Origin of the sequence: Micromonospora sp. AP08 (assembly GCF_008085935.1) — a bacterium.
In the GTDB taxonomy this organism is placed as follows: domain Bacteria; phylum Actinomycetota; class Actinomycetes; order Mycobacteriales; family Micromonosporaceae; genus Micromonospora; species Micromonospora chersina.
The window spans coordinates 1-55536 of record NZ_VSEZ01000018.1 but is presented as its reverse complement, the minus strand read 5'-3'; the positions used below and the strand labels follow the sequence as shown (position 1 = coordinate 55536).

The following is a 55536-nucleotide window of genomic DNA, read 5'->3' as shown; positions in this document are numbered from 1 at the left end:
CTTGGTGTCGTGGGTGGAGAGGGTGGTCATGCTGGCCGGCCAGCGCACCTGCCGGGCGGCGGCGAAGCGGTGGAACTCGGCCGGTGGCACCCCGAAGTGGGCCGGGCTGCCGCCCACCTCGTTGAGCGCCACGAACCGGCTCCACCGGTAGTAGGCGGTGTCCTCCACGCCCTTGGCCATGACCGCGCCGGACAGCTGCGGGAAGCGGGCGGCCAGCTCGTGGTCGGGGTCGCGGAGCCGGGCGGTGACCGCGTCCAGCACTGCGGTCAGGTCGGGACGGCGGCGGCCGGCCTCGGCGCGGGCGGCCGCCAGATGTCGGACGCCCTCCGGCGGGTAGCCGCGGTAGACCGGGAAGCAGGCCGCCAGCTCGGCGAGGGCGGGCCGCACCTGCTCGGCGGGCAGTTCGGGGACGAGCGCGGCGAGCCGGCTCAGCTCGGCGGCGAGCAGCCGGGTGGCCGCCGCCAGCTTGGTGTCGTGGGTGAGGTCCTGCCACGAGGTGTGCCGACCGGTGAGCCGGCCGTCCAGCGCCGTGAAGTCCGCCTCGGCGTCCGGGTCGACGAAGAGCCCGCCGGCCGCCGCCAGGGCGTCGTAGCCGGTGGTGCCGTCGACCGGCCAGTCCGGCAGCTCCTCCCCGTACTCCAGGATCTTCTCCACCACCAGCCACGCGCCGGGCGCGGCGGCGCGCAGCCGGGCCAGGTAGCCGGCGGGGTCGCGCAGCCCGTCCGGGTGGTCGACCCGGATGCCGTCGAGGTCGCCGGCGGCGGCCCAGCGCAGGATCTCGGCGTGGGTGGCGCGGAAGACCTCCGGGTCCTCCACCCGGAGGCCGGCCAGGTCGGAGACGGCGAAGAACCGGCGGTACGTCAGCTCGGTGTCGCCGCGCCGCCAGTTGACCAGCTCGTAGTGCTGCCGGTCGTGCACCTCGCGCGGGGTGCCGTCCCCGGTGCCGTCGGCGATCGGGAAGCGGTGCTCGTGGTAGCGCAGCTCGCCGTCGACCACCTTGAGGTCGTCGAGGGCGTCGGGGGTGTCGGCGAGGACGGGCAGCAGCAGCCGGCCCCGGTCCCAGTCGATGTCGAACCAGTCCGCGTACGCCGAGGCCCGGCCCCGGCGCAGCACGTCCCACCAGGCTGGGTTGGCGGCCGGCCGGGCCACCCCGGCGTGGTTGGGCACGATGTCCACCACCAGGCCGAGCCCGGCCGCGCGCAACGCCCGGACGAGGCGCTGCCGGCCGCCCTCGCCCCCGAGCTCCGGGTTGACCGCGCGGTGGTCGACCACGTCGTAGCCGTGCTGGGAGCCGGGGGTGGCGGAGAGCAGGGGCGCGCTGTAGAGGTGCGTGACGCCCAGGTCGGCCAGGTAGCCGGCGAGGACGGCGGTGGCGTCGAGGTCGAAGCCGGGGCGGACCTGGACACGGTAGGTCGACCCCACCCGCGTCGTCGCCGCCGTCGTGTCGTGGGGGTGGGGGGTGTCGGGCATGGGTCAGGCCGTCCTCTCCAGGACCAGCAGCGAGCGGTCGGGGACGCACACGCTCCCGCCCGCCTCGACCGCCAGGGTCTTCTCCGGATCCGGGTCCGCGGTGCTGATGACCTGCTCCCACCGCTGCCCGAACTCGGCCGGCGGCAGGGTGAAGTCCAGCGGGGCGTCGTGCGCGTTGAACAGCAGCAGGAAGGAGTCGTCCCGGTGGCGCTGGCCGTACTGGCCGCGTTCCGGGATGCCGTCGCCGTTGACGAACAGGGCCACCGAGCGGCCGAAGTCGTTGCCCCAGTCCTCCCCGGTCATCTCCCGGCCGTCGGGCGTGTACCAGGCCAGGTCGGGCAGGGCGGTGCCGGCGGCCCGGCCGCCGACCGGCAGCCCGGTGAAGAAGCGGCGCCGCTGGAACACCCGGTGCCGCTTGCGGAAGTGCGTGAGCCGCTGGACGAAGGCGACCAGGTCCTCGTCGGCCCGTTCCCAGTCGACCCAGGCCAGCTCGCTGTCCTGGCAGTAGGCGTTGTTGTTGCCGCGCTGGGTGCGGCCCAGCTCGTCGCCGTGGCCGAGCATCGGCACGCCCTGGGAGAGGATCAGGGTGGCCAGGAAGTTGCGCCGCTGCCGGGCGCGCAGGGCCAGCACGCGCGGGTCGTCGGTCTCCCCCTCGACGCCGCAGTTCCAGGAGCGGTTGTGGCTCTCCCCGTCCCGGTTCTCCTCGCCGTTGGCCTCGTTGTGCTTGTCGTTGTACGACACCAGGTCGTTGAGGGTGAACCCGTCGTGGCAGGTGACGAAGTTGATGCTGTGGAAGGGGCGGCGCCCGTCGTCCTGGTAGAGGTCGGCGGAGCCGGAGATCCGGGAGGCGAACTCGGCCAGGGTGGCCGGCTCGCCGCGCCAGAAGTCCCGCACGGTGTCCCGGTACTTGCCGTTCCACTCGGTCCACTGCGGCGGGAAGTTGCCGACCTGGTAGCCGCCGGGGCCGACGTCCCACGGCTCGGCGATCAGCTTGACCCGGCCGACCACCGGGTCCTGCTGCACCACCTCGAAGAAGGTGGACAGGCGGTCCACCTCGTAGAACTCCCGGGCCAGGGTGGCCGCGAGGTCGAAGCGGAAGCCGTCGACGTGCATCTCGGTGACCCAGTAGCGCAGCGAATCCATGATCAGCTGGAGCGAGTGCGGGCTGCGCACGTTGAGGCTGTTGCCGGTGCCGGTGTAGTCGACGAAGTAGCGCCGGTCCTCCTCCGACAGCCGGTAGTAGCTCGGCGTGTCGATGCCCTTGAAGCTCAGCGACGGCCCGAGGTGGTTGCCCTCGGCGGTGTGGTTGTAGACCACGTCGAGGATGACCTCGATGCCGGCCGCGTGCAGCGCCTTGACCATGCCGCGGAACTCCTGCACCTGCTGGCCGAGCCGGCCCAGCGCCGAGTAGCCGTGGTGCGGGGCGAAGAACCCGATGGTGTTGTAGCCCCAGTAGTTGCGCAGCCCCAGGTCGACCAGGCGGTGGTCGTGGACGAACTCGTGCACGGGCATCAGCTCGACGGCGGTCACCCCGAGCCGCCGGAAGTACTCGATCATCACGGGTGAGGCGATCGCCGCGTACGTGCCGCGCAGCTCCTCCGGGATGTCCGGGTGGCGCATGGTCAGCCCGCGCACGTGCGCCTCGTAGATCACCGAGTGGTGGTAGGGCGTGCGGGGCGGCCGGTCGTTGCCCCAGTCGAAGTACGGGTTCACCACGACCGACTTCGGCATGAACGGCGCCGAGTCGGTGTCGTTGCGCCGGTCCGGGTCGCCGCCCACCTCGTAGTCGTAGACGGCCGGGTCCCAGGTGACCTCTCCGTCGACGGCCTTCGCGTACGGGTCCAGGAGCAGCTTGTGCGGGTTGCACCGGAGCCCGTTGGCCGGGTCCCACGGCCCGTGCACGCGGTAGCCGTAGCGCTGGCCGGGCTCGACGCCCGGCAGGTAGGCGTGCCAGACGTACGCGTCGACCTCGCGCAGCTCGACCCGCCGCTCGACGCCGGTGTCCCACTCGTCGAACAGGCAGAGCTCGACCTTCTCCGCCACCTCGGAGAAGATCGCGAAGTTGGTGCCCATCCCGTCGTAGGTGGCGCCGAGGGGGTAGCTCTCGCCCGGCCAGACCTGCATGTCGCTCCTTCGGCCATGATCATGAGCGCACCGGACGGGCGGGCCGCCGGTGCGCACGCCGCTAATGCCCCGCCGCACGCTCCGCCAATCCACCCGTTCGGACGGTAACCGAAATCCGCCCACCTGAACCCGGCTGGACCCTCAGGTGTTGTCCGTCACGATCGCCCTTTTCGAGATGCGGGTCCGCGCGGAATGGCTTTTCCTGGATAACGGACGCGCGTGCCCGCGCGGGTCCGCCCCGGCCGTTCGGCCGACCCACCACGCTCCCCACGCCGCCACTGACGCCGGCGCGCACCAGCATGCATGGACGGAGATCGATGTGACCACCCTGCGGGTCGGCGCGCAGCCCGCCACCGCGACGGACCGGACCCACCGGCCCACCCTCACCTCCCGCCCCACCATCCCGCCGCAGCCCGGCGTGCCGCCCCGGACCCGGCGCATCCTCATGCTGTCGTGGGAGTACCCGCCGGTGCTCGTCGGTGGCCTCGGCCGCCACGTGCACGCGCTCTCCGTCGCCCTGGCCGCCGCCGGCCACGAGGTCACCGTCGTCACCCGCCACGCCGAGGACGCTCCCCTGGAGGAGTACGCCGACGGCGTGCGGATCGTCCGCGCCGCCGAGGACCCGGTCACCTTCCCCCTCGCGACCGGCTCCCTGCTGGCCTGGACCATGGCGTTCAACCACACCCTCACCCGGGCCGCCCTGCGCGCCGCCGAGTCCGGCGCGTACGACGTCATCCACGCCCACGACTGGCTGGTCGCGCACACCGCCATGACCCTGCGCGAGCACCTGGACGTGCCGCTGGTCAGCACCATCCACGCCACCGAGGCCGGCCGGCACCAGGGCTGGCTGCCCGAGGAGATGAACCGCACCATCCACGGCGTCGAGCACTGGCTCGCCACCGAGTCCGGCCGGGTCATCGTCTGCTCCGGCTACATGCGCGACGAGGTGGGCGCGCTGTTCGGGGTGGACCCGACCCGGGTCGACGTGGTCCCCAACGGGGTGGAGCCGCACCGCTGGCGGGTGCCCCGCTCGGCGGTCGCCGCCGCCCGGGCCCGGTTCGCCGGGGACGGCCCGCTGGTGACGTTCGCGGGCCGGCTCGTCTACGAGAAGGGCGTCCAGCACCTGCTGGCCGGGCTGCCCCGGCTGCGCGACCGGCACCCCGGGCTGCGCGCGGTGATCGTCGGCGACGGGCCCTACCGGGCGACCCTGGAGGCCGAGGTGCACCGGCTCGGGCTCGGCGCCACCGTGAGCATGCCGGGCTTCCTGGGCGGCACCGACCTGCCCGCCGTGATGGCCGCCTCGGACTGCTTCGCCGTGCCGAGCATCTACGAGCCGTTCGGGATGGTGGCCCTGGAGGGGGCCGCCGCCGGAGCGCCGCTCGCGGTGTCCCGCACCGGCGGGCTGGCCGAGATCGTCGAGCCGGGCGTCACCGGGCTGACCTTCGCCCCCCAGGACCCGCACGGGCTCTCCGAGGCGGTGCACGCGCTGCTCTCCGATCGGGACCGGGCACGGCTGCTCGCCCGGCGCGCCCGCACCATGGTCCACGAGCAGTACGGCTGGTCCGCCATCGCGTCCCGCACCGCCGCCGCGTACGCGTCCGCCATCGCCGGCGATCCCGCGTTCACGGCCGCCCGGGCCGAGCAGCGGATGGCCGCCGGCCGGACCCTGCCCGCCCTGCCCGAGGGCAACCTGCTCGCGGCGGCCGGCCTGCGCTGACCCCGACCACGACGGCCGCCGATCCCACAGCGGGCGGCGGCCGTCGCCGTGGTCAGGGACAGCGGAAGTAGCGGTGCCTCCGTCGCGCCTCGACCGACAAGCGCCAGGCCCGGAGCAGCCTCCTGGCATGCTTCACCGGAACACCTAGTACGACAGCCGCCGTTTGGGATCATGGCTGAAGTTCGAGGTTGAGCCGGGGGTTGTAGTGGGCTCGTCGGGCTCGGGCTTGATGCTGGCGTCGCCAGCCTGACCAGTGCAAACGGAGGGCGAGGTCGCTGATCGGGCGGATGAGGCAGGCGTTGATCAGGCGGCGGACCTCGTTGATCGTGAGCTTGATCAGTCCGGTGTCGGCCGGGTCCTCGTCGGCGGCGTCGCGGTATTCACCGGGAACCGCGGTGCAGATCGGCCACCTCGTCTGACGGCGTGAAGCCGGCCGAGGCGTAGGTAGCTACGGCGCCGACGTTGGAACTCTCCACGCACACACTCGCGCTGGACGAACCCATGTCGCGAAGGGCCGCAGCGGCGGCAAGCGTGATCGCCGTGCCGTAACCATGGCCTCGGTGACTGCGGTGGACGCCCATCGGTTCCAGCAGTCCTGGCCGCCCCGGGCCGGCTGACCACACAGCCGCGACTGCCACGGCGGCGTCGTTCTGATCGAATGCGGCTAGGCAGCGTGCGTCAGCGTAGAACGGGCCACCGGCCATGGTGAGCCAACGCCCGACCGTCCGGCGCCGGTCGGCATCGGTGAAGGGCGCGCCGCGGAACGCGGACCAGTGGACGGCGAACCATACCTCGGCGCGATCGGGCTCGATCGTCTCGATGCGCAGACCGCAGTCCTTCACCGGGTCCGAGAGACCGCGGTGAAACGTTGTCCACGGCTCATCCCGCTCCCAGCCCCGCTTCAGCAGCATCTGGGTGAGAAGCTCCGCACCTCGGGCTTCGACGGTGGCACCGTCGGGAGCCAGGACACGCCCTGGGGCGTCCAGATCAGCGGCGATCTGGTGGGCCAGTGCCTCGTCATCACGCCAGTCGGGAGCGACGGCCATGCGCACCAGTTCGGGGCCGTCCAGCAGCCCGATCGCGAGAACCTCCCCGTCGCGCAACCACATCCGGATGGCAGCCGCCGTAGCCTCGGCACCACGTAACGAGTGCCAGCCGAGATCGCCGGAATGCAGATGCAGCGGTCCCCCGTCGTACTGCCACCGCTTGAGCGCGTCCACCGCTGGTGACAGCTCATCAACGCTCGGGGTGCTCAGAATGATGCTCATGGCGCACCCAAACCCAAAGAGCGGCCCGGCACCATCGATTTTCGAAGCCACCGAGTCGGCCTAGGATCGGGATGATGCAGAAGGCGGGGTTGACGGTTCGGCCGGCGAGCGTGGCGGATGTTCCGTCGTTGGTGGAGTTGCGCCTCGCCAACGCCGAGGCACATGTCGCTCTCGACCCGGAGACCTACCGCGTGCCGCAGCGTGAGGCGGTGGCGCGCCACTTCGCGGCCATGCTGGCCGGCGAGGCGAGGCGGGACGGCGTTCTCGTCGCTGACGCTCATGACGGCCGGGTGGTCGGGATGATCGAGGTGTTGCGGCAGTCCGATCCGCCGGAGCACCAGATCCTGCGTCCGGAGCCTTCGGCGCAGGTGCACACGGTGGTGCTGCCCGATGCCAGGGGACGCGGGGTGGGATCGGCGCTGCTGGCGGCGGCCCAGCGGTGGGCGAACGATCGAGGGATCGCGTACCTGTCGGCCGGTATCCACCACCGCAACATCGACGCGGTGCGCTTCTACCGCCGGCACGGCTACACCGACGCGGGTGTCTCCCTCGGCAGGCGTGTGGATCAGGTCGGCGGAGCCGACTGACGGTCCACCGGTCGACCAGGCAGCGGCCCTCCCCGAGAGGCACCGCGTGGCATGATCGCGCGATGGCCAGTTACGAAGTGGCGCTCGTCCTGCTCGTCGACGCCTCCGGCGCGGTCCTCCTGCAGCACCGCGACGAGCACGCGCCCGTCTCGCCGAACCAGTGGAGCCTGCCCGGCGGGGGAATCGAGCCCGGGGAGACGCCGGAGGAGGCCGCCCGCCGGGAACTGCTGGAGGAGACCGGCCTGACCGCGGGCGAGCTGCGTCCCCTCTGGACCGGCCCGCGCCCCTATGAGGAGGGCTTCCCGCACACGGTGACGGTCCACGTCTTCCACGGCACCACCGAAGCACGCCAGGAGGACGTGGTGTGCGGCGAGGGCCGGGCGATGGTCTTCGTTCCCCGCGACGAGGTGCTCGACCGCGAGCTGGCGGTCTCCGCCGCGTTCGTCCTGCCCCACTATCTCAGGGCACCGAGCAACTCCTGAGGCGAATCGACGGCTCATTACCAGGTCGCCGGCGCGCGGATCCACATCATCAACCAGGTGCTCGGCGACCTGCCCACCACGGGCGGGCCGGGCGGGCACCGCGCCCACTGACTCTTGCTCAGCGAAACCGCAGCTCATACGTTCGATCCAGCTCGCTCGATCTGCCCCCGAGTGAAACGAGGCATCCCGATGCGCCTGTCGAAGCGTCCACGCAGGGCGGTCCCCACGAGAAGAACGGCCGGCGTCGCCGCGCTGCTCCTGCTGGCCGGCCTGACGCCGTTGGTCGGAGGCGCGCCGGCCGGCGCCGCCCCCACGCCCCCCGGCTGCAGCGACGACCCGACCGCCCGGCTGTCCACCGTGCCCAGCCCCGAATCCGCGCTGGGCTTCCCGCTCGGCACCGGCCAGGAGCGGGTCGTCACCAACGACGAGGTCCGCGGCTACCTGAAGGCCGTCGACGCCGCCTCCGACCGCGTCGTCACCGGCGTCATGGCGACGAGCGTGCTCGGCCAGCCGCTGCCGTACGCCGTCGTCTCGAACGAGCGGCACGTCCGGCCGGGCGCGCTGCGGCAGATCGCCGACGACATCCGCGACCTGCGTGACCCGCGGCGGACGAAGCCGAAGAAGGCCGCCGAGACCGCGACCGACCGACCGGCCATCGTCTGGGTGGCCGGGAACGTGCACGGCGGAGAGAAGAGCGGCACGGACGCCGCGCTCAAGACCCTGTACGAGCTGGCGTCCGGGCTGTCCTGCGCCGTCGCCGAGCGCAACGACAACCTGGTCACCGTCATCGTGCCGACCCAGAACCCGGACGGCCGCGACGCCAGCCGCCGGCAGAACGAGTACGGCTTCGACATGAACCGGGACTGGTTCGCCCGCACCCAGCAGGAGACCGACGGCAAGATCGAACTCCTGCGGCAGTACCCGCCGCAGGTGTTCGTCGACGCGCACGAGATGGGCGGCCGGCAGTACTTCTTCCCGCCCAACGCCGACCCGATCCACCACGAGATCGCCGGCGAGAACGTCGACTGGATCAACCGGATCGGCGAGGCCAACAAGGCCGGTTTCGGCTTCAACGGCGCCTGCGGCGGCGCCGTCACCACCGAGTGCTACTTCAACTACGCCACCTACGACCTGTTCTTCATGGGCTACGGCGACACCGTCCCGGCCGCCGGCTTCGGCGCCGCCGGCATGACGTTCGAGAAGGGCAGCGCGTCGGCGGTGGCCGACCGGGTCCAGCAGCAGTTCCACACCCAGTGGTCCACCCTCGGGTGGGCCGCCGCGAACAAGCACGAGGTGCTGACCGGCTACTACAAGATCTGGACGGACGCGCTCGCCGAGGGCCGGGCCGGGACGCTGGAGCCGAACGAGGTGGTCCAGCCGACCAACACCGTCCAGTTCCCGGTGCCGGACATCAGCATCCGCTCGTACTTTCTGCTCCCCGACCGGCAGCTCGGCGACGTGCGCCGGCTGGTCGAGCGGCTGCGCGGGATGGACGTCGAGGTCTACGAGGTGACCAGGCCGACGACGGTGCCCACCGCCCGGGTCTTCGGCGGGCGCACCGCGACCGACGTCACGGTGCCCGTGGGCGCGTACTGGATCCCGATGGACCAGCCGCAGAAGCACTGGATCCAGGCGATCATGGGCGAGGACCCGTACGTCCCGTTCCCCTACTTCTACGACGTGTCGTCCTGGAGCAATCCGCTGCTCATGGGCGTGGACACCATCTACACCGGCGACGACGTCCGGCCGCACGCCAAGCTGGTCCGGCAGATCACCGGCGGCACGACCGCGGCGGCCGGGGCGAAGGGGTCGTACGCGTACCCGCTGGACTCGGCGGCGGCGGCCGAACTCACCTTCCGGCTGCTCGGCCGGGGCGTGCCGCTCGTCCGTGACCTCGCCACCGGCGTGGTCGGCTTCCCCGCGAAGAGCCTGACCCCGGAGCTCGACCGCCTGGCCCGGTCGCTCGGGGTGACCCTGAGCCCGAGCGGCGCGGCGGCCACCGGCAGTGCGGTGGACCTGCCGGACGTCGGGCTGTTCCAGGGCACCGGCATCTCCACCACCTCCGGCTCGCACGGCGAGGCCCGGTACGTGCTCGGCAAGCGGTGGGGGCTCGACCTCACGCCGGTGACCACCACCGACATCAACGACAACACCCCGGCGTTCACCGGGCGCACCGTGCTGCTCGTGCCGGACGGCAGCAGCGCGACCGGCGGGCTCACCGCCGCCGGGCAGGCCAACCTGCGGAACTGGATCGCCCAGGGGCACACCTACGTGGGCCTGCGCAACGAGGGCACCCGGATGGCCCGGGCCGCCGGCCTCACCTCCACCACCGAGAAGGCGAAGCCGGCGGACTACCGGATGATCGGGTCGCACCTGCGGGTCGACGTCGACGGCAGCAGCCCGGTCGCGCTGGGCCGCCCGGCCGAGGACTTCGAGTTCAACAACAGCGACTCGATCCTGAATCCGAGCAGCACCGGCACCAACGTCCTCACCTACCCGTCCGGCGACACCTTCTGGGCCAACGGCTACACCACGCGCAGCGAGGTGCTGAAGGGCACGGTCGCGCTGGTGGACGAGCCCACCGGCGCCGGCCGGGCCGTGCTGTTCGCGTTCAACCCGCTGTTCCGGGCGTACAACGAGAACGGGCTGCACCTGGTGGCCAACGCGCTGCTCTACCCGTCGGGCGCGGCGGCGGACCGCGGCGCCGCGCGGCGGACGACCGGTGTCGACCCCGCCCGGGCGGCCGCGGCGGCCCAGCCGGTGGCGGACGACCTGGGCGGCGAGTGGCGCCCGATCACCGTCGAGGTGTCGGCGGGTGACCGCGGTCGCGCCGAGGCGGTCGTGGCCCGGTACACCGACACCGCCCGGGTCTCCGAGGTGGACGGGTCGGCCTACCTGGTGATCCCGAACCCGGCCGGCCTCCAGGCCGACGAGCACCCGTTCCTGCGTGACGTGGTGGGCGCCCTCCGGGACGCGCGGATCCCGCTGCGTTCCCTGGTGGGCTGAGGCACCGGCCCGCATACACGAAGGCCGCCGACCCGCACGGGGTCGGCGGCCTTCGCCGTCGGGACCGGGCTCAGCGCTCCGTGGCGGGGACGTAGTCCCGCTCGGTGTAGCCGGTGTAGATCTGCCGCGGGCGGCCGATCTTGGTCTCCGGGTCGTTGATCATCTCGCGCCACTGGGCGATCCAGCCGGGGAGCCGGCCCAGCGCGAAGAGCACCGTGAACATCTTGGTCGGGAAGCCCATGGCCTTGTAGATGAGGCCGGTGTAGAAGTCCACGTTCGGGTAGAGCCGGCGGGAGACGAAGAAGTCGTCGGCGAGGGCGATCTCCTCCAGCTGCACCGCGAGGTCGAGCAGCGGGTCCGGCTTGGCCATCCGGCCGAGCACGTCCTGGGCGGCCTTCTTCACGATGGCGGCGCGCGGGTCGTAGTTCTTGTAGACCCGGTGGCCGAAGCCCATCAGCTTCACGCCGTCCTGCTTGTCCTTGACCTTCTGCACGAAGGACCGGACGTCGCCGCCGTCGGCCTGGATCTTCTGGAGCATCTCCAGCACGGCCTGGTTGGCGCCGCCGTGCAGCGGGCCGAACAGCGCGTTCACGCCCGCCGAGACCGAGGCGAACAGGTTGGCGTTGCTGGAGCCGACCAGCCGGACGGTCGAGGTGGAGCAGTTCTGCTCGTGGTCGGCGTGCAGGATGAAGAGCATGTCCAGCACGCGGGCCATCACCGGGTCGACCTCGTACGGCTCGGCCGGCACGCCGAAGGTCATCCGCAGGAAGTTCTCGACGTAGCCCAGCGAGTTGTCCGGGTAGAGCAGCGGCTGGCCGATCGACTTCTTGTACGCGTACGAGGCGATGGTGGGGACCTTCGCCATCAGCCGCACCGTGGACATCTCCACGTGGTCGGAGTCGAACGGGTCCAGGCTGTCCTGGTAGAAGGTCGAGATGGCGCTGACGGCCGAGGAGAGCACGGCCATCGGGTGCGCGTCGCGCGGGAAGCCGTCGAAGAAGCGGCGCATCTCCTCGTGCAGCAGCGAGTGCCGCCGGATCCGCTCGCTGAACTCGGTCAGCTGCGTCTGGGTCGGCAGCTCACCGTAGATCAACAGGTACGAGACCTCCAGGAAGGAGGACTTCTCGGCCAGCTGCTCGATCGGGTAGCCGCGGTACCGCAGGATGCCCGCGTCACCGTCGATGTAGGTGATCGCGGACGAGCAGGACGCGGTGTTCACGAAACCGGGGTCGTACGTCGTCATCCCGGTTTCCTTCAGCAGCTTGCCCACCCCGATCCCGGCGGGCCCCTCGACCGCGGGCTGTACCGGCATCGACAGCTGCCCACCGGGGTGGTCGAGCTTGACTTCCGTCATCTGTTCCTCGCTTCGCCGGCAAGATCTTCGTTGAGTTGCCTTCGCTTTTACCGTAATCACGGTGGGGAGGACACCGCTCGTCATGGTTGCGCGGTGAGGTATGCGTCACCCGATTCCCGACTTGCCGGCTCGGAAACCCCGTGGAAGCGCGACCACCCCGAGCTGGGAAGGCTACCCGCCGTCCCTGTGGATGATCACGAGAGGGTGAGCCGGCGCAGCGTCCCGTCGGCCTCGACACGGTAGAGGTCGAGCTGGTTGGCGCCGGCGCCGAAGAGCCGGTCGTCGGGCAGGAGCGCGGCGAAGCGCCGGCCGCCGGGGTCGGCCCGGACCACCGGCACGACCGCGCCGACCGTGCCGTTGACCGCCACCGCGAGCCGGGTGCCGTCCGGGACCGAGGCGGGCACCGTCCCCCAGACCAGCGCGGGCAGTTCGCCGTGCGCGGGGTCGACGTCGCGGAACGCGGCGAGGTCGGCCACCGTGGCCGTACCCCCGGAAGGCTTGTCTCCCACGCGGGTGCCGAGCAGCGGGTCGGGCGGCGGCGGAGCGGGCGGGGTCGGGACCCCGCCGGTGATCGTCAGCGGCTGGCCGGGCCGGTCGTAGAAGCGCTTGTCGGCGCGCTCGCGCGGGGCCTGCCTCGCCGAGCGGCCGTCCATCCGCCAGGGGATCCGCACGTGCGTCTCGTCGGCGATGGTCGGCAGCAGGTCCACGTGCTCCCAGTTCCGGTCGTCGACCCGGCCGAGCCGCTGGCCGGGTTCCTTCACGAACATCGGCACCCAGGCCACCTGGCCGGCCGCATGGTTGATGGCGTCCAGCCCCCGGCCCTGCCAGTCCTGGCGGAAACTCACCCCGTGGTCGGCGGTGACCAGCACGAGCGCCTTGTCGTAGAGGCCGGTGGCGCGCAGGGTGCGCAGCGTCTCGCCGATCAGCCGGTCGGTGTAGCCGAGCTGGGCGAGGTGCCGGGCGCGGGCCAGGTCCACCCAGCCGGCCCCGTCGTTGGGCAGGTCCTCGGGGGCGGCGTAGTGCGCCCCGGACGGCAGGTACGCCCACGGCGAGTGCGGCATGAGCAGGTGCAGGAAGTGCAGGGTGGGGCGGGCGGCGGGGCGCAGCCCGGCGAGGAAGGCGGTGAACCGGGCCGGCTGGTTGTCGTCGAGGGTGTCCCAGCGGAACTTCGGGTCGGCCGGCACCGGCTCGGCCGCGTCCAGCCCCGCCTCGGCCCGGGTCTGCTCCCGGTAGGAGTCCTCCGGGTCGATCCGGCTGTCCACCGGGGCGGTGACCTGCCGCAGCAGCTTCCCGCTCTCCCGGACCAGCACGCCGAGCCCCTGCTCGGGGCTGACCGGCTGCTCGCAGCGGCTGGGCGGGCAGAGCCGGGTGATGCTCTCCTCGGCCTTGATGTCGTACAGGCCGCCGAGCGCGGTGAACAGGTTGTCCGGGTACTGCGAGTAGTGCGGCGCGAACGGCTCGGCCGGGTAGCGCCCGGTGAGCATGGCCGGCAGCGCGTAGGGCGTCCAGCCGCTGACGCCGGTGGCGTTGCGGTACCAGGTCGAGCCGCCGGCCAGCTCGGCGAAGTGCGGATACCGCGCGGCGTCGATCTTGCCGTCCGGGCCGAGCAGGGAGACCAGCGGCAGCTCGTCCAGGACGATCATGACGACCGGCGGGTGGGCGCCCGCGCCGGCCACCCCGGCGGCGCCGCCGTGCCCCTTGGGCAGCACCACGGCCGAGGCCGGCGACGCGAACAGGAACAGGCCGACGAAGACCAGCGGCCCGACCGCGGCCACCCGCAGCACCCGGCCCGGGGCCCGCCACCGCCGGTGGGCAGCCGCCGCGGCGGCCCCGGCCACACCCGCCACGAGCAGCAGGGGTACGCCCCGAAGCGGCGTCACGTGCCGGCCCACCTGGACCGCGAGCGCGGCCAGCAGCAGCCCCACGACCAGCGTGTGCACGGCCGCCCGGGCGAGCCGACCGGCCACCAGGCCGACCGCGCCGAGCAGGGCGAACGGCACGGTCGGCGCGATCGCGATCAACGCCACCAGGAGCAGCACGTCGGCCCGGGAGGCGCGGTGGAACAGGAAGAAGTCGGGGCTGCGGCCGAGCACGTCCAGCAGCGGCTGGGTCACCACCAGCCCGACCAGCGCCACCACCTCCAGCAGCCGGCCCGCCTCGCCGCGCCAGCGGCCCCGGCGCCGGGGCGGCTCGGGGGGCGCCGGCGGCGCCTGCGGGGGCGCGAGCGTGCCCTCAGCCACCCACCACCACCTGGTAGAGCGTGCGGGTGCCCGACGGCAGGTCGGTGCGCGCCACGACCCGCCCGCGCGCCGCGAGCAGCGACTCGAACGCCTCCCGGCGGTAGTCCGGGAAGAGCCCGTCCGGCTTGTTGGCCAGCAGCCGGCGGGCCATCGGGTCCTCCGGGTGGACGAACTCGACCACCAGGCTGCCGCCCGTCACGGTCAACGCGGCCAACTGGTCCAGCACCTCGGGCAGCGGCACGTTCCGGCCGATCGCCAGGTGGTGCACCACGGCCAGGGCGAGCACCACGTCGGCCCGGGCCCGGTCGGCGAAGGAGGCCCGTTCGACGCCCCGCCAGCCGCCGCCCGGGGACGGGTCGGCCAGGTCCATCACCAGCGGCAGGATCCGCCGCTCCCCCTCGTCGCGCAGCGTCCGGTAGAGGGCGTCCACCACGGCCGGGTCCTGCTCGACGGCGACCACGTGGTCGGCGTGCCGGGCGGCGATCCGGGCGTACCGGCCGTCGTTGGCGCCCAGGTCGAGCACCCGGCCCGGCCCGGTCGCGGCCACCGCCCGGTCGACGAAGTGCTCCTTGGCCTGCCGGTCCGGCACCGAGTACGCGCAGGTGCGCTGGTAGTCCGACCAGTGGCTCTCCCCCGGCCGGTGGTCCAGCCGGCGGACCAGCTTCGCCAGGCCGCGCACGGTGGCCAGGGCCAGCTCGCGCGAGTAGCCGGCGGCCCGGAGCTGGGCACGCACCGCGCTCGTGCTGGCCTCGGCGTTGCGGTCCTGCATGGCGCCGTGCAGGTGCACATGGGTGAGCACCCCGGCCCGCCAGCGCCGGGCCCCGCCGAAGAGCCGGCGCATCTGGTCCGGCTCGATGCCGTCGATCCGCGCCCGCAGGAAGGGCTGGAAGTCCAGCCCGAGGTGGGCCTGGACCAGCAACGGGTAGAGCAGGGTCTGGCAGAACTGGCGGTAGCCGGCCCAGGGCTCGCCGTCGCGGGCCGCCTCGAACGAGCCGACGTCGATGAAGACCGGCGCGGCGCCCCGCCACTGCACGTTGTAGGCGGAGCCGTCCTTCGTGGTGAAGCCGGCGGCCAGTGCCGCGCGCAGCACCTCCAGGTGCAGCAGGGCGGCGTCCCGGAGCATCCCGTACGACCATTCGTAGGGATGCGACACGAACGGGATCCGCTCGTGGCGCAGCACCGCGGCCCAGGGCACGTCGACCGGGGTGGGGAACACCTCCTGGGTGCCGCAGACCTGACCGGTGGCGAGCAGGTCGCGGAAGAAGTCGCTGGCCGCCAGGGCGCGCCAGTCGCGCGCGGACCGCTCGTCGAGCCCGCGCAGCACCTCGCCGGCGCGGTGGAAGACCCGGTTGCCGGGGTCGCGGAAGGAGCCTGGCTCGGCGCTCAGGCCGGTGTCGGGAAGCGCCACGCCGGTCAGCCCTGGTCGGTGGGCTGCCGGCGGAACCGGGCCACCAGCCGTCGCCAGTAGAGCTTGGCGGCCACCGCCACGCCGGCCACCCCGCCGACCACCGCCTGCACGATCAGGCTGCCGGATCCCGCGTCCAGGTAGGCCAGGTGCGTCACGGCCAGCTCCCTTCCTTCGCCAGTCATCGGAGTCCGGCCCGATATGAGAGCTTTATCGCTCTAAGCCGGACTTGTCCCACACCGTACGCTCCCGCTCCCGGCCGTGCGGGCCACACCGGTCACTCGTCCCCCGTCCGATCCGTTCAAGACGGGCCCGCTGGCCGGCTCCTACCGTGGCGGCATGACACCGCAGTTCGATCTCATCGGTCTGGTCGTCACCGACATGGGGCGCACCCTGGACTTCTACCGCCGGCTCGGGCTGCCGGTCCCGCCCGGCGCGGAACGCGAGCCGCACGTGGAGATCACCCTCGACAACGGCGTCCGGCTCGCCTGGGACACGGTCGAGACCATCCGCGGCTTCGACCCCGGCTACGCCCCGGCGACCGGCGGCCCGCGCGCCGCCCTGGCCTTCCGCTGCGCCGACCCGGCCGAGGTGGACCGCTGGTACGCCGACCTGACCGCCGCCGGCCACCACGGTCACCTGGCGCCGTGGGACGCCTTCTGGGGACAGCGCTACGCCGTCCTGCACGACCCCGACGGCAACGGCGTCGACCTGTTCGCCCCACTCAAGACCGAGTGAACGACGGCCGCCGCGGTCAGGCCGGCCGGGACGGGTCAGGCGCCGGCCGGCAGCAGGCGGGTCGGGGGGACGCCGGCCAGTTCCTTCACCTCGCGGGTGAGGTGGGCCTGGTCGGCGTACCCGGCCAGGACGGCGACCTCGGCCAGCGGAGTGCCGGCGCCGGCCAGGTCGAGGGCGCGGCGCATCCGGAGGATGCGGGCGAGGGTCTTCGGGCCGTACCCGAAGAGGAGCTGGCTGCGCCGGTGCAGGGCCCGCACGCCGAGGCCGACCTCGGCGGCGGTCGCGGCGATCGTGGCGCCGGCCGCCAGCCGCGCGGCGACCCGGGCGGCGAGCGGGTCGGGCCCGCCCGCGGCCCGCAGCCGGCGCAGCGCCACCTCCTCCAGCACGCCGGCGACCGGCCAGCCGCGCGCCTCGGCCGCCGCGACCCGGTCGGCCAGTTCGGTGGCGGCCGGTCCCCACAGGTCGTCGAGGGGCACGCGCAGGTCGCGCAGCTCGTCGGCGGGAACCCCGAACACGGCGGGTCCGGTCCCCGGCGGGAGCCGCAGCCCGACCCACCGCTCCCCCGGCACGCTCACCGACAGGTGCGCGTGCCGGTCCGGTCCGGCGACCAGGAGCCCCGCCCGGCTGGACCAGAGCAGGTCCAGGCACCCGTCCGGCAGCACCCGCACCGGCCCGTCGCCGCGCGAGACGCTCGCCCACCGCACGGCCCCGGGGAATCCCGGTGCCGCTCCCTCCCGGTACATGCCCCCACCCTGCCACGTCGGTGCGCGGTCGCCGCTCCGGATCTTGGCGAGTTGTCAGGCGCGGTGGTGCATGGCGAGGCGCAGCAGGGTGAAGCGGAGGGCCGTCGCCGCGAGGTTGGCGGCGATCAGCACGGTCAGCTCCAGGGCGCGGGGCGGGGTGCCGGCGGCGGCGTGCAGCACCGCCAGGGAGCCGCTGGTCAGGGCCAGGCCGAGGGCGAAGGCGAGCAGGCCCTGGAGGTGGTGCCGGCCGGCGTGCCGGCGACCGGTGACGCCGAAGGTGAGCCGCCGGTTGGCCGCCGTGTTGGCCACCGCCGTCACCAGCAGGGCCAGCAGGTTCGCCGGTTGCGCCCCGAGCGGGCCGCGGGCCAGCAGGAACAGCACCAGGTACGCGAGCGTGCTGCCCACCCCGACCACCGCGAACCGGGCGAGCTGCCGGGGCAGCCCGGCCGGCACCTGGGCCGGCGGCGCCTGCAGCGGCGCGCGGCCGAGCTGGGCGCGCAGGTCGGCCAGGGGCAGCGCCCCGGTGACCAGGGCGCGACCCAGCCGCCCGATGCCGCGCAGGTCGGCCATCGCGGTGGCCACGATGTCCACCCGGCTGTCCGGGTCGTCGACCCAGTCGACCGGCACCTCGTGGATCCGCAGCCCGGACCGCTGGGCCAGGACCAGCAACTCGGTGTCGAAGAACCAGCCGGTGTCCTGCACGAGCGGCAGCAGCCCGGCCGCCACGTCGGCGCGGATCGCCTTGAACCCGCACTGCGCGTCGGAGAAGCGCACCGCGAGGGTGCCGCGCAGCAGCAGGTTGTAGCCGCGTGAGATCACCTCCCGCTTGGCGCCCCGGACCACCCGGCTGGTCCGCGCCAGCCGGGTGCCGATGGCCAGGTCCGAGTGGCCGGAGATGAGCGGGGCGACCAGCGGCAGCAGCGCCGCCAGGTCGGTGGAGAGGTCCACGTCCATGTACGCCAGCACCGGCGCCGGCGAGGCCGACCAGGCGGCCCGCAGCGCCCGGCCCCGCCCCTTGGCGTCCAGGTGCAGCACCCCCACCTCGGGCAGTTCGGCGGCGAGCGCCTCGGCCACCGCGAGGGTGCCGTCCACGCTGGCGTTGTCCGCCACGGTGATCCGGAAGGGGTACGGGAAGTGGGCGGTGAGGTGCGCGTGCAGCCGCCGGACACAGGGGGCGAGATCGGCCTCCTCGTTGTAGACGGGCACCACCACGTCGAGCACCGCCGTGGGCGCCGTGGGCCGGGCCTGCACCGCGGCCCGGGGTTCGCGCGTGTCGGCCATCGCTCAGCCCTGCTTTCCGCTGCTCAGGTCGTACACGGTCACGCCGTCGACGGTCTGCGCCGTGAAGTTCTCGGCGACCCAGCCGGCGATCTCGGCGGAGGCGTTGCTGCCGCCGTTGGCCCGGAACCCGCCGCCGCCGATGAAGTAGTGGATCCTGCCCTCGGCGACGTACCGCTGGAAGTGGGTGAGGGTCGGCGACGGGTCGCTGCCGTTGAAGCCGCCGATCGGCATCACCGGCTCGCGGGTGGCGAGCTGGTAGCCGGAGGCGTTGTTCGAGCCGACCGTCGCGGCGACCCAGGTGTAGTCGTCCGCGTCGGCCTCCAGCAGCGCCTTCAGCTCGGCGCTCGGCTCGCGGGCGTCGAGCAGCCCGCCCATGCCGCCGCCCTGCGACCGGCCGCCGCCGGGGAACTGGGGGCTGCCGCCGCCCGGGGCGGTGGCGCCGCCGGGGAAGCCGGTGCCGTTCTGGCTGCCCGGGAAGCCGGTGCCGCCGCCGGGGAACGCCGGGAACTGGCCGCCGGGGAACTCCATGCCGCCCGGCAGCCGACCGCCGCCCGGGAACCCGCCGCGGCCGCCGGGGCCGAAGCCGCCCTGCACGAACGGACCGGCACTGGGGATCGAGCCGGTGTGCGCGGTCGCCGCCGTCTGGAGCGAGTAGGCCACCGGGCCGGCGAGCGCGGCCGCCGCACCGAGCGCGAGCAGCACCGGGGCCACCCGCCGGGGCAGCCGGTCGGCGAGGACCAGCAGCGCGGCGGCGGCCAGGCCGACCACGAGCAGGGCGGTGCGCAGCCACGGGTGCCAGTCGGCGCTGCGGCCGAGCAGGTGCCAGGACCACCAGGCGGTGACGGCGAGGGCGCCGGCCAGGATCACGGTGGCGGCGAACCCACGCCTCCGGGCGCGCCAGAGCAGGGTCGTTCCGATGCCGACCAGGGCGCCGACCGCCGGGGCCAGCGCCACCGTGTAGTACGCGTGGAAGATCCCGGACATGAAGCTGAAGATCAGCCCGGTGACCAGCAGCCAGCCGCCCCAGAGCAGCAGCCCGGCCCGGGCCCGGTCGGTACGCGCCCCCCGCCCGGCCAGCCACAGCCCGGCGACCAGCAGGATCAGCGCGGCCGGCAGCAGCCAGGAGATCTGGCCGCCGACCTCGGTGTCGAACATCCGCAGCAGGCCGGTCTGTCCGGAGAACGGGCCCCCGCCCCCGCCGCCCATCCGGCCGGCGCCGCCGACGCTGCCCTCCTCGTCACCGGTGATCCGGCCGAGGCCGTTGTAGCCGAGGGTCAGCTCCAGGATGCTGTTGTGCTGCGAGCCGCCGACGTAGGGGCGGGCGCTCGCCGGCACGAGCTCGACGATCGCCACCCACCAGCCGGCGGCGACCACCACGGCCAGCCCGGACAGCAGCAGCTGGCGGATCCGCCGCCAGAAGCCGGTGGGCGCGGCCAGCAGGTAGACCCCGGCGAAGACCGGGATCACCAGGAACGCCTGGAGCATCTTGGTGAGGAAGCCGAGGCCGACCAGCGCGCCGGTCAGCGTGATCCACCGGGTGCTGGCCGTCTCGACCGCGCGCACCGTCGCGTACGCGGCGGCGACCAGCAGGAACACCAGCAGGGCGTCCGGGTTGTTGAACCGGAACATCAGCGTGGCCACCGGGGTGACCGCCAGCACGGCGCCGGCGAGCAGGCCGGCGATCGGCCCGTACCAGCGGCGGACGGCGGCGTACAGGACGCCGACCGAGGCGACGCCGAGCAGCGCCTGCGGCACGAGGATGGACCAGCTGCTCAGCCCGAAGACGCGGACCGAGAGGGCCATCAGCCAGAGCGAGGCGGGGGTCTTGTCGATGGTGATCGAGTTGGCCGCGTCCGAGGAGCCGTAGAAGAACGCCTTCCAGCTCTCCGAGCCGGCCTGCACGGCCGCCGAGTAGAACGCGTTGCCCCAGCCCGAGGCGCCCAGCCCCCACAGGTAGAGCAGGGCGGTGGCCAGCAGCAGGCCGAGCAGCGCCGGTCGCGTCCAGCGCGGGTCGCGGCGGGGCGGCTCGGCCGGCGGCGGCGCCGCGATCGCGACCGGTTCCGGGGCGGGCGCGGGGGCCGGGTCGGTCGCGGGCGACCCGGTCGTGGGCGCGGTCAGCAGACTCTCTGTTCTGTCCATGCCGGCAAGCCTCGGCCGGCCCGCTGACCCGGCCCCGTGGGTGGCCTATGCGTCCGCTGTGCGTTCGGGCAGCCGCACCGTGAAGACGGTCCGGCCGGGGCGGCTCGCCACCTCGACCTGGCCGTGGTGGGCCTCCACCACGGCGGCCACGATGGCCAGCCCGAGGCCGGTGCTGCCGTGGGCGCGGGAGCGCGAGCTGTCGCCGCGGGCGAACCGTTCGAAGACCTCCGGTTGCAGCTCCTCGGGGATGCCGGGGCCGTCGTCGGTGACGCTCAGCTCGACGCCGCCGGCGACCGGCGTGAGCCGGGTGGTCACCGTGGTGCCGGGCGGGGTGTGCACGCGGGCGTTGGCCAGCAGGTTCGCCAGCACCTGGTGCAGGCGGTGGGCGTCGCCGGTGACGGTCAGCGGCTCGTCGGGCAGGTCGAGCTGCCAGCGGTGCTCGGGGCCGGCCACGTGGGCGTCGCTCACCGCGTTGACCACCATGGCGGTGAGGTCGACCGGTTCGGCCGCGAGCGGGCGGCCGGAGTCGATCCGGGCGAGCAGCAGCAGGTCGTCGACGAGGCTGGTCATCCGGGTGCTCTCCGACTCCACCCGGCGCAGGGCGTGCGCCACGTCCGGCGGGACCTCGTCCCGGCCGCGCCGGGCCACCTCCGCGTAGCCGCGGATGGCGGCGAGGGGGGTACGCAGCTCGTGGCTGGCGTCGGCGACGAACTGGCGTACCCGCGTCTCGCTGGCCTGCCGGGCGGCGAGCGCGGCGGCGACGTGGCCGAGCATCCGGTTGAGCGCGCCCCCCACCTGCCCGACCTCGGTACGCGGGTCGGTGTCGGCCGCCGGCACCCGCACCGACAGGGCCACCTCGCCCCGGTCCAGGGGCAGCTCGGCGACCCGGGCGGCGGTGGCGGCGACCCGGTTCAGCGGGCGCAGCGCGGCCCGGACGATCAGCGCGCCGAGCCCGCCGGCGATGATCAGCCCGGCGGTGACCAGCCCGGCCTGGGCGACCAGCACCCACATGACGGTGTCGTTCACGCTGGACAGCGGGACGGCGAAGACCAGGACGTCTCCGTCGGCCATCTGATGGGCGACGGCCCGGTAGTCGCCACGGTCCCCGATGTCCACGGTGCGGGGCCGCCCGTCGCTGGGTTGCGCGGCCGCCTCCGTCGCCTGCTCAGCCGGCAACGACTCGACCACGCGAGGACCGGTCCTGATCTTGGCGCAGGTGACCTGACCACCGTCGACCTTCACGGCGACGGAGTTCACGGGGAAGCCGGGCGGTGGTTGGAGCGCCTCGCACAGCCCGGCGTCGCCGGGCCGCCCGGGCGTCGGCTGGTCCCGGAAGATGTCCGGCACGTTCTCGCGTCGGCGGTCGCCGGCCGTGATCTGGTCGTCGACCTGCCGGATCAGGAAGTGGCGCAGGGCGACGGTGGTCAGGCCGCCGATGCCGACGCTGACCAGGGCCAGCAGTGCCACCACGGAGAGCACGAGGCGGCGACGCAGCGACCAGCCGGCCAGCCGTTGCCGCAGCCGACCGCCCCGCTCACTCCGCGGGCTTGAGGACATAACCCGCGCCGCGCAGGGTGTGGATCATGGGCTCGCGGCCGGCGTCGATCTTCTTGCGCAGGTACGAGATGTACAGCTCGACCACGTTGGCCTGACCACCGAAGTCGTAGTTCCAGACCCGGTCGAGGATCTGCGCCTTGCTGAGCACGCGGCGTGGGTTGCGCATCAGGTAGCGCAGCAGCTCGAACTCGGTGGCGGTGAGGTTGATGAGGTCGTCGCCGCGGCGTACCTCGTGGCTGTCCTCGTCGAGGCTGAGGTCGCCGACGGTGAGCACGGCCTCCTCGCGGGCGGCGACCGCGAACCCGGAGCGGCGCAGCAGGGCGCGCAGCCGGGCGATCACCTCTTCGAGGCTGAACGGCTTGGTGACGTAGTCGTCGCCGCCGACGGTGAGCCCGGCGATCCGCTCCTCCACCGCGTCCCGGGCGGTCAGGAAGAGCACCGGCACGGTGGGGGCCTGCTCGCGCAGCCGGCGCAGCACCTGGAAGCCGTCCAGGTCCGGGAGCATGACGTCGAGCACCACGGCGTCGGGCTTGAACTGCCGGGCGGCGCTGATGGCCGCCATCCCGTTGCCGGCGGTCGTCACCTGCCAGCCCTCGTAGCGCAGCGCCATCGAGAGCAGGTCGGTGAGCGTCGGCTCGTCGTCCACCACCAGCACCCGCACCGGTTCGCCGTCGGGTCGGCGCAGCTCGATCCGGCCCTGCGCGGCCTGCCCGTTCATGACCATGACCCCCATCGTGGGCGCACCCGCTGTGCCGGTCCTGTCCTGATCCTGTGTACCAGCTGTGCGGGCCGGTCGCGGGCATCCACGCGGCCCGGCGGGACGGACGCACAGCCGGAGCACAGGCACGGCCCACGTCCCCTCCAGCCTCGCCGGGGACGCTCGGCGCATGAGCGTGGACGGGTTCTTCGAGCTCCGCTGGTGGAGTCGTGGTGCGGCGGTCCGGGTGGCGGTGTCCGATCGTACGGCGCTGCCGGCGGCCCGCCGCGCCGTGGCGCGCCGGCTGGCCGGGCTGCGTGCGGTGGACCTGGAGCTGTCCCGGGCGCACCGGGCGACGGGCCGGGCGGTGCGGGTCGGCCCGCTGCTGCGCGACCTGGTGGCGGTGTCGCTGGGCGCGGCGGAGGCGAGCGGCGGCGCGGTGGACCCGACGGTCGGCGGGGCCCGGCTGCGCCGGTCGGCGGTCCCGCTGCCGGCCTGCGGCTCGGGCTGGGGGCGGGTGGACCGGGGCGGGGGCTGGCGCGCGGTGTCGCTGCGCGGGGACCTGCTGGCGGTGCCCCCGCCGCTCTGGCTGGACCTGGGCGCGACGGCCGGGGCGTACCTGGTGCAGCGGTGCGCCGAACAGGTGGCGGCCCGGCACGGGATCGGGGTGCTGGTGACGGTCGGGTCCCGGGTGGCCGTCGCGGGGCCGGCGCCGGCGGGCGGCTGGCGGGTGGCGCACGGGCCGGCCACGCTGACCGGCGGCGCGCTGGTCACGGCCGACGTGCTGCGCCCGGACGGCGGCGGGGTACGCGATCCGCGCACCGGCGCCGCGCCGGACTCGCCGTGGGCCGCCGTGACGGTGGCCGCGCCCGACGCCGCGCGGGCCGCGATGCTGGCGGTGGGCGCGCTGGCCCGCGGCGCCGACGGCCCGGAATGGCTGGCCGGACAGGGCGTCCGGGCCTGGCCGCGGACACGCCTTCCCCAGCCTGCTACCCGGTGGTAACTTGCCGGCATGTCCATCGACGGTCGTCCCGCCGGCCGGCTGGCCGGCAAGGTCGTGCTGGTCACCGGGGCGGCCCGGGGCATCGGCGAGCACACCGCCCGGCTCGCCGCCGCCCGGGGCGCACGGCTGGCGCTGGTCGGGCTGGAGCCCGACCGCCTCGCCGCGCTCGCGGCGGAGCTCGGTCCCGGGCACGTGTGGTTTCCCGCCGACGTCACCGACCAGGCCGAGCTGGCCGCCGCCGTCGACGGCACGGTCGCGGCGCTGGGCGGCATCGACGCCGTGGTGGCGAACGCCGGGGTGGCCAACCGGGGCACCATCGCCGTCGGCGACGTCGAGGCATTGGTCCGAACGGTCGAGGTGAACCTCATCGGGGCGATGCGCACCGCGGCGGCGACCGTGCCGGCGCTCACCGCCCGCCGGGGCTACCTGCTGATCGTCTCGTCCGCCGCCGCGTTCGCCGCGCTGCCCGGAATGGCCGCCTACTGCGCCTCGAAGGCCGGCGTCGAGCACTTCGGCACGGCCATCCGGCTGGAGCTGGCGCACCGCGGGGTGGCCGTGGGCACGGCACACCCGTCCTGGGTGGACACCGACCTGGTCCGGGAGGCGCGGGCCGACCTGCCGGCGTTCGAGGCGGCGCTGGCGAAGCTGCCCTGGCCGATGCGGCGGACCACCACGGTGCAGGAGTGCGCCGCGGCGTTCGTCCGAGCGATCGAGCGCCGCCAGCGGCGGGTCTACGTGCCCCGAGCCGTCGGCGCCGTGCAGGCGGTCCGGTCGGTGCTGGTCAGCCCGCTCGCCGACCGGCTGATCGGCCGGACCGCGCGGGACACCGTCCCGCTCATCGAGCAGCAGGCCCGGGCGCTGGGCCGGGGCTTCGGAGCGAGTACGCCGGACGTGCGACGGTGAGCGCGAGGAGTGAGCCGATCCTGCGAGCCCCGCAGTCGCGAACGGAAGGGTGACCCGATGAGCGCGGTGGAGGTGGTCTTCGAGCGGCGCGGGGCCGGCGCGCCGCTGGTGCTGCTGCACGGGATCGGGCACCACTGGGCCGCCTGGTCGCCGGTGCTGGACCGGCTCGCCGAGGCGCACGACGTGATCGCCGTCGACCTGCCCGGCTTCGGCCGCTCGCCGGTGCCCCCCGCCGGCCTGCCCGCCGACATGCCCGGCCTGGTGGCCGCGGTCGCGGAGCTGTTCGCCGCGCTCGGGCTGGACCGCCCGCACGTCGCGGGCAACAGCCTCGGCGGCGCCATCGCGCTGGAGCTGGCCGCCGCCGGTGCGGTCTCCTCGGCCACCGCCCTCTCCCCCGCCGGCTTCTGCACACCGCGCGAGCTGCGCTGGGCGCTCACCGTGCTCACCCTGCACCGCAACGCGGCGCGGCTGCCCGAGCCGGTGCTGCGGTCGCTGTTCGGCAACCCGGCGCTGCGCACCCTCGCGCTGGGCATGATCCTGGCGCGGCCGAACCGGATGGCGCTCACCGAGGCGCTGGCCGACGCGCGGGCGCTGCGCGAGGCGCGGGCCTTCCGCGCGGTGGCGCGGGCCGGCCGCGGCTACGCGTTCGCCGGCGCGCCGACCGTGCCGGTGACGGTCGCCTGGGGCACCCGGGACCGGATCCTGCCCTACCGGCAGGCCGCGCTGGCCCGGACCCGGCTGCCGGCGGCCCGGCACCTGGACCTGACCGGCTGCGGGCACGTGCCGATGCACGACGACCCGGAGCTGGTCGCCTCGGTCATCCTCGACACCACCGGCGCGCGGGCGGCCTGACGGGGCTCACTCGGTGGCGCCGAACGGGTCGGTGCGCACGTAGCGCATCGTCCAGTCGCCCCCGTCGTGGTGGTGGTCGCGCTCGTAGAGGTGGTCCGCCTCGCCGCCGGGCGGCCGGTCCGGATGGCGCAGGATCCACCGCGGCGGCGGCGCCCCGTCCGGGTCGGCGGGCAGGTCCCGGACCAGGTCGTCGGCCGGCCCGCCGACGAACCGCACGCGCACCAGACCCACGGTCACCCTCCGTATCGCCGTCGACACGATCCCCTGCCCGCGAAGCTACCCCGCCCGGGGGCGGGAACCCCGGCGGTTTGCCCTGCTCGGGGCCCGGGTAGCGAGACCTGAGGTGACGGGACGAGGGCGAGGAGTGGTCGATGAGGACGCTGGGCGGGCGGTACGAGCTCGAACGGCGCGTCGGCATCGGCGGGATGTCCGAGGTGTGGCGGGCGCACGACCTCGTTCTCGACCGGACCGTCGCGGTGAAGCTGATCTCGCCGGGGCTGGACGGGGAGGCCACCTCGGTGGAGCGGATCCGGGCCGAGGCGCGCTCGGCGGCCCGGCTGGTGCACCCGAACGTGGCCAGCGTGCACGACTTCGGCACGGCCGCCCTGCCGGACGGGCGGGCGGTGCCGTACATCGTGATGGAGCTGGCCGAGGGGGAGACGCTCGCCGCCCACCTGCGCGGCGGCCCGCTCGACTGGCGGATCGCGGTGCGGGTCTGCGCCGAGGTGAGCGCCGCCCTGGCGGCGGCGCACGCGCACGGCATCGTGCACCGGGACGTGAAGCCGGCGAACGTGATCCTCACCCCGGCCGGGGTGAAGGTGCTCGACTTCGGGATCGCCACCCCGGCGGGCGCACCGGACCACACCCCGGACGGGATCGTGGTCGGCACGCCCGCGTACCTGGCGCCGGAGCAGCTCGACCGGCAGCCGGCCACCCCCGCCGCCGACATGTACGCCCTGGGCGTGCTCCTCTACTACTGCCTGACCGGTCGCCTCCCGTACGCGGCCGACACCACCACCCAGCTGCTCGGTTCGGGGCGGCGCCGGCCGCCGGAGCCGCTGCCCGAGATCGACGGGTTGCCGGCCGAGGCGGCCGACCTGTGCCGGCGCTGCCTCGCCACCGACCCGACCACCCGGCCGAGCAGCCTGATGGCCGCGCTGCTGCTCGCCGAGGTGGTGGACGCCCGCGTCTACGTGCCGATGATCGCGGTGGCTCCCCGCCAGCGGCGCGTGCCCGTGTCGCCGTGGACCGACCGGGCGGCCGCCGAGGCGACCGAGGCGATCGCCGTCGACGCGTACCCGACGGGCCGGGCCGGCTGACGCCCGGCCCGCTCAGGCGCGGTTTCGCCGGGCGGGGGCCGGGTAGCCGGGCGGGTGAGTGACGGGAGGAACGCGATGCCGGATCCGAGTTCCTGGCTGGCCGAGACGGCCACGGCGACCGCCGCGGGCGGTCACGTACGCACCGAGGACGGCGGTCTCTCCTCCGCCCTGGCGTCCCCGTTGGCGCCGCACTGCACCGGTCTGACGCCCGAGCAGCTCCTGGCGGCCGCGTTCGCCTCCTGCCTGCACCACGCGGCGGTGGAGGCGGCCGGTGAGATCACCGACGAGGCGCACACGGTCGAGGTGACCGCGGCGGCGAAGCTGGGCCGCGACGACGACGGCCGGTACCGGGCCGACGTGCACGCCGAGATCTCCTCGGCCGGACTCACCCGTGAACAGCTGGCCGACCTGGTGGCGCACGCGGACCGGCTGTGGCCGTTCTCCAGCGGCGACAACAGCCGGCACCGGCTGACCGTCACCCCGGCGGAGAACGGCCGACACTGAACGCTCACCAGCGGAAACCGGCGGTCACCGCCCGGTGGTCGCTGTCGGGGGTGTGCAGCACGCCGGCCGCGGTGGGGGTGAGCCCCCGGAAGAGGACGTGGTCGGGGCGGGTCACCGGAAGCCCTGCCGGCCAGGTGAAGCCGAAGCCCTGTCCGGCGTCGGCCTGGGCGTCGCGCAGCAGGTGGGTGAGCGGCGCGAAGACCCGGTCGGTGGTGGCGGTGTTCAGGTCGCCGAGCACCACGAGCCGGGGCGCGTCGTCGGCCCGGACGGTGGCGGCGAGGGCGGCGACGGTCTCGTCGCGGGTGGCGGTGTGCCCGGCCCGGGCCGAGCCGAGGTGGACCACGTACACCGCGAGGTCGCCCTGCGGGGCGGCGACCACGGCCCGCAGGGCCCGTTCCCAGCCGAGGCCGGTGTCCAGGCCGTGCGCCTCGCGGATCGGCCAGCGGCTCCACAGCGCGACGGTGGAGACCGCGGCCCGGTGCGGGTAGCGGCCGGCCAGCGCGGCGGCGACCCGCCCGCCGTCGTCCACCTCCTGGAGCCCGATGAGGTCCGGGTCGGCGTCGGCGAGGGCGTCGAGCGTGGCGGCCGGGTCGGGGTTGCCGGAGCGCAGGTTCTGGCTGGCCACCCGCAGCGAGGTAGCGCCCGCGCCGGAGGCCGGCGGCAGCCAGGCCCCGCCGTAGAGCGCCGCCCAGACGACCGCCGGCAGCAGGACCACGAGCAGGGCCGGCCGGGACCGGCGCAGCAGCGCCGCGAGCGCGAGCAGGGGTACGCCGAGCCCGAGCAGTGGCGTCGCGCTGTCCACGAGGCTGCCCAGGCCGTGCACGTTGGGCACCGCGCGGTGGCCGACGAGCAGCACGGCGAGCAGGACGGCGCAGACGCTGACGATCAGCCCCCGCCGGCCTCGGCGGCCGGCGGGTTCTCCGGCGGCCCGCTCATCGACCATCTGCTCCGTCACCGTCCGCATCGTATCGAGCCGCCGGCCCGCGGGTGGCGGTGATCCGGGTACGCCGCCGGACCCGCCCGCCTGGCCTCTCCGGCCCACGCGGATACCCCCAGGTGAACGGCTTGCCCTCCCCCGAACGGAGGAGGCCGGCCGGAACCGCCGAAAAGATGATCATGCGCACGTTCCATGCCGGACTTTCCGACATGACCGGAAAATACGAAAGGCGAGAGAGATCGATTTCATGTTCTACCGAGCGTAATGCGCGGGCGGATAGCGGCAAATTGTGACGCATGCCACCAACTACCCCGATGGCAAGCGCCGGGAAGCTTTCTAGCCTCGGCGGGTGCATCCCGACGAGCCCGCAGAGCAGCAGCCGACCGAAACCTCACCCGCTCGCCGTACGATCGACCCGGCATCAGCCGAACGGACGATCGGCCGGCACCGGGCCCCGGAGCCGGCACGGCGCGGGCCGATCCGCTCCACCCCCGCCCGGGTCGCCGTCGCCACCGGCGTGACCTGCTGCCTCGGCCTGATCGGGGTCGTCGGCGCGCGGTCGACCGGGCAGGCGCACGAGCCGGTCCGCGAGGCGCTCGCCGACCGGGTGGCGAGCGAGCAGCGGGCCTCCCGGGACTTCGAGCGCAGCGCCCCGCCGGTCGCCGTGCCGGTCACCCCGATCCCGGTCGCCACGCCCAGCCCGACGCCCACGAGGAAGGCGCCGAAGAAGCCGGTCCGGCCCCGGCACCCCCGGCCCGTCGCCGGGCTGGACCAGCGGCAGATGGACAACGCCAAGGCGATCGTCGACGCCGGCCTGGCCATGAGGATGCCCCGCCGGGCACTGGTGGTGGCCGTCGCCACCGCCATGCAGGAGAGCGACCTCTACAACCTGGCCAGCGACGTGCTCCCCGAGTCGTTCGACTACCCGCACCAGGGCAGCGGCTCCGACCACGACTCGATCGGGCTGTTCCAGCAGCGGCCCAGCAGCGGCTGGGGCACCGTCGCCGAGATCATGCGGCCGGCGTACGCGGCCCGCGCGTTCTTCACCGCGCTCAAGGAGGTGCCCGGCTGGACCGAGATGAGCCTCACCGCGGCGGCCCAGGCGGTGCAGGTCTCCGCGTTCCCCGACGCGTACGCGAAGCACGAGGACCGGGCCACCACCGTGGTGGCGGCGCTGGTCTGAGCGGGCGCTCAGGCCGCGCTGCGCTCGGCGGCGCCACCGGTCGGCAGCCCCGCGGCGGCGGTCGGGGTGTCCGGGGACACCACGTCGCCGCGCACCCCGGCGAGGACCTCGTCGACGCGGGCCTCGCGCCGGCGGCGGGCCAGCAGCGCCGCCTCGAAGTCCCGGCGCGCACGGACCGCCTCGGTGTAAGCCTGCTCGCGGACCTGGCGGGCCTCCTCCCGGGCGGCCTCCAGCTCGCTGCGGGCCTGGGCCAGCAGCGCGGCGGCCTCCCGCTCGGCGGCCGTCCCGGCGGCCACCTCGCCGTCCACCACGGCGGTGCGGCGGCGCAGGAAGTCGCAGAGGTGGGTCGCGTCCTCCCGGATCTGGTCCCACTCCCGGCCGGCGCCGGCGGCGCTCTCGGCGCGGGCGGCGAGCCGGACCAACCGGATTCCCAGCTCGTCCAGGCAGGAGTCCACCTGCCGCTGGTCGTAACCGGTCTCAACCACGGAGAACCTCATGCGTGTCGCCCCCCAGGCAGCTGGTGTCACTTCCCCACCTGACGATCCTGGGCGGCGGGCGGGCACGCCCGTGGCCGTTCCCGCAAAATGTTCAGCATCCGGATGCCCGGACGAAGGCGGTCAGGCGTGCTTGGGGAGCACGACCACCCGGCCGAAGAACTCGTCGATGCGGCGCACCACGTCGTTGAAGTCGTCCAGGTCGATCGGCTTCGTCACGTACGCGTTGGCCTGGAGCGTGTAGCTGCCGAGGATGTCGGTGTCGGCGTTGGAGGTGGTCAGCACGACGATCGGGATGGTGCGCAGGTCCTCGTCCCGCTTCACCTCGCCGAGCACCTGACGCCCGTCCATGCGCGGCATGTTGAGGTCGAGCAGGATGACGTCGGGCCGCTGGGCCTCGGTGTGCCGGCCCTCGCGGCGGAGGAACTCCATCGCCTCCTGGCCGTCGTTGACCACGTCGATGATCTTCTCGACGTCCGAGTCCTCGAGCGCCTCCTCGATCATCAGGACGTCACCCGGGTCGTCGTCCACCACCAGGATACGAACGGGGCTCGGGGTGCCATGACCCATGGGAAAACCTGCTTCGTCTCGGAGGTGGAGGCGCCGACGGCCAGGTCGACCACCGGCGGGGAAATCTATCCGATCAGGAGGCGGCCGGCGTGGCCGGGTCGGCCGTGTCCGCCTCGTAGCGCAGCACGTCGTCCAGCCCGGTCATCCGGAGCACCCGGGCCACCCGCCCGGTCGCCCCGGTGATCCGCAACCAACCGCCCGCGGCGGCCGCGAGGTTGTCGCCGCGCACGAACGCGGCGATGCCGGTCGAGTCGCAGAAGCTGAGCTCGGTGAGGTCGAGCAGCAGCTCATGGTGCCCCTCGGCGGCCAGCCGGTCGATGGCGGCGGTGAGCTCCGGGGCGGTGCCCAGGTCGAGCTCACCCGCGAGCCGGAGGCGGGCCGGACCGCCGTCCAGCCGGGCGTGCGTGACGGTGAACGTCACCGTGGCCCCCCTCGCTCCCACCGCAGGCCGACCCTTGCAGTGGAGCAAGTATAAGCACGGTTCCCCGTGCCTCGGCGGTCACCGTGCCGGGGCGGCCGGCAGCCCGCTGACCAGGGCACGAGCCCGGTCGAGGAAGCGCCCGGCGCGGGGGAAGTCGCGCAGCCGCTGTCCATAGTGGTCGAGGGTGAGCCCCACGGCGCTCGCCGGGACCCGGCGGCTGACCAGGATCGCCACCAGCCACTCGACGAACTCGCCGAAGAGCGTCTCGTCGTCGACGTAGAGGGCGGCGGCGAGGAAGTCGACGATGTAGCCGAGGTCGCTCACGGTCGAGTCGAGCTGCGCCGGCGTGTAGTCGCGGACCCCCGGCACCCGCTCCCGCAGGTCGGCCAGAGCGCTGTCGATCAGCTCGCCGCGGCGCTTCGTGAGGCTCGCGTACTCGTCGTCGGCGAGGTGGTCGAGCCGGGCCGGCGGCACCGCGCGCAGCGCCCGCTCGTCGGCGAGCAGGTCCGCCGCGCTGGGCGCGTCCGACGCCCAGGCCACGCCGAGGACCCGGGCCCAGCGGCCGTCGCCGCCGAAGCCGCGCCCGCCCACCACCACCGGCACGTCCGAGCGGCGGCACGCCTCGATCATCCGGTGGGCGTGCGGCAGCCGCATCGGCAGCGCGCAGGCCAGCGCCACCGCGTGCGCGTCGTAGCGGTGCAGGTAGGAGACCAGGTGCGCGGCGGGCACGCTGGCCCCGAGGAAGGTCACCTGCCAGCCGCGCAGCCGCAGCACCTCGGCCACCAGCCGGGCCGGCAGCGCGTGCCACTCACCGTCCATGCAGGCCACCACGATCCGGCCCCGGGTCGGGCGGGGATCGGCGTACGCGGCGACGGCGGCCACCACCCGCTCGCTGATGTGGGTGGCGGCGTGCTCCTGGGCCACGCTCCACTCGTCACGCGCCCACCGCTCCCCCACCTCGGCCTGCGCGGGGGCGACCAGGTCCAGCAGCACCCGCTCGGCCGGCACGCCGGACTCCAGCAGCCCGACGGCCACCTCGACGGCGCCGTACTCGTCGGCCTCCGCCAGGAACTCCAGATAACCGGGGAAGGCGTGCACCGGGTCGGCCTCGGTGGTCGTCGCGGTCACGGCGTGGTCTCCCTCGGTCGGTCGGCGCCGGTCGGGCCGTGCACCGCGTGCAGGTGGCGGCCCGGGCGGCCCGGGCCGGTGGCCCGCAGCGCGAGCACCGCGATGTCGTCGTGGTCGCCGTGACCGAGCCAGTCGCAGGTCACCTGCTCGATCCGCTCGGCCAGCGCCGGGGCGGGCATCCGGTGGCAGCCCGTCACCGCGTGGAGCAGCCGCTCGGCGCCGAACTGCTCGTCGCCGCGCCGGCCGCCCCGCGCCTCGGTCACCCCGTCGCTGTAGAGCAGGCAGGTCTCGCCCGGCGCCAGGTGCACGGTCACCTCGCCGATCCGGGGATCCGGCACCACGCCGATCAGCATCCCGCTCAGCGGCACCACCTCGACCTCGCCGGAGGCCCGCAGCACCAGCGGCGGGAGGTGGCCGCCCCCGGCCATGGTCAAGGTGAGGCTGCCGTCCCGGTGCGGCCGGACCACGCCCAGCACCATGGTGGCGAACCGGCCCTGCCCGTGCGCCTGGGTGGTCTCCAGCAGCGCGTCGTTGAGCAGCTTCAGCAGCCGTCCCGGCTGCGACTCGACCCGGTGCAGCGCGTGCAGGCACTGCCGGAGCTGGCCGGTGAACACCGCCGCCTCGACGCCCTTGCCCGAGACGTCGCCCAGGAAGAAGACCGAACCGCCGTCGACGAGCCGGTGTGAGCCGTAGAAGTCGCCGCCGATCCGCAGCCCGGCCTGCGCCGGCCGGTACGCGGTGCCCCACTGCACGCCGCTGGCCGCCGCCGGCTCGACGGGCAGGAGGCTGGCCTGGAGGGTGTCCGCGACCTCCGCCTGGTCGCGGTAGAGCATGGCGGTGGTCAGCGCCGCGCCGGCGCGGGCCGCGAAGGCGCGGACCAGGTCGAGGTCGGCGTCGTCGTACCAGCGGCCGGCCCGGCGGGCCACGAGCAGCACGCCGGCCGGGGCCTCCCGACCGGGCAGCGGCACCACCCGCGCGGTGGCTCCGGCCGCGTCGAGCCCGGGCAGCCAGCCGGCCTCGACGGCCTGCTCGACCAGCCAGTCCAGGGCGTGCGGCTCGGCGCCGCCGAGGCCCTCGGCGATCGCCGCCGGCAGCGCCGTGGCGGCGAGCATGCCGCTGTCCACAGCGGACGCCTCGTCGTCCGCCCGGACCGCCCGCCACCAGCGGGCCCGGCCGGAGCGCGGGGCCAGCACCAGCACGGCGGCGTCGGCCACGGTCGGCACGGCCAGCCGGACCACCGCCGCGGCGGCCCGGTCGGGGTGCAGGGGGTTGCCGAGCTTCTCGCCGACCACGGCGAGGAACGCCGAGCGGGCCCGCTCGGCGAGCAGCGCGTCGGCCCGGCTGACCCTCTCGGTGGCGTCCTCGACGTACCAGCAGCGGCGGGCCGCGGAGAGCGGAACCCGCCGCAGCCGCAGACGGCGGCCGTGATGGGTGAACTCGACCGGGTCGGCGTCGACCAGCGCGGGCACGCCGGCCGCGGCGAGCACCTCGCCGGCGACCACCTCGGGGACCAGCCGCTCGGCGACCGGGCTGAGGTGCCGCACCACGCCGTCGGCGTCGCAGACGATGAGGCCCTCGCGGAAGTGCTCCACCACCTCCGACCAGTTGGCGGTGGGCAGGCCGCGGTCCGGGGCCAGGGGCGGCAGGGCCGGGGCGGAGGTCCGGGCGCGCGCCCTACCGGTTGCCGGCGTGGAGACCCGTCCGTCGCCCGGGTCCGCGCCCCTGACGTCGGCGGCAGTCACCAGCTGAGCCCCACTCCTTGTCGACACCCCGTGCGCGCCGCAGACGGCGCGTATGGTCAGATCTCTCCACCCCACCCTACGCCGGTGTGCCGGGACCGCCACCCCACGGCCTGCGCCCCGGCCTGCGGACGCGCCATCCGGCGGGCCCGTTCCGGGGTGGTTACGATCCCTGACGACCGGCCCCCGTCCGGGAGCCGCGGAAAGGCGTGATGGTGGCACCCCGACGGAACACGCCCGAGGCGACGCCGCTGACCATCTCCGTGGACCGGTCCGACCCCGTGGCCCCGGTCGTGAAGGTCGCCGGTGACCTGGCCTTCACCACGGCCGCCCCGCTGCGCGTCGAGGTCGACCGGCTGCTGGCCGAGCGCCCCGCGACGCTCGTGCTGGACTTCGGCGACCTGCTCTTCATCGACAGCACCGGCCTGTCGGTGATCGTGCACGCCTGGCGGGAGGGCCAGCAGGGTGGCACGGCGATCCTGCTCCGGGAGCCGCCCCGCTTCCTGACCACCATCCTCGACATGACGGGGGTAACCGGCCTGCTGTCCCGGCCGCGGCCGGAGCACCGGTCCGACCTGCCCGCGACCGACTCGTCCGCCTTCGCGTGAGCACCCCCGGGGTTTCCCGATCATCCCCACCTGGGAACATGGCGCCATGCCCTCCCAGCTGTTGACCATCGAGGTGGACCGGCTCGCCGCCGGACGTGCCCGGCTTCGGCTGACCGGCGAGCTCGACTTCGACACCGCGCCCGACCTCGTGGCCGCCGCCGCCGAGCTGCGCCGCGACGGCTATCAGGAGCTGCTGCTCGACTTCGCCGGGGTGACGCTCTGCGACTCGTCGGGCCTCAGCGCGCTGGTGGTCATCCACCGGTCCGGCGCCGGCACCGTGCGGCTGGACACCGTGAACCCGCCGGTACGCCAACTGCTGGACCGCACCGGGCTGACCGAGCTGCTGGCCGTCCCGCCGTCCGCGGCGACCGGGGACACCCGCCAGGTCGGCTGACCGCCGCCGGAACGGAGGGTGGCCCCCGACCCTGGGACCAGGGGCCGGGGGCCGGGGAGGGTGGCTCAGGCGGCCGGGATGGCCTGCAGTCGCGGGCCGGATTCGCGCAGTTCCCCCACCGTGGGCGAGGCCGCGTCCTCCGGCGCGCCGGAATCGGGCGTCTGGAACAGGTAACGGACGAACTCCCCACCCACCTCGTTGTCGTCCGCTCCCGGCCACTGCCCCACACAGTCGACGCCGACGACCTCGCGTCCGCTGCCGTCGCTCTCCTCCAGCAGCGCCCAGAGGGTCACCGGATAGCAGCGGGTGCCCTCCGGGTCGACCTGCCACCGCGCGTACCAGCCGGGCCGGGCGGGGACGATCTCCACGATGTGCTTCATGACGACCTGCCCTTCCGCGTGCGTCGGAAGTTCTTCCGGTCCACCCCGATGGTGCGGGCCCGCCGGGTGACCGGTCCTCACCCGCAGCGAATGAAGCGGGCCGGTCCGGCCGCGCCCGTTTCCTTCCCAGCAGCGCCGGGAAGGCGACCGGCGCAAGCGCAACCGACCAGGAACGAGGTGCGACGATGCGCAAGCAGATGGAGGGCGACAACCAGCGCCGCCGGGCCCTGGCCCGGGACGCCCGGGAACGCGGTCTGCGGCCCAGCCAGACCGGCGCCAGCCTGAGCGCGTCCAAGCAGATCACCTCGCTGGACCAGCGCGAACGGTCCGGCCCGCCGCCGGCCGGCCGGCACAAGCCGGACACCACGCGCGGCGGTCCCGCGCCGCCGCCCGCGGCCGTGGCGGAGCGCCCGCGCCCGCTGCCCGACGAGCGGCCGGCCCGGGTGACCACGATGGCCTACCGGGATCTCGTCGACGACGTGAGCCGGCGGGCCGGGGTGGATTTCTCCACCGCCAAGGTGGCGGCCGAGGCGACCGTGCTCGCGCTGGCCTGGGCGCTCGACGAGGTCGAGCGGGAACGGCTGCTCGAGGCCGTGCCGGTGAAGCTGCACGACGTGGTGCCGGTGGACGGCATCGAGCGGCGGCAGGACCTGCCCGGCTTCCTGGCCGAGGTGGGCCGGCGCAGCCGCCTCACCCCGGAGCAGGCCCGCTACCAGGCGCAGGCCACCCTCGCCGCGCTGGCCGACGCGGACGGCGACCTCGTCGAGTCGCTGCGCGTACCGGACGGGTTGCGGGACCTGCTCGCGCCGCCGGTGGCCGGCGGCGGCCTGGTGGGCGCGACCTCCGCCGTCGCTCCGCTGGACGAGCAGGAACTGCGCGACGCGCTCGCTCAGCTGCCGTACTGGTCCAGTGACCGGCAGTCCCTGGTGCGCACCATCGAGCTGCCGGCCGGCAACCTGGATCGGGTGCTCGACCGGCTCGACCAGCTCCGGGGCGAGATCGGCCGTGGCCCGCAGATCGGGCGGCCCGACCAGGACAGCGCCGTGCTCACCGTGCTGACCCAGCAGGTCGACGGGGTGACGGCGATGGACGTGGACCTGGCCCGGCGGGTCGACGACGCCATCGACGAGGCCGGCGCCGGGATGGCCGCCGGCTGAGCGGCGTCGGGTGCGGGCCGGTGGGCGCTCCGCCCACCGGCCCGCGCGGCCCGGTACCGTTGCCCGCCGTGGACAGCGACGCCGAGGCCCTGGAGATCGTCGTGGACCCGGCCCGGCCCACCGGCCGGACGTTGCTCGCCGCCGGGGTCGAACAGTCCTACGTCGACGTCACGGACCCGCGCCACCTGCACTTCGAGTACGTGCGGCGGATGGCCGCCGTGATCGACCTGGCCGCCCCACCGGGCCGGCCGCTGACCGCCCTGCACCTGGGCGGCGGCGCGCTCACCCTGCCGCGCTGGCTGGCCGCCACCCGCCCCGGCTCCCCGCAGCGGGTGATCGAGCGCGACCCCGCGGTCGTCGAACTGGTCCGCCGCGACCTGCCGCCAGCGCCACCCGAGGTGGTCGTGGAGATCGGCGACGCCCGGGACGCGGTCACCGCGGCGCCGTCCGGGGCCTACGACCTGGTGCTGGCCGACGTCTACCGGGCGGCCCGGATGCCCCGCCACGTGGCCAGCCTGGAGTTCGCCGCAGAGGTGGCCCGGGTGCTGCGCCCGGACGGCGTCTACCTGGTCAACGTCACCGACCTCCCGCCGCTGGCGCACACCCGGACCCAGGTGGCCACGCTGCGGGCGGTCTTCGCCGACGTCTGCCTGGTCGCCGACCGGCGGATGCTGCGCGGCCGGCGGTACGGCAACCTGGTGCTCGCCGCCGCGACCCGCCCCGAACGCCTGCCGGTACCCCGGCTCGTCGCCCGCGCCGCCGGCGACCCGGCGCCCGGCGGGGTGCTGCACGGGGCCACGCTCGACGCGTTCGTCGCCGGCACCCGGCCGGCCACCGACGCCCAACTGGCCGAGGGCTGACCCGGCGGGGTTCCCGAGGGTCGAGGGCGGGTGGCCGCGCCGGGTTTCCGCCGGTCGGGGGCGGGTAGCCGCGCCGGATGAGCAACGCCGACGACCGGTCCACCGCACGCCGGGCACTCATCGTGATCGGTCTGGTGCTCGCCACGCTGGTCGGGCTGGCGCTGCTCTGGGCGACCCGGCGGGTGCTGGTCTGGGGCCTGGTCGCGGCGTTCCTCGCGGTCGCGCTGAAACCGCTGGTGGACCGGGTGGAGCGGCGGCTGGTCCGGCGCCGGGCGCTGGCCACCCTGCTGGTCTTCCTGGCCACCTTCGTGGTGCTGGCCGCGCTGGGCGCGATGATCGTGCTGCCGCTGGTCGACGAGCTGGGCCGGTTCGCCGACCGGGCCCCGGCCCTGATCCACGAGGCCCGGGCCGGGCGGGGTCCGGTCGGCGAGGCGCTGAACCGCTTCCACCTGCGCCGGTACGCCGACACCCACGCCGAACAGATCCAGCGTTACGGCACCCGGCTCGGCGAGCCGGCGGTCGGGGTGCTGCGGGGCGTGCTCCAGGTCGTCGCCGCGGTGGTCACCGTGGTGGTGCTGGCCTACCTCATGGTGCTGGAGGCCCCGAAGATCATTTCCGGGACGCTCAAGCTGGTGGGCGACGGCGCGGCGGAGCGGCTGCGGCGCATCGGCCGGGACTCCTCCCGGATCATCACCGGCTACCTCAGCGGCAACCTGGTGATCAGCGTGATCTGCGGCGGGCTGACGTTCGGCGTGCTCTTCCTCCTCGGGGTCCCGTTCGCCGGGGTGATCGCTCTGGTGGTCGCGCTGGCCGACCTGATCCCGCTGGTCGGGGCGACCCTCGGGGCGATCGTCGCGGCCGGGGCCGGGTTCCTGCACTCCCCCACCGCCGGCGTCGTGGTGCTGGTCTTCTTCGTGGTCTACCAGCAGGTCGAGAACCACCTGCTGCAGCCGGTCATCATGGCCCGCGCGGTCCGGCTGAACCCGTTGACCGTGCTGGTCAGCGTGCTGCTCGCCGCCGAGCTGGCGGGACTCGTGGGCGCCCTGCTGGCCATCCCGGTGGCCGGTATCGCGCAGGTCCTGCTGCGCGAGTTCGCCCGCACCGGCCGGCAGGCGCTGCCCGTCCCGGCCCCCGACGTGCCGATCCGACGTCCGGCCGGCGGCCGGGCTCCCGCGGACGGGAACCCGCCGCCGGCCGGCGGGTGAGACGGGCGGGCCCGGTCAGCGGCGGTGCACCACCTCGGGCGACTCGCTCTCCAGCGGCACGGCGTGCGCCGGGACCAGACCGAGCTGCACGGCGGGCCGGGGCAGGGCGGCGTCGAGCAGCCAGTCCGCGCCGACCCGGGCCCGGTTGCTGGGCATGGCGTACAGGTGGTAGCCGCGGGTGACCACCTTGGCCGGCAGGCCGGCGAGCGGCACGTGCAGCGGGTTGGCCGCCGCTTCCTTGCCGCCCAGGTCGACCACCCAGCCCAGGTCGCGGTGCTTGTACGGCTTCCGGCTGCCCTGCCCGTAGGACGCGGCGATGTTGTGCGCGGCGAGCTTGCCCTGCCGTTGCGCGTGCTGGGCGGTCATCGCGCAGATCTGCCCGGGGCGGGTCGGGTCGGGCACGGCCGCCGCGTCGCCGCAGGCGAACACCTCCGGGTAGCCGGGGACGTTGAGGTACTCGTCGGTCACCAGGCGCCCCTTCTCGGTGCGCAGCCCCAGCTCGGCCACGAACGGGTCCGGGCGTACCCCGACGCACCAGACGAGGCTGCACGTCGGGACGTACTCGCCGTCGGTGAGCAGCACCCCGTCCGGGGTGGCCTCGGAGACCGAGGTGCCCATGCGCACGTCGACGCCGCGCCGACGCAGCACCCGGTCGGCGGTGACGGACAGGCGCTGGTCCAGCTCGGGCAGGACGCGCGGGGCCACGTCCAGCAGCATCCAGCGGGGACGCACCTTGAGGTGGGGCCGCTGGGCCATCATCCGGTCGGTGAAGAGCTGCCCGTGCGCGGCGACCTCGGTGCCGGTGTAGCCCGCGCCGACCACCACGAAGGTGGTGCGGGACCGCTGCTCGACCGGGTCCTCCGCCAGCTCGGCCAGCTCGAGCTGGCGGATCACGTGGTCGTGCAGGTAGAGCGCCTCGGGCAGGCCGCGGAAGCCGTGCGCGTACTCGGTCACCCCGGGGATCGGCAGCAGCTTGTTGACGCTGCCGACGGAGAGCACCAGCCGGTCGTACGCGAGCTGGCCGTGGTCCCCCTCGGCGGAGCGGTAGCCGACCCAGCGGTTCTGGAGGTCGACCCGGTCCGCCTCGCCGATGACCACGCGGACGCCGTCGAGCGTGCCGGCGAGCGGCACGGAGATCCGGGTGGGCTCGACCACCCCGGCGGCGACCTCGGGCAGCAGCGGCAGGTAGAGGAAGTAGTCGGTCGTGTTCAGCAGGACGATCTCGGCCCGCTTGCTGGCCAGCCGGCTCAACGTCTTCGCCGCGTGGTATCCGGCGAACCCGGCCCCCACGATCACCACACGAGGTTTCGTCATGCCTGCTGCCGTTCCCGTCGAGGACCCCGACAAACGTGGGCCCGCGTGCGCCGCCGGCTCAGCCCGGGCTGAGCCGGACGTACCCGTCGCGGCCGACCGCCTCCAGTTCCCAGCAGTGACCGAAGGCCCGGACCCGCTCGGCGGTGATCCGGCCCAGCTCGGCCGGGATGTCCGGGTCGAGGAGCAGCCGCCCGTCCACCGGATCGGCCCCCAGCATGGCCCGGACCAGGGCGAGCGGGGTGCCGGTCGCCCAGGCCTGCGGGCTGCACGCCGTGGGGTAGGGCACCGCGAACGTCAGCCGGTCCCGCGGGTAGCCGCTCAGCGCCTCGGGCAGCCGGTAGCCGAACTGCTCCGCCGCCTCGAGCAGCGCCAGGCTGATCCGGTTGGCCTCGGCCCGGAAGCCGTAGCGCGCCAGCCCGAGGACGGCGAGGGAGTTGTCGTGCGGCCACACCGTGCCGAGGTGGTAGCCGAGCGCGTTGTACAGCCGTTCCTCCCGCGACAGGGTCCGGATCCCCCAGCCGGAGAACATGTCGTCGGACATGAGCTGGGCCACCACCCGGTCCGCCCGCTCGGCGGGCACGATGCCGCTCCAGAGCAGGTGGCCCATGTTCGACGTCTTCGCGTCGATCTGGTTCTTGTCGCCGTCCAGGCCGACCGCGTAGTACCCGCCCCGTTCGGGGATCCAGAAGTCCCGGTTGAAGCGCTCGTACAGCTCGGCGGCCTCGGCGCGCAGCCGGTCGGCCAGCGCCGGGTCGGCGAGCGGACCGTCGGCCAGCTCCGCCAGCCGCAGCTTCGCGTCGTACGTGTAGCCCTGCAGCTCGCAGGTGGCGATGGGCAGCACCGGGATGCGGCCGTCGGCGAAGCACACGCCGTCCGGCGAGTCGCGCCAGCACTGGTTGCCCAACCCTTCCGGGGAGCGGGTGCCGTACTCGACGTAGCCGTCGCCGTCGCGGTCGCCGAAGTGGTCGATCCAGTCGAGCGCCGCCAGGGCGTTGCCGCGCAGCTCGCGGACCAGGTCGTCGTTCCGGGTCCAGCGCCAGTACTCGGAGAGCAGGATCAGCCAGAGCTGGGTGGCGTCGGCGCTGCCGTAGTACGGGCCGTACGGCTTGACCCCGGTCCGGGTCAGCTCGCCGCTGCGGACCTCGTGCAGGATCTTGCCCGGTTCCTCGTCGCTGAAGTCGTCGCAGCTGGTGCCCTGCAACCGCGCGAGCCCGAGCAGGGCGCCGTGAGCCAGGGACGGTCCGGCGACCAGCGTCTGGTACGCGGTGATCAGGGTGTCACGGCCGAACACGGTGAGGAACCAGGGCAGGCCGGCCCCCGGCAGCAGGATGCGCTGCCCCTTCACCTCCAGGTCGAGCCGGAGGGCGGCGATGTCGTCCCGGGACTTCTGCATGGTCCGCTCCAGCACCTGGTTGTCGCTGCGCAGCACGGCCCGGTCGACCGTCCAGCGGCGCAACGGGTCGGCGGCCCGCCCCTGGACCACGTCGGCGATGTCGCCCGTGACCGGCTCCACCACCCCGGGCCCGGGAGGCAGGGGCACGCGCAGATCCACCTGCCACTCCTGGCGCGGCTGCAACCCCACGTCCCAGACCAGTTCGTCACCCTCGATCCGGCCGGGTGACGGCGTGGCCCGCACCTCGGTCCGCGCCGTGAAACCCTCGTTCTCGTACACGAAGGTGAGGGCCTGGCCCCCCGACGTCTGCCGCCGGGTGATCTGCGCGGACCGGTCGCGGACGCCGGACTTCACCTCGAACAGGTCGGCGAAGTCGGCGGTGACCGCGAGCCGCACCTCCAGGCGCACCGGTTCAGGACGGAACGACACCAACGAGATCCGCTCGTGGAAGCCGTCCCCGACGTAGCGGATCCGGTTCACCGAGATGCTGTCCGGCGGCAGGTCGGGCAGTGCGGGAGTGGTCAGCACGAACTGGGCCGAGTAGTGCTGCACGACCTGCGAGCGCAGCACCAGCAGGCGAGCGCCGTTGATGGTGAGCACCCAGCCGCTGAGCATCCGGGTGTCCAGGTGGACCAGCCCGCCGATGCTGCCCGGGGGCACGTCCCCGGCCGGGTCGGAGTACATGAAGGTGGGGCCGCTGAGCACCGCGATCGACTCGCCCAGCTCCGGCGGCGCGGCCCGCTGGTCGCCGGGCGCGGCGGCGGCGGCCAGGTCGGGCGTGGGATCGGCGGGAGTCGGACGGACGGCAGCCATGCCGCCCACCGTAGGAGGAGCGCGGGCGAGGGCGGCATCACCCGCTGCGGGTGAAATCCGCCGTCATCCACGCCCGGCTATATGGACAAGCCTCACCGTCCGGGGCGAGGATGCCCTGATGGGAACCCACGAGACCGCCGGGGGTCGGCCCACGAGGTCCACCCGGCGCACCTTCCTCACCGCCTCCGCCGCGGCCACCGCCGCCACCGTCGCCGCCCCGCTGGCCGCCTCGCCGGCCGCCGCCACCGACACCGTCACGCCGCCCGGCCCCGGCCACCCGGTCCGGCCGCAGCCGCCGGACCGCGAGCTGACCGCGCTGCTGCGCGAGATCGACCGGGACCGGATCGAGGCCACCGTCCGCCGGCTCGCCGCGTTCGGCACCCGGCACACCCTCTCCGACCAGGACGATCCGGTACGCGGCATCGGCGCCGCCCGCGACTGGATCCACGCCCAGCTCACCGGGTACGCCGCCGCCTCCGGCGGCCGGATGACCGTCGAGCTTCAGTCGTACGTCCAGCAGCCGGCCTCCCGGATCCCCACCGCCACCACCATCACCAACGTGGTGGCCACCCTGCGCGGCGACACCGCGCCAGACCGGGTCTACGTGATCACCGGCCACTACGACTCCCGGGCCACCGACGTGATGGACGCGGTCAGCGACGCCCCGGGCGCCGACGACGACGCCTCCGGCGTGGCGGTGGTCATGGAACTGGCCCGGGTGCTCGCCACCCGGCGCACCGAGGCGACCATCGTCCTCGCCGCCGTGGCCGGCGAGGAACAGGGGCTGTACGGCTCGGCGTACCTGGCCGGCCGGCTCAAGGCGGCCGGCGTGGACGTCCAGGGCATGTTCAGCAACGACATCGTCGGGAGCAGCACGGCCGACGACGGCACCCGCGACCCGCGCTCGGTGCGACTCTTCGCCGAGGGTGTGCCGACGGCCGAGACCCCGGCCGAGGCGAGCGTGCGGCAGTCCGTCGGCGGGGAGAACGACTCGCCGTCGCGGCAGCTCGCCCGGTTCGTGTCCGACGTGGCGTGCAACGGCGCGACCGGGATGCGGGTCCGGGTGATCTACCGGCGGGACCGCTACCTGCGGGGCAGCGACCACATCTCGTTCCTGCGCGAGGGCTGGCCGGCCGGGCGGTTCACCGAGCCGAACGAGGACTTCGCCCACCAGCACCAGGACGTCCGGGTGGTCGACGGCGTCCAGTACGGCGACCTGCCGGAGTTCTGCGACTTCGACTACATCACCCGGGTGGCCCGGGTGAACGGCGCGACGCTGTGGTCCCTCGCCCAGGCGCCCGGCACCCCGAAGGGGGTCACCGTCGTCACCACCAACCTGACCAACGACACCACCCTGCGCTGGCAGCGCGGCACCGAACCGGACCTCGCCGGCTACGAGGTGGTGTGGCGGGAGACCACCGCCCCCGAGTGGCAGAAGGTGCTGCCGGTCGGCGACGTCACCGAGGTGACCATCGACCTGTCCAAGGACAACGTGTTCTTCGGCGTGCGGGCGGTGGACCGGACGGGGCACCGCAGCCCGGTGGCCTTCCCGAAGCCCGGCAGCTGACCGCCCGCTCACCCGGACCGGGTGAGGGTGGCTCACCCGGTCGCGACGGAGGGTGGTGGGAGCGCGAGAGTCGATCCCGACCGAGGGGAGCCCAGGATGAGTATCCTGCCGTCCGACCGACGTGCGGCCCACTACCGGCAGCAGAGCGGCCGCCCGCAGCTCACACCCCGGCAGCGCCGGCGCCTCGAGCACAAGGAGGCGAGGCGGCAACGGCTGACCGGGCAGCGCCCGCAGGACCGGGGTCCCGGCCGCTGAGGTCCCACGACGCCGGTGGCGGTCGCCGTTCCGGCGGCCGCCACCGCGCCGTCAGCCCCGCGCCGGCTCCGGCGCCGTGATCGCCCAGCGCTCGTGGTCCCGCCAGGCGCCGTCGATGAACAGGTAGTCCGGCGAGAAGCCCTCCAGCCGGAACCCGAGCCGCTGGGCCAGCCGCTTCGACGGCTCGTTTCCGGGCTGGATGTTCGCCTCCAGCCGGTGCAGGCCCAGCGCGGTGAACGCGTGCTCGATCACCAGCCGGACCCCGGCCGAGGCGTGCCCGGTGCCGGCGTACGGCAGGAAGGCGGCGTAGCCGAGGTAGCCGCCGCGCAGCGCGCCCATGACGATGCCGCTGATGTTCGCGTACCCGGCGATCTCGCCGGTGGCCCGGTCGCAGAGCAGGTACCCGGAGCTGTCCCGGCCCCGGATCTTGCGCAGGTAGTCGGCGTACCGGCCGGCGTCGTCCGGGGCCGAGAGCCACGGGTGGTGCAGGTCGTGGCTGCGCCGGGCCGCCGCGACGAACTCCGCCTCGTCGTCCGGGCGGGGGCGGCGGATGGCGACGCGGCCGTCGCTGCGCAGGTACCTCACGGTGATCCACTCTCGGCCACCCGCCCGACCGCTGTCCAACCGGGGTCGCGCCACGTGCGGGTGTCCCGGGTCACCGCTCAACCGCCTCCTCTCGGTCACCTTGCCGTCACGTCGGCGTAGCCCCGGCGACGGATGCCTCCACCAGCGTGGTGTCGCGCCGGGACGGCCGGCCGACCAGCGGAGGACCAGGAGTGGCACACGACGAGGCGACACCGCCGCCCCGCGGCCGGATCGTCATGCTCGTCGACAACAAGGTCGAGGGCGACTCCCGGGTACAGAAGATCGCCCGGTCCGCCGCCGAGGCCGGGTGGGACGTGACGCTGCTCGGCCGCTCGCCGGACGGCACGGAACGGAGCTGGCGGCTCGGGGCGGCGGAGGTGCGGCTGCTGCCCATGCCGGAGCCGCTGCACCAGCGCCGGCACGAGTTCCGCCGCTCGCTGCGCTGGCCGCTGGCGTACCGGTCGGGCGGCATCGCCGAGCACCGCGCCCAGTGGGTCCGCGCCTGGCGGGCCGACCTGGCCGTCCGGTCCGCCCTGGTCACGCGGCGCGCCGCGGCCGGTGAGCTGGCCTGCGGCCCGCTGCGCCGGGCCCGGCGGGCGCTGCGCCGGCGGGAGGTCGCCGCCCGGCTGCTGCACCGCTGGGTGTGGCTGCGCACAAAGATGATGAACCGGGTCCGGTACGGCCGGCGGTTCCGCAGCCCGTGGGACCGGGCGTACACGCTGTTCTGGCAGCTCGCGCTGGGTGCCCGGGCGTGGCGGCGGCTGGAGCCGGGGCTGTGGGACTACGAGCTGGCCTACGGCCCCGAGGTGGACCGGCTGCGCCCGGACCTGATCCACGCGCACGACTTCCGGATGCTCGGCGTCGGCGCCCGCGCCAAGATCCGGGCGGGCGGCGAGGGCCGGCGGGTCGCGCTGGTCTGGGACGCCCACGAGTTCCTGCCCGGGATCAAGCCGTGGCGGGACCACGCCCGCTGGCTGCCCGCCCACCGGGCCCACGAGCGGGAGTACGCCCCGTACGCCGACGCGGTGCTCACCGTCTCGGCGGACCTGGCCGAGCTGCTGCGCCGCGAGCACGGGCTCGCCGAGGCGCCGGGCGTGCTGCTCAACGCCCCCGCCGACGGCCACCGCCCGGCCGACGACGCACCGCCGCCGGACCTGCGGGCCGAGTGCGGCATCGGCCCGGACGTGCCGCTGCTGGTCTACAGCGGCGCGGCGGCCCCGCAGCGCGGGCTGGACAGCCTGGTCGAGGCGCTGCCCCGGCTGCCCGGGGTGCACCTCGCGCTGGTGGTCAACCCGGCGCTGCGCTACGTCGAGCGGCTCGCCGACCGGGCCGCCCGGCTCGGCGCCGCCGACCGGCTGCACGTGCTGCCGTACGTGCCGCACTGGCAGGTGGCGCCGTTCCTGTCCGGCGCGGACGTCGGGGTGATCCCGATCCACCGCTGGCCCAACCACGAGATCGCCCTGATCACCAAGTTCTTCGAGTACGCGCACGCGCGGCTGCCCGTGGTGGTCAGCGACGTGCGCACCATGGCCGCCACCGTCCGGGAGACCGGCCAGGGCGAGGTCTTCCGTGCCGGCGACGTCGACGACCTCGTCCGCGCGGTGACCGCCGTGCTGGCCGACCCCGCCCGGCACCGCGCCGCGTACGACCGGCCGGGCCTGCTCGCCGGCTGGACCTGGTCGGCGCAGGCCGAGGTGCTGGAGGCGGTCTACCGCCGACTGCTGCCCGACGCCCCACCCCCGCCCCACGCGGACCCGCCCGCCCCGCCGACTCCACGAGGAGCGCACCGGTGCCCACCCCCGACGTGAGCGTCGTCATCCCGGTCTACAACACCCTCCCCTACCTGCGGGCCTGCCTGGACTCGCTGCTGCGCCAGACCATCGGCCGGCACCGGCTGGAGATCGTGGCGGTGGACGACGGCTCCACCGACGGCAGCGGCCGGCTGCTGGACCGGTTCGCCGCCCGCCACCCCGGCACCGTGAAGGTGGTCCACCAGGCGAACTCCGGCGGCCCGGCCGCCCCCTGCAACCGGGGCCTGGAGCTGGCCACCGGCCGGTACGTCTTCTTCCTCGGCTCGGACGACCACCTCGGCCCGGAGGCCCTCGAACGGCTGGTCGCCGCCGCCGACCGGTACGGCTCGGACGTGGTGCTCGGCAAGGTGGTCGGGGTCAACGGCCGGCACGTCTTCTCCGACGTCTTCGCCGCCGGCAACGCGGTCGACGTGAGCCTGTTCGACTCGGCGCTGCCCTGGTCGCTGGCGAACACCAAGCTGTTCCGCCGGGAGCTGGTGGACCGGCTCGGGCTGCGCTTCCCCGAGGACATGCCGGTGCTCAGCGACCAGCCGTTCACCCTGGCCGCCTGCTACCACGCCCGGCGGATCTCGGTGCTCGCCGACTACGACTACTACCACGCGGTGCGCCGGCTGGACGCCCGCAACATCACCTACCACAGCCGGATCGAGCAGCGCCTGGTCAGCGTGGAGCGGCTGTTCGCGTTCGTGGCCGGGCTGATCCCGGCCGGACCGCGCCGGGACGCGGTGCTGCGCCGGCACGTCGGGCTGGAGCTGGCCAACCTGGTCGGCGACGACTTCCGCCGGCTGGACCGCGCCGCGCAGGAGCGGGTGCACGCGGCGGTGCGCCGGCTCGTCGAGCGGTACGTCACCGACGGGCTCCGGAACCGGCTCGACATCGAGGCCCGGCTGCGGCTCGGCGCGGTGACCGCCGGGGGCGTCGACGAGCTGCTGGCCGTCATCGACCAGGACGCCGAGCGGGGCGTCCCGGCCACGGTGGTCGCGCACGGCCGCTGGCACGCTGGCTACCCGGGCGCGCCGGCCGCCTGGACCGATGTCACGGAGGTACGCGCCGACTGGCTGGCCCGGCTGGACACCGTGACGGTGAGCTGGGCGGACGCGCACACCCTCGCGGTGACCACGCGCAGCCCGTACCCCCGATTCGCGGCGGAGGCGGGGCCGGTCCGGCTGGTGGCCGGCCCGCTCGCCGGCACCACCCTGCTGGACGCCACCGACCCGACCGGCCGGACCGTGCGGACCGACTTCCCGGTCGACCGGCTCCTCGCCGGCAGCGCCGCCAGCGGCCAGCGCCACCCGGTCCGCGCCGAACTCGACGGCGACCACGGCCGGGGCAGCGCCCCGGTCCGCGCGCCCCGGCTCGCCGCCGGCCGCCCCCGGCTGGTGCGCCGCGGCGCCCGCCTGTACGGGGTGGCCGCGACCGTGGACCCGCGGAACGGCCAGCTCGTCCTGTCGGTGGTGCCGGTGACCGTCGGGCAGCTCGTCAGCCGGCTGCGCCGCCGGTGGCGGCGGAGCGGGCCGGCGGTCACCCGGCCGGTCCCCACCCCGGCGCCGGCCCGGCCGGCGGGTTCCCCGGCGCCGGCCGGCCCGGCGAACCACGCCGAGCCGGGCCCGGCCCAGGTGGGTCAGCTCACCGTCACGTCCTGAGCCTCTAACGCGGCGCGCCGGGTGTCAGAGCGGGCGGGGGTGGGGCTGGTCGAGGGGCATGGGGATCTGGAGGAAGGTGGTGCCGCGCAGGTCGAGCCAGGCGCGGTCGGGGGCGCGGACCAGGCGCACCATCACCCCGATGCAGGCCGGGCAGCGACCGATCAGCCCGGGGGCGTGCGAGTAGACGTGCAGCCCGCCCACCGGGCCGGTCGTGCCGCACTGGTCGCAGCGGCCCATGGCGGAACTCAGGTCGACCGCGAAGAGCTCGCGCATCGGCCCGTCGAGCATGTTGCCGTCCAGGTAGGACATGTCGGTCATGCGCTCTCCTCGGGAGGTCAGCCGGTCGGGCCGAACCGTTCGGTCTTGACCCGCCGGGTCGGGTGGCCCAGCCCCACCAGCAGGTCCGCCACGGTCTCCACGAAGCCGGTGGGGCCGCAGACGTAGCAGAGCGGCTCCAGGTCGGGCGGCCAGCCGTGGCTGTTCACGTCGGCCAGGCCGATCCGGTGCGGGTCCCCACGCCAGCCCTCCGGCGCCGCCCGGGTGTAGACGTACGCCACGTCGAGGCCCTGGTCGTCGCGGGCGCGGCGGCGCAGTTCGTCGGCGTAGATGACGTCGTCGGGGGTGCGCACCGAGTAGATGAGCCGGAACGGGGCCCGGCTGCCGGCGGCGCGTCGGGCCCGGACCATCGCCATGAGCGGCACCACCCCGGAGCCGCCGCCCACCAGCAGCACGGGCGCGCTCTCGTCGGTACGCCAGACGAACCAGCCCCCGACCGGCCCGCGCACCTCCACGGGGTCGCCCGCGGCGTAGGTGTCGGTGAGGTACGGCGACACCTCCCCGTCGGGCACGCGCTGGACGGTCACCGCGATCCGCTCCCCCTCGGCCGGCCCGGCCAGGGAGTACGAGCGGGCCGCCTGGTAGCCGTCGGCGGCGGTGAGCCGGATGTCGACGTGCTGCCCGGGCTCGTGCCCCGGCCAACCGGGCACGTCCAGCACGAGGGTCTGCGCGGTCGGCGTCTCGACCCGCCGCTCCACGAGCCGGGCCACCCGCCAGGTGAGCGGCGCGACCACCCGGCCGCCGGTCGTCGGGGCGGCCACCTCAGTCGCCCTGGTAGCGCTGCTCGCGCCACGGGTCGCCGTAGTCGTGGTAGCCGGCGGTCTCCCAGAAGCCCGGCTGGTCGTCGGTCAGCAGCCGGATGCCGCGGACCCACTTGGCGGACTTCCAGAAGTAGAGGTGCGGGACGAGCAGCCGGGCCGGCCCGCCGTGCTCGGCCGGCAGCGGGCCGCCGGAGTAGGTGTGCGCCACCCAGGCCCGGCCGCCGCGCAGGTCGTCCAGCGGCAGGTTGGTGGTGTACCCGCCGTAGGAGTGGACCAGGGCGTACCGGGCGGTGGTGTCGATGCCGTCGAGCAGGGTGTCCAGCGAGACGCCCTGCCAGTCGGTGCCCAGTTTGGACCAGCGGGTGACGCAGTGGATGTCCACGTGCGGCGTCTCCTGCGGCAGGCCCATCAGCTCGTCCCAGGACCACCGGTACTCGGCGCCACTTTCGCCGGTGACCACGAACTCCCACGTGTCCAGCGGCACCCGCGGGGTCGGGCCGGCGGAGAGGACCGGGAAGTCCTGGGTGAGGTACTGCCCGGGCGGCAGGGCCGGTTCCGCCGTACGGGGCCGGCCCTGGAAGCCTGGCGACACGATTCCCACGCGTCAGTCGTACCACCTGGGGTGGGTCGGGGCGACGGGTTCGGCCGGAGCCGCCGCGGTGGGTGACCACCGCGGCGGCCCGCGTCACTGCCGCTCGGCGACGGCCTGCCGCTCGCCGGGGGCGCGGTCGCGGGTGGCGCGCAGGCTGGTCAGGGTGACGACCACCAGGACGCCGATGATGACGCCGAGCGAGGCGAGCGTGGGGATCTCGGGCACGCCCGACCAGATGCCGTGCGCCCAGTGCAGGCCCAGCTTGAGGCCGATGAAGGCGAGGATGGCGGCCAGGCCGTAGCTGAGGTGCACGAGGCGGCTCAGCGCGGCGTGCAGCACGAAGTAGAGCGCCCGCAGGCCCAGCAGGGCGAAGGCGTTGGTGGCGAAGACCAGGTAGGGGTCCTCGGTGATGCCGTAGACGGCGGGCACCGAGTCGACGGCGAAGACCACGTCGGTGGCGAGCACCGCGACCACCACGAGGGCGAACGGGGTGAGCGCCCGCCGGCCGTTCTGCTGGACGGTCATCTTCGGGCCGTGGTACTCGTCCACCACCGGCATGACCTTGCGGAGCAGCCGCACCGACCGCATCTTGTCGATGTCGACCTCCTGCTCGTGGCCGGTGACGGCGTCCCGCAGCAGCTTGACCGCGGTGGCGATCAGGATGAGCGCGAAGAGCAGGAAGGCGAAGTCGAGGGTCTGGAGGGCGGCGGCGCCCAGGGCGATGAAGATCGCGCGCAGCACCAGCGCGCCGGCGATGCCGTAGAGCAGCACCCGCTGGGCCAGCACGGCCGGCACCGCGAACGCGGCCAGCAGCAGCATGAAGACGAAGAGGTTGTCGACCGAGAGCGACTTCTCCACCAGGTAGCCGGTGAGATACTGGACGCCCTGCTCGGAGCCGTACCGGCCCCAGACCCAGGCGCCGAAGGCCAGCGGCAGGGCGACGTAGAAGGCCGACCAGCCCAGCGCCTCCTTCAGGGAGACCTCGTGCGGCTTCCGGGTGACCAGGAAGTCCAGCACCAGCAACGCGAGCACGCCGGCGATGGTCACCGCCCAGAGGGTGGGGGTGCCGACCGACGACAGCTCGGCGGCGGACAGGTACGACAACTCGGTCATGGGGCCTCCTCGAACACGGTGCCATGTCCGAGGTCTCCTTCACCCACCGATCGTGGGCAACCACCCGAGGCGAGCCCGGGGCCCGCCGTACTGACCGGAATGGTTCGTGGGAAGTACTCCCCTCGCGGCCTCAAGGTTAGGGCAACCTCAACCCGCACGCCAAGTTTCGACGCGGATGATTGCCCTGGTCAACCGCTGTGCGGGACGGTGGGGCGTGGTGCCCGGGCAGCCGGGGCCCTATGGTGACGCGATGGACAACGGGCCACTGACCGGCGTACGGGTGATCGAGATGGCCGGCATCGGCCCGGGGCCGTTCGCGGCCATGATGCTGGCCGACCTCGGCGCGGACGTGGTGCGGGTGGACCGGATCGGCGGCGGCGGCTTCGGCGACCTCCCGGGCGACCTGCTGAACCGCAACCGCCGCTCGCTCGCCGTCGACCTCAAGACGCCCGAGGGGCGCGAGGTGGTGCTGACCCTGGTCGCCGGGGCGGACGCGCTGATCGAGGGCTTCCGGCCCGGGGTCACCGAGCGGCTCGGCCTCGGCCCGGACGACTGCCACGCCACCAACCCCCGACTGGTGTACGGGCGGATGACCGGCTGGGGGCAGGACGGCCCCCTCGCGCACACCGCCGGCCACGACATCGACTACCTGGCGCTGACCGGCGCGCTGCACGGCGTCGGCCGGGCCGGCGAGCGCCCGGTGCCGCCCATGAACCTGCTCGGCGACTTCGGCGGCGGCGGGATGATGCTGGCCCTCGGCATCGTCGCGGCGCTGTACGCGGTCCGCGCCGGCGCCCCCGGCCAGGTGGTCGACGCGGCCATCGTGGACGGCGTCTCGGTGCTGGCCACCCAGATCCACGCGCTGCGCCGCGCCGGCATGTGGCAGAACCCGCGCGGGGTGAACCTGCTCGACGGCGGCGCGCCGTTCTACGACACGTACGAGTGCGCCGACGGGCGGCACCTCGCGGTGGGCGCGCTGGAGCCGCGGTTCTACGACGAGCTGGTCCGGCTCACCGGCTTCCCGCTCGACGGCGACAAGGCCCCGGACCGGCACGACCCGGCGAACTGGCCGGCGCTGCGAGCCGCCTGGGCCCGGCTGTTCCGCACCCGCACCCGGGACGAGTGGGCCGCGCTGCTGACCGGCTCGGACGCCTGCGTGGCGCCCGTGCTGGACTGGGCCGAGGCCCCCGAGCACCCGCACCTGGCGGCCCGGAAGGTCTTCGTCGCGCCCGACGGGGTTCCCCAGCCGGCGCCCGCGCCGCGCTTCTCGGCCACCCCCACCTCCGTACGCCGGCCCCCGCCGCAGGCCGGTGAGCACACCGACGAGGTGCTGACCGAGGCCGGCCTCGACGCGGCCCGGATCGCCGCCCTGCGCGCCGCCGGCACGGTCGCCTGACCGGGGCCGGCGCGGCGGGTCAGCGGCGGGCCGCGGCGGGCGCCAGGGCGGGCTCCACCATGTCCCGGAAGTCGCGCGGCAGCTGGACCACCACGTCCTGGAACTCCCCGCCGGTGATCGCCTCGCGCAGCGTGCAGAACACGGCCCGCACCCCGCCCCGGGCGGTGTCCTCGTCGACGCCGGCCCGCACGGACACCCGGGCGACGAACTCGGCCGCCCCGAAGCGATCCGCCGCCTCCTGACGCGGGTGCGGCTTGAGCAGCCCCTGGAGGGGCTTCGGCAGCTGGGCCGCCAGGTCCAGCACCTCACCACCGGTCAACCGGTCGGCGAGGGTCGCCAGCGTGGCCCGAGTCAACTCCGCCGCGCACTCCTGGGACGTTCCGGTCCGCCGCGCCACCCGGCCGACGAAAGTGAGGTAGTGCATGAGTGGTACCTCCTTCGCTGCTCAGCACCAGGCGGCTACCCGCCACGGCGGCCCGGAAACGGCACCCGGATTTTCCGCCGGTCCCGTGCGTGACCCGCGGTCCGGCGGGTATCCGCCGCCGGTCGTGACCGCAACTACAGGCGCGAGGAGCCCGACCCATGGCGAGTTACACGGACGTCCTTGAGTACCTGTCGGCGCTGGACTATCCGGCCGGCAAGGACGACGTCATCCGGGAGGCCGAACGGGAGGGCGCGCCGCCGGAGGTGTTGCGGGCGTTGCGGGCGCTGCCGCCGGTGGACTACGCCAACGGCACCGAGGTGGCCCGCTCGGCCGGCATCGACGCCGCACCCGAGGTGAGCCCCTCGCAGCGCGCGGCGCAGGCCCGGGACAGGCACCTGCGGGTCTCGCAGCACCTGCGCGGCATCTGACCCGACCGGTGCCGCGCCGGACAGCCGCCCCGGTCCACGGGCACGTGCCGGCGGCGGTCCAGCTCGTCGTGATGGCGCTCGTCGGCGCCGTCACCGGTGGCGCCGCCGCCGTCATGCTGGCGCCGACGCTGGCCCCGCTGGTCGGGTGGGACGGCGCCGCGCTGAGCTGGCTGGCCCTGCAGTGGGGACGGCTGTCCCGGCTGGACGCCGCCCGCACCGCGCGGCTGGCGAAGCTGGAGGACCCCAACCGGGCCACCCGCGACGCCCTGCTGCTGGCGGCCTGCCTGGCCAGCCTGGTCGCGGTCGGACTGGTGCTGACGACGGCGCACACCACCCCGCCCGGACTGCCCCGGGACCTCTACGGGGCGCTCGGTGTGCTCAGCGTCGTGGTCGCCTGGTTCGTGGTGCACACCGTCTTCACCACCCGGTACGCCCGGCTGTACTACAGCGGCGAGCCGGGCGGGATCGACTTCCACCAGGCGGAGCCGCCCTGCTTCTCCGACTTCGCCTACGTCGGCTTCACGGTCGGCGCGACCTTCCAGGTCTCCGACACCGACCTGTGCAGCTCGGAGATGCGGCGGACGGCCCTGCGGCACCTGCTGCTGTCGTACCTGTTCGGCGCGGTCATCATCGCCGCCACCGTGAACCTGCTCGCCAGCCTCGCCCAGTGAACGCCGGCGACAGGCGGGCGCCCGGGGTCACGACCCGCGCCCGGGGGCGCCACGCAGCACCTGTCCCCGCCGGTCCGCGCCCGAACCGGGTCGCGACCGACAGGCGGTGGATGTTCGCCCGAACCGGGCGGGCATCGCTGCCACGATCATCATACGACAGGACATCAGCCGAACGGGTGAGTATCGCGAGACTGTGGCGACCGGCACGTCCACCTCAGGCGCTCAATTCGGCGTACCGCTTCTCCAGGTCCACCCGGGCCAGAGCCCCGACCAGCCAGGCCAGCCGCTCCGATTTGCCGCTGCCGGCCAGCCCGGCCAGGTCGTCGGCGGAACGGCCCAACCCCAGCCGACGGGCCGCCGCGAGGGCCCGCCGGTCGGCCACCGGCGCCACCTCCCGCCACACCGCCTGCGCCTCGCGCAGGAACAGGTCGGCCACCTCGTCGTCCACCCCGGGCAGCGCGGTCAGCAGCCGCCGCTCCCGGGCCGGATCCTGGTGCGCCTCCGTGCGGAGCCGCCGCAGGTCACCCCGGTACGCGTCGACCACCTTCTGCGCCAGGTCACCCAAGGTGGCGGCGAGGGTGTCCACGTCGCCGCGCTGCCCGGCCTCGCGCAGCACGCGCACCCGGTCGGCGTGCAACGAGCGGGCCAGCCGGGCGGCGCTGTCCCAGCCGGCGTCCCGCAACCCCGTCGCGGCGTCGACCGCCTTGTGGAAGTCGCCCCGCCGCGCCAGCAGAACGGACAGGTAGAGCACCTGGAACAGCTGGGACGGGTTGTTCGTGACCCGGAACCCGTACCGTTCGGCGAACCCCCGACCGTCCCCGGCGAGCCGGCGGACCAGCCGCTTCTTGTCCTCGACACTGGAAATCGCACTGGTGGTGGGCATGCCCGCCGTCTACCCGGGGTGGGGCGGGGCAATCAGCCCAGCGTTCCTCCGCGCCGGTCCCGCGCCTTGAGCCGGGTGGTGGGCAGCGCCGGGGCGGGCAGCGGAGGCGCCGGGTCGTCGGCGACCGTGCCGAACCGCCGGCCCGCCATCCAGTCCTCGCGGGCGGCGGCGACCTCCTCGTGCGACCGGCCCACGAAGTTCCACCACATGACGAGCGGCTCCTCGAACGGGGTGCCGCCGAGCAGCAGCAACCTGCTGCCCGGGGCGCCGCGCAGGGTCAGCGACTCGCGGCCGGCGCCCAGGTAGAGCAGCGCGCCGGGTTCGAAGGCCACCCCGTCCACCTCGGCGGAGCCGGACATGGCGAGCAGCCCGTACTCGAAGTCGCGGCGCAGCGGCAGCGTGGCCGGGGCCGGCCCGTCGACCTCCAGCTGCGCGCCGACCAGCGGGGTGTGCACCACGGCCGGGGAGCGTTCCCCGGCCATCTCGCCGACGAGCAGGGTGCCGGTGAGGTCGCCGTCGCGCCACCGGGGCAGCTCCGCGTGGTGGGCGAAGTCGGCCGCGCCGGCCCGGGCCGGGTCCGGCAGCGCCACCCAGAGCTGCACGCCGTGCATGACCGGCGGATGCACCAGGGGTGAGCGTTCCGAGTGGGCGATGCCGTGCCCCGAGGTCATCACATTGAGCTGGCCGGGGCGGATCGGCTGGACGTTGCCCAGGCTGTCCCGGTGCAGGATCTCGCCGTCGAGCAGCCAGGTGACCGTCTGCAACCCGGTGTGCGGGTGCGGCGGCACCTCCATGCCGGGCCGCTCGGCCACGTCGTCCGGTCCGAAGTGGTCGACGAAGCACCAGGCCCCGACCAGTCGCCGCTGCCGCTGCGGCAGCAGCCGGCGCACGGTGGTGTAGCGCCCCAACGGCACGTCGTGCCCGGGCAGCAGCACGCTGCCCGGATCGACGGAGCCCGCGCCAGGTGGGAGGGTCTGCGCCGGCAGGGATTCGGTACGGTCCACCGCCCGACTGTACGCTCAGCCGGCCGCGACGCCCGGAGACGCCGAAGGCCGGCACCCTCTCGGGGTACCGGCCTTCGTCATG

Annotated in this window: 53 protein-coding genes (1 of these 53 only partly in view); 23 read left to right on the top strand and 30 right to left on the bottom strand. The window is 74.6% G+C overall.

Features of this window, described 5'->3' with window-relative positions; all coding sequences use genetic code 11:
• Together treY and glgX are read right to left on the bottom strand one after the other, a co-directional pair.
• Positions 1-1470 carry the 5' portion of a malto-oligosyltrehalose synthase gene (treY, locus tag FXF50_RS24835; protein ID WP_148431283.1) on the bottom strand. Its footprint begins 867 nt before the window's first position, so only the first 1470 of its 2337 coding nucleotides appear in the window; the start codon lies at positions 1468-1470; its stop codon lies off the left edge, out of view.
• Between the two features lie 3 nt (positions 1471-1473).
• Positions 1474-3594: a glycogen debranching protein GlgX gene (gene glgX, locus FXF50_RS24830; RefSeq protein ID WP_148431282.1), complete on the bottom strand. Its 2121-nt coding sequence runs from the start codon at positions 3592-3594 to the stop codon at positions 1474-1476.
• A 319-nt stretch (positions 3595-3913) separates the two neighbouring features.
• Between glgX and FXF50_RS24825 the strand changes: the two genes are divergently transcribed.
• Complete coding sequence (locus FXF50_RS24825; protein ID WP_148431281.1) at positions 3914-5311, top strand: glycosyltransferase family 4 protein; 1398 nt, start codon at positions 3914-3916, stop codon at positions 5309-5311.
• A gap of 380 nt (positions 5312-5691) precedes the next feature.
• Here the strand turns inward: FXF50_RS24825 and FXF50_RS24820 are convergent, their stop codons facing one another.
• Positions 5692-6579, bottom strand: coding sequence for a GNAT family N-acetyltransferase (locus FXF50_RS24820; protein ID WP_148431280.1), 888 nt, complete (start codon positions 6577-6579; stop codon positions 5692-5694).
• 74 nt (positions 6580-6653) lie between these two features.
• Here FXF50_RS24820 and FXF50_RS24815 point away from each other — a divergent pair, with 74 nt between their 5' ends.
• The 3 genes from FXF50_RS24815 (at position 6654) to FXF50_RS30160 (ending at position 10654) form a co-directional block, all read left to right on the top strand.
• Complete coding sequence (locus tag FXF50_RS24815; protein ID WP_187399809.1) at positions 6654-7166, top strand: GNAT family N-acetyltransferase; 513 nt, start codon at positions 6654-6656, stop codon at positions 7164-7166.
• 62 nt (positions 7167-7228) lie between these two features.
• The gene (locus tag FXF50_RS24810; RefSeq protein ID WP_148431278.1) at positions 7229-7648 is read left to right on the top strand and encodes an NUDIX domain-containing protein; all 420 of its coding nucleotides are present in this window, start codon (positions 7229-7231) and stop codon (positions 7646-7648) included.
• Between the two features lie 189 nt (positions 7649-7837).
• Positions 7838-10654 carry a M14 family zinc carboxypeptidase gene (locus FXF50_RS30160; RefSeq protein WP_148431277.1) on the top strand — a complete coding sequence of 939 codons (2817 nt, stop codon included), beginning with the start codon at positions 7838-7840 and terminating at the stop codon, positions 10652-10654.
• A gap of 70 nt (positions 10655-10724) precedes the next feature.
• Here FXF50_RS30160 and FXF50_RS24800 read toward each other — a convergent pair whose 3' ends face one another.
• From FXF50_RS24800 to FXF50_RS29440, 4 genes are all read right to left on the bottom strand, one after another.
• Positions 10725-12008 carry a citrate synthase gene (locus FXF50_RS24800; protein ID WP_148431276.1) on the bottom strand — a complete coding sequence of 428 codons (1284 nt, stop codon included), beginning with the start codon at positions 12006-12008 and terminating at the stop codon, positions 10725-10727.
• A 194-nt stretch (positions 12009-12202) separates the two neighbouring features.
• Complete coding sequence (locus tag FXF50_RS24795) at positions 12203-14248, bottom strand: sulfatase-like hydrolase/transferase (protein WP_148431275.1); 2046 nt, start codon at positions 14246-14248, stop codon at positions 12203-12205.
• Positions 14241-15656, bottom strand: a complete 1416-nt coding sequence (locus FXF50_RS24790) for a class I SAM-dependent methyltransferase (protein ID WP_148431274.1) — start codon at positions 15654-15656, stop codon at positions 14241-14243. Before FXF50_RS24790 ends, FXF50_RS24795 begins: the two co-directional genes overlap by 8 nt.
• A 5-nt stretch (positions 15657-15661) precedes the next feature.
• Complete coding sequence (locus tag FXF50_RS29440; protein ID WP_167364301.1) at positions 15662-15811, bottom strand: hypothetical protein; 150 nt, start codon at positions 15809-15811, stop codon at positions 15662-15664.
• Between the two features lie 181 nt (positions 15812-15992).
• Here FXF50_RS29440 and FXF50_RS24785 point away from each other — a divergent pair, with 181 nt between their 5' ends.
• The gene (locus FXF50_RS24785; protein ID WP_148431273.1) at positions 15993-16391 is read left to right on the top strand and encodes a VOC family protein; all 399 of its coding nucleotides are present in this window, start codon (positions 15993-15995) and stop codon (positions 16389-16391) included.
• A gap of 35 nt (positions 16392-16426) precedes the next feature.
• On the opposite strand, the gene FXF50_RS24780 is transcribed toward FXF50_RS24785, so the two are convergent.
• The 5 genes from FXF50_RS24780 to FXF50_RS24760 are packed head-to-tail and all read right to left on the bottom strand — an operon-like array spanning position 16427 to position 22829.
• Positions 16427-17134 carry a helix-turn-helix domain-containing protein gene (locus FXF50_RS24780; protein ID WP_148431272.1) on the bottom strand — a complete coding sequence of 236 codons (708 nt, stop codon included), beginning with the start codon at positions 17132-17134 and terminating at the stop codon, positions 16427-16429.
• Positions 17135-17188: 54 nt separating this feature from the next.
• Entirely contained in the window at positions 17189-18415 is a 1227-nt protein-coding gene (locus FXF50_RS24775) for a bifunctional glycosyltransferase family 2/GtrA family protein (RefSeq protein WP_148431271.1), read from the bottom strand.
• Between the two features lie 3 nt (positions 18416-18418).
• The gene (locus FXF50_RS24770; protein ID WP_148431270.1) at positions 18419-20554 is read right to left on the bottom strand and encodes a glycosyltransferase family 39 protein; all 2136 of its coding nucleotides are present in this window, start codon (positions 20552-20554) and stop codon (positions 18419-18421) included.
• Positions 20555-20599: 45 nt separating this feature from the next.
• Entirely contained in the window at positions 20600-22111 is a 1512-nt protein-coding gene (locus tag FXF50_RS24765; RefSeq protein ID WP_148431269.1) for a cell wall metabolism sensor histidine kinase WalK, read from the bottom strand.
• Positions 22089-22829, bottom strand: a complete 741-nt coding sequence (locus FXF50_RS24760; protein WP_148431372.1) for a response regulator transcription factor — start codon at positions 22827-22829, stop codon at positions 22089-22091. The genes FXF50_RS24765 and FXF50_RS24760 overlap by 23 nt, the downstream gene beginning before the upstream one ends.
• A 169-nt stretch (positions 22830-22998) precedes the next feature.
• Here FXF50_RS24760 and FXF50_RS24755 point away from each other — a divergent pair, with 169 nt between their 5' ends.
• The 3 genes from FXF50_RS24755 to FXF50_RS24745 are packed head-to-tail and all read left to right on the top strand — an operon-like array spanning position 22999 to position 25566.
• Positions 22999-23811, top strand: coding sequence for an FAD:protein FMN transferase (locus tag FXF50_RS24755; RefSeq protein WP_148431268.1), 813 nt, complete (start codon positions 22999-23001; stop codon positions 23809-23811).
• Between the two features lie 9 nt (positions 23812-23820).
• Positions 23821-24714, top strand: a complete 894-nt coding sequence (locus FXF50_RS24750; protein WP_148431267.1) for an SDR family oxidoreductase — start codon at positions 23821-23823, stop codon at positions 24712-24714.
• A 57-nt stretch (positions 24715-24771) separates the two neighbouring features.
• Entirely contained in the window at positions 24772-25566 is a 795-nt protein-coding gene (locus tag FXF50_RS24745) for an alpha/beta fold hydrolase (RefSeq protein ID WP_148431266.1), read from the top strand.
• Positions 25567-25572: 6 nt separating this feature from the next.
• On the opposite strand, the gene FXF50_RS24740 is transcribed toward FXF50_RS24745, so the two are convergent.
• Positions 25573-25797, bottom strand: a complete 225-nt coding sequence (locus tag FXF50_RS24740; protein WP_091321664.1) for a hypothetical protein — start codon at positions 25795-25797, stop codon at positions 25573-25575.
• A 140-nt stretch (positions 25798-25937) separates the two neighbouring features.
• Between FXF50_RS24740 and FXF50_RS24735 the strand changes: the two genes are divergently transcribed.
• Both FXF50_RS24735 and FXF50_RS24730 read left to right on the top strand, forming a co-directional pair.
• Positions 25938-26885 carry a serine/threonine-protein kinase gene (locus FXF50_RS24735; protein ID WP_148431265.1) on the top strand — a complete coding sequence of 316 codons (948 nt, stop codon included), beginning with the start codon at positions 25938-25940 and terminating at the stop codon, positions 26883-26885.
• A 75-nt stretch (positions 26886-26960) separates the two neighbouring features.
• Positions 26961-27389 carry an OsmC family protein gene (locus tag FXF50_RS24730; protein WP_091309083.1) on the top strand — a complete coding sequence of 143 codons (429 nt, stop codon included), beginning with the start codon at positions 26961-26963 and terminating at the stop codon, positions 27387-27389.
• Positions 27390-27393: 4 nt separating this feature from the next.
• Here the strand turns inward: FXF50_RS24730 and FXF50_RS24725 are convergent, their stop codons facing one another.
• Entirely contained in the window at positions 27394-28344 is a 951-nt protein-coding gene (locus FXF50_RS24725; RefSeq protein ID WP_255510180.1) for an endonuclease/exonuclease/phosphatase family protein, read from the bottom strand.
• 331 nt (positions 28345-28675) lie between these two features.
• Here FXF50_RS24725 and FXF50_RS24720 point away from each other — a divergent pair, with 331 nt between their 5' ends.
• Positions 28676-29509, top strand: a complete 834-nt coding sequence (locus FXF50_RS24720; protein ID WP_187399808.1) for a hypothetical protein — start codon at positions 28676-28678, stop codon at positions 29507-29509.
• Between the two features lie 8 nt (positions 29510-29517).
• Here the strand turns inward: FXF50_RS24720 and FXF50_RS24715 are convergent, their stop codons facing one another.
• The 5 genes from FXF50_RS24715 to FXF50_RS24695 form a co-directional block, all read right to left on the bottom strand.
• Positions 29518-30006 carry an ATPase gene (locus FXF50_RS24715; RefSeq protein WP_148431264.1) on the bottom strand — a complete coding sequence of 163 codons (489 nt, stop codon included), beginning with the start codon at positions 30004-30006 and terminating at the stop codon, positions 29518-29520.
• Positions 30007-30126: 120 nt separating this feature from the next.
• Entirely contained in the window at positions 30127-30573 is a 447-nt protein-coding gene (locus tag FXF50_RS24710) for a response regulator (protein WP_148431263.1), read from the bottom strand.
• Between the two features lie 73 nt (positions 30574-30646).
• The gene (locus FXF50_RS24705) at positions 30647-30994 is read right to left on the bottom strand and encodes an STAS domain-containing protein (protein WP_148431262.1); all 348 of its coding nucleotides are present in this window, start codon (positions 30992-30994) and stop codon (positions 30647-30649) included.
• A 78-nt stretch (positions 30995-31072) separates the two neighbouring features.
• On the bottom strand, positions 31073-32122 hold the full coding sequence (locus tag FXF50_RS24700; protein ID WP_148431261.1) for a B12-binding domain-containing protein: 1050 nt from the start codon (positions 32120-32122) through the stop codon (positions 31073-31075).
• A complete protein-coding gene (locus tag FXF50_RS24695; protein WP_148431260.1) occupies positions 32119-33864 on the bottom strand; it encodes a PP2C family protein-serine/threonine phosphatase in 1746 nt (581 codons plus the stop codon). The genes FXF50_RS24700 and FXF50_RS24695 overlap by 4 nt, the downstream gene beginning before the upstream one ends.
• Positions 33865-34073: 209 nt before the next feature.
• Between FXF50_RS24695 and FXF50_RS24690 the strand changes: the two genes are divergently transcribed.
• Entirely contained in the window at positions 34074-34469 is a 396-nt protein-coding gene (locus tag FXF50_RS24690; RefSeq protein WP_187399807.1) for an STAS domain-containing protein, read from the top strand.
• Between the two features lie 46 nt (positions 34470-34515).
• Entirely contained in the window at positions 34516-34863 is a 348-nt protein-coding gene (locus FXF50_RS24685) for an STAS domain-containing protein (RefSeq protein WP_187399806.1), read from the top strand.
• A 65-nt stretch (positions 34864-34928) separates the two neighbouring features.
• Here FXF50_RS24685 and FXF50_RS24680 read toward each other — a convergent pair whose 3' ends face one another.
• The gene (locus tag FXF50_RS24680) at positions 34929-35243 is read right to left on the bottom strand and encodes a hypothetical protein (protein WP_148431258.1); all 315 of its coding nucleotides are present in this window, start codon (positions 35241-35243) and stop codon (positions 34929-34931) included.
• Positions 35244-35428: 185 nt separating this feature from the next.
• Between FXF50_RS24680 and FXF50_RS24675 the strand changes: the two genes are divergently transcribed.
• The 3 genes from FXF50_RS24675 to FXF50_RS24665 all read left to right on the top strand — a co-directional run bounded on the left by FXF50_RS24675 (position 35429) and on the right by FXF50_RS24665 (position 38465).
• On the top strand, positions 35429-36400 hold the full coding sequence (locus FXF50_RS24675; protein WP_148431257.1) for a DUF2267 domain-containing protein: 972 nt from the start codon (positions 35429-35431) through the stop codon (positions 36398-36400).
• Positions 36401-36468: 68 nt separating this feature from the next.
• A complete protein-coding gene (locus tag FXF50_RS24670) occupies positions 36469-37260 on the top strand; it encodes a spermidine synthase (RefSeq protein ID WP_187399805.1) in 792 nt (263 codons plus the stop codon).
• Positions 37261-37337: 77 nt separating this feature from the next.
• Positions 37338-38465 (top strand): AI-2E family transporter, encoded by a 1128-nt coding sequence (locus FXF50_RS24665; RefSeq protein WP_148431255.1) that lies wholly within the window; start codon positions 37338-37340, stop codon positions 38463-38465.
• Between the two features lie 15 nt (positions 38466-38480).
• Here FXF50_RS24665 and FXF50_RS24660 read toward each other — a convergent pair whose 3' ends face one another.
• A complete protein-coding gene (locus FXF50_RS24660) occupies positions 38481-39779 on the bottom strand; it encodes an NAD(P)/FAD-dependent oxidoreductase (RefSeq protein ID WP_148431254.1) in 1299 nt (432 codons plus the stop codon).
• 58 nt (positions 39780-39837) lie between these two features.
• Positions 39838-41985: a glycogen debranching N-terminal domain-containing protein gene (locus FXF50_RS24655; protein WP_148431253.1), complete on the bottom strand. Its 2148-nt coding sequence runs from the start codon at positions 41983-41985 to the stop codon at positions 39838-39840.
• 118 nt (positions 41986-42103) lie between these two features.
• Here FXF50_RS24655 and FXF50_RS24650 point away from each other — a divergent pair, with 118 nt between their 5' ends.
• A complete protein-coding gene (locus tag FXF50_RS24650) occupies positions 42104-43552 on the top strand; it encodes a M20/M25/M40 family metallo-hydrolase (RefSeq protein WP_148431252.1) in 1449 nt (482 codons plus the stop codon).
• Between the two features lie 96 nt (positions 43553-43648).
• Entirely contained in the window at positions 43649-43807 is a 159-nt protein-coding gene (locus FXF50_RS29435) for a hypothetical protein (protein WP_187399804.1), read from the top strand.
• Between the two features lie 51 nt (positions 43808-43858).
• Here the strand turns inward: FXF50_RS29435 and FXF50_RS24645 are convergent, their stop codons facing one another.
• On the bottom strand, positions 43859-44392 hold the full coding sequence (locus tag FXF50_RS24645; protein ID WP_255510178.1) for a GNAT family N-acetyltransferase: 534 nt from the start codon (positions 44390-44392) through the stop codon (positions 43859-43861).
• Positions 44393-44628: 236 nt separating this feature from the next.
• On the opposite strand from FXF50_RS24645, the gene FXF50_RS24640 reads away from it, so the two are divergent.
• Together FXF50_RS24640 and FXF50_RS24635 are read left to right on the top strand one after the other, a co-directional pair.
• Positions 44629-46200 (top strand): glycosyltransferase family 4 protein, encoded by a 1572-nt coding sequence (locus FXF50_RS24640; protein WP_148431364.1) that lies wholly within the window; start codon positions 44629-44631, stop codon positions 46198-46200.
• Positions 46182-47846, top strand: a complete 1665-nt coding sequence (locus FXF50_RS24635) for a glycosyltransferase family 2 protein (protein ID WP_148431251.1) — start codon at positions 46182-46184, stop codon at positions 47844-47846. The genes FXF50_RS24640 and FXF50_RS24635 overlap by 19 nt, the downstream gene beginning before the upstream one ends.
• A 24-nt stretch (positions 47847-47870) precedes the next feature.
• Here the strand turns inward: FXF50_RS24635 and FXF50_RS24630 are convergent, their stop codons facing one another.
• The 4 genes from FXF50_RS24630 to FXF50_RS24615 form a co-directional block, all read right to left on the bottom strand.
• Positions 47871-48164, bottom strand: coding sequence for a DUF6510 family protein (locus FXF50_RS24630; RefSeq protein ID WP_148431250.1), 294 nt, complete (start codon positions 48162-48164; stop codon positions 47871-47873).
• Between the two features lie 17 nt (positions 48165-48181).
• The gene (locus tag FXF50_RS24625; protein ID WP_148431249.1) at positions 48182-48943 is read right to left on the bottom strand and encodes a ferredoxin reductase; all 762 of its coding nucleotides are present in this window, start codon (positions 48941-48943) and stop codon (positions 48182-48184) included.
• 1 nt (position 48944) lies between these two features.
• Positions 48945-49535 (bottom strand): sulfite oxidase-like oxidoreductase, encoded by a 591-nt coding sequence (locus FXF50_RS24620; RefSeq protein WP_222866102.1) that lies wholly within the window; start codon positions 49533-49535, stop codon positions 48945-48947.
• 93 nt (positions 49536-49628) lie between these two features.
• A complete protein-coding gene (locus FXF50_RS24615) occupies positions 49629-50648 on the bottom strand; it encodes a TerC/Alx family metal homeostasis membrane protein (RefSeq protein WP_148431247.1) in 1020 nt (339 codons plus the stop codon).
• Between the two features lie 250 nt (positions 50649-50898).
• Here FXF50_RS24615 and FXF50_RS24610 point away from each other — a divergent pair, with 250 nt between their 5' ends.
• A complete protein-coding gene (locus FXF50_RS24610) occupies positions 50899-52044 on the top strand; it encodes a CaiB/BaiF CoA-transferase family protein (RefSeq protein ID WP_148431246.1) in 1146 nt (381 codons plus the stop codon).
• 19 nt (positions 52045-52063) lie between these two features.
• Here the strand turns inward: FXF50_RS24610 and FXF50_RS24605 are convergent, their stop codons facing one another.
• Positions 52064-52468: a DUF2267 domain-containing protein gene (locus FXF50_RS24605; RefSeq protein ID WP_148431245.1), complete on the bottom strand. Its 405-nt coding sequence runs from the start codon at positions 52466-52468 to the stop codon at positions 52064-52066.
• A 158-nt stretch (positions 52469-52626) separates the two neighbouring features.
• On the opposite strand from FXF50_RS24605, the gene FXF50_RS24600 reads away from it, so the two are divergent.
• Both FXF50_RS24600 and FXF50_RS24595 read left to right on the top strand, forming a co-directional pair.
• Positions 52627-52896 carry a DUF2795 domain-containing protein gene (locus FXF50_RS24600; protein WP_148431244.1) on the top strand — a complete coding sequence of 90 codons (270 nt, stop codon included), beginning with the start codon at positions 52627-52629 and terminating at the stop codon, positions 52894-52896.
• A gap of 8 nt (positions 52897-52904) precedes the next feature.
• Positions 52905-53567 carry a DUF1345 domain-containing protein gene (locus FXF50_RS24595; protein ID WP_222866101.1) on the top strand — a complete coding sequence of 221 codons (663 nt, stop codon included), beginning with the start codon at positions 52905-52907 and terminating at the stop codon, positions 53565-53567.
• 214 nt (positions 53568-53781) lie between these two features.
• Here FXF50_RS24595 and FXF50_RS24590 read toward each other — a convergent pair whose 3' ends face one another.
• A complete protein-coding gene (locus tag FXF50_RS24590; RefSeq protein WP_148431243.1) occupies positions 53782-54450 on the bottom strand; it encodes a hypothetical protein in 669 nt (222 codons plus the stop codon).
• Positions 54451-54482: 32 nt separating this feature from the next.
• Entirely contained in the window at positions 54483-55454 is a 972-nt protein-coding gene (locus tag FXF50_RS24585; protein ID WP_148431242.1) for a pirin family protein, read from the bottom strand.
• Positions 55455-55536 lie beyond the last annotated feature (82 nt).

Excerpts from the sequence above, each read along its gene's own strand:
- FXF50_RS24755 (WP_148431268.1), top strand. The coding sequence starts at position 22,999 with ATGAGCGTGGACGGGTTCTTCGAGCTCCGCTGGTGGAGTCGTGGTGCG.
- FXF50_RS24765 (WP_148431269.1), bottom strand. The coding sequence starts at position 22,111 with ATGTCCTCAAGCCCGCGGAGTGAGCGGGGCGGTCGGCTGCGGCAACGG.
- FXF50_RS24615 (WP_148431247.1), bottom strand. The coding sequence starts at position 50,648 with ATGACCGAGTTGTCGTACCTGTCCGCCGCCGAGCTGTCGTCGGTCGGC.
- FXF50_RS24680 (WP_148431258.1), bottom strand. The coding sequence starts at position 35,243 with ATGAAGCACATCGTGGAGATCGTCCCCGCCCGGCCCGGCTGGTACGCG.
- FXF50_RS24675 (WP_148431257.1), top strand. The coding sequence starts at position 35,429 with ATGCGCAAGCAGATGGAGGGCGACAACCAGCGCCGCCGGGCCCTGGCC.
- FXF50_RS24810 (WP_148431278.1), top strand. The coding sequence starts at position 7,229 with ATGGCCAGTTACGAAGTGGCGCTCGTCCTGCTCGTCGACGCCTCCGGC.
- FXF50_RS24650 (WP_148431252.1), top strand. The coding sequence starts at position 42,104 with ATGGGAACCCACGAGACCGCCGGGGGTCGGCCCACGAGGTCCACCCGG.
- FXF50_RS29435 (WP_187399804.1), top strand. The coding sequence starts at position 43,649 with ATGAGTATCCTGCCGTCCGACCGACGTGCGGCCCACTACCGGCAGCAG.
- glgX (WP_148431282.1), bottom strand. The coding sequence starts at position 3,594 with ATGCAGGTCTGGCCGGGCGAGAGCTACCCCCTCGGCGCCACCTACGAC.
- FXF50_RS24640 (WP_148431364.1), top strand. The coding sequence starts at position 44,629 with ATGCTCGTCGACAACAAGGTCGAGGGCGACTCCCGGGTACAGAAGATC.
- FXF50_RS24655 (WP_148431253.1), bottom strand. The coding sequence starts at position 41,985 with ATGGCTGCCGTCCGTCCGACTCCCGCCGATCCCACGCCCGACCTGGCC.
- FXF50_RS24815 (WP_187399809.1), top strand. The coding sequence starts at position 6,654 with ATGCAGAAGGCGGGGTTGACGGTTCGGCCGGCGAGCGTGGCGGATGTT.
- FXF50_RS24610 (WP_148431246.1), top strand. The coding sequence starts at position 50,899 with ATGGACAACGGGCCACTGACCGGCGTACGGGTGATCGAGATGGCCGGC.
- FXF50_RS24590 (WP_148431243.1), bottom strand. The coding sequence starts at position 54,450 with ATGCCCACCACCAGTGCGATTTCCAGTGTCGAGGACAAGAAGCGGCTG.
- FXF50_RS24745 (WP_148431266.1), top strand. The coding sequence starts at position 24,772 with ATGAGCGCGGTGGAGGTGGTCTTCGAGCGGCGCGGGGCCGGCGCGCCG.
- FXF50_RS24710 (WP_148431263.1), bottom strand. The coding sequence starts at position 30,573 with ATGGGTCATGGCACCCCGAGCCCCGTTCGTATCCTGGTGGTGGACGAC.
- FXF50_RS24800 (WP_148431276.1), bottom strand. The coding sequence starts at position 12,008 with ATGACGGAAGTCAAGCTCGACCACCCCGGTGGGCAGCTGTCGATGCCG.
- FXF50_RS24665 (WP_148431255.1), top strand. The coding sequence starts at position 37,338 with ATGAGCAACGCCGACGACCGGTCCACCGCACGCCGGGCACTCATCGTG.
- FXF50_RS24605 (WP_148431245.1), bottom strand. The coding sequence starts at position 52,468 with ATGCACTACCTCACTTTCGTCGGCCGGGTGGCGCGGCGGACCGGAACG.
- FXF50_RS24760 (WP_148431372.1), bottom strand. The coding sequence starts at position 22,829 with ATGAACGGGCAGGCCGCGCAGGGCCGGATCGAGCTGCGCCGACCCGAC.
- FXF50_RS24785 (WP_148431273.1), top strand. The coding sequence starts at position 15,993 with ATGACACCGCAGTTCGATCTCATCGGTCTGGTCGTCACCGACATGGGG.
- FXF50_RS30160 (WP_148431277.1), top strand. The coding sequence starts at position 7,838 with ATGCGCCTGTCGAAGCGTCCACGCAGGGCGGTCCCCACGAGAAGAACG.
- FXF50_RS24730 (WP_091309083.1), top strand. The coding sequence starts at position 26,961 with ATGCCGGATCCGAGTTCCTGGCTGGCCGAGACGGCCACGGCGACCGCC.
- FXF50_RS24685 (WP_187399806.1), top strand. The coding sequence starts at position 34,516 with ATGCCCTCCCAGCTGTTGACCATCGAGGTGGACCGGCTCGCCGCCGGA.
- FXF50_RS24715 (WP_148431264.1), bottom strand. The coding sequence starts at position 30,006 with ATGAGGTTCTCCGTGGTTGAGACCGGTTACGACCAGCGGCAGGTGGAC.
- FXF50_RS24820 (WP_148431280.1), bottom strand. The coding sequence starts at position 6,579 with ATGAGCATCATTCTGAGCACCCCGAGCGTTGATGAGCTGTCACCAGCG.
- FXF50_RS24770 (WP_148431270.1), bottom strand. The coding sequence starts at position 20,554 with ATGGACAGAACAGAGAGTCTGCTGACCGCGCCCACGACCGGGTCGCCC.
- FXF50_RS24690 (WP_187399807.1), top strand. The coding sequence starts at position 34,074 with ATGGTGGCACCCCGACGGAACACGCCCGAGGCGACGCCGCTGACCATC.
- FXF50_RS24775 (WP_148431271.1), bottom strand. The coding sequence starts at position 18,415 with ATGGCCGACACGCGCGAACCCCGGGCCGCGGTGCAGGCCCGGCCCACG.
- FXF50_RS24660 (WP_148431254.1), bottom strand. The coding sequence starts at position 39,779 with ATGACGAAACCTCGTGTGGTGATCGTGGGGGCCGGGTTCGCCGGATAC.
- FXF50_RS24735 (WP_148431265.1), top strand. The coding sequence starts at position 25,938 with ATGAGGACGCTGGGCGGGCGGTACGAGCTCGAACGGCGCGTCGGCATC.
- FXF50_RS24600 (WP_148431244.1), top strand. The coding sequence starts at position 52,627 with ATGGCGAGTTACACGGACGTCCTTGAGTACCTGTCGGCGCTGGACTAT.
- FXF50_RS24780 (WP_148431272.1), bottom strand. The coding sequence starts at position 17,134 with ATGTACCGGGAGGGAGCGGCACCGGGATTCCCCGGGGCCGTGCGGTGG.
- FXF50_RS24750 (WP_148431267.1), top strand. The coding sequence starts at position 23,821 with ATGTCCATCGACGGTCGTCCCGCCGGCCGGCTGGCCGGCAAGGTCGTG.
- FXF50_RS24630 (WP_148431250.1), bottom strand. The coding sequence starts at position 48,164 with ATGACCGACATGTCCTACCTGGACGGCAACATGCTCGACGGGCCGATG.